Source organism: Micromonospora sp. DT201, from assembly GCF_049841575.1.
In the GTDB taxonomy this organism is placed as follows: Bacteria; Actinomycetota; Actinomycetes; order Mycobacteriales; family Micromonosporaceae; genus Micromonospora.
On the sequence record NZ_JBNCKP010000011.1, the window covers coordinates 113,110 to 155,084 of the forward strand.

At 71.0% G+C, this 41,975-nt stretch carries 37 protein-coding genes and 1 tRNA gene (1 of these 38 running past the window's edge); 20 read left to right on the plus strand and 18 right to left on the minus strand.

Annotation, left to right across the window (positions count from 1 at the left end; all coding sequences use genetic code 11):
- From ACLQ28_RS19475 to ACLQ28_RS19510, 8 genes are all read left to right on the plus strand, one after another.
- Window positions 1–205: the 3' portion of a Crp/Fnr family transcriptional regulator gene (locus tag ACLQ28_RS19475; protein ID WP_076467173.1), read on the plus strand. 473 nt of this gene lie to the left of the window's left edge; 205 of the gene's 678 nt are visible here — the last part of the coding sequence; its start codon lies beyond the left edge, outside the window; it ends in the stop codon at window positions 203–205.
- 111 nt (window positions 206–316) lie between these two features.
- On the plus strand, window positions 317–1,060 hold the full coding sequence (locus ACLQ28_RS19480; RefSeq protein WP_425687703.1) for a metallophosphoesterase family protein: 744 nt from the start codon (window positions 317–319) through the stop codon (window positions 1,058–1,060).
- A 218-nt stretch (window positions 1,061–1,278) separates the two neighbouring features.
- On the plus strand, window positions 1,279–1,884 hold the full coding sequence (locus ACLQ28_RS19485) for a TetR/AcrR family transcriptional regulator (protein ID WP_425687704.1): 606 nt from the start codon (window positions 1,279–1,281) through the stop codon (window positions 1,882–1,884).
- A gap of 37 nt (window positions 1,885–1,921) precedes the next feature.
- Window positions 1,922–2,731, plus strand: a complete 810-nt coding sequence (locus ACLQ28_RS19490) for a TIGR03084 family metal-binding protein (RefSeq protein WP_425687705.1) — start codon at window positions 1,922–1,924, stop codon at window positions 2,729–2,731.
- On the plus strand, window positions 2,728–4,404 hold the full coding sequence (locus ACLQ28_RS19495; RefSeq protein ID WP_425687706.1) for an acyclic terpene utilization AtuA family protein: 1,677 nt from the start codon (window positions 2,728–2,730) through the stop codon (window positions 4,402–4,404). Before ACLQ28_RS19490 ends, ACLQ28_RS19495 begins: the two co-directional genes overlap by 4 nt.
- Entirely contained in the window at window positions 4,401–5,999 is a 1,599-nt protein-coding gene (locus ACLQ28_RS19500) for an acyl-CoA carboxylase subunit beta (protein ID WP_425687707.1), read from the plus strand. The genes ACLQ28_RS19495 and ACLQ28_RS19500 overlap by 4 nt, the downstream gene beginning before the upstream one ends.
- Before the next feature lie 15 nt (window positions 6,000–6,014).
- The gene (locus tag ACLQ28_RS19505; RefSeq protein WP_425687708.1) at window positions 6,015–8,036 is read left to right on the plus strand and encodes a biotin carboxylase N-terminal domain-containing protein; all 2,022 of its coding nucleotides are present in this window, start codon (window positions 6,015–6,017) and stop codon (window positions 8,034–8,036) included.
- 14 nt (window positions 8,037–8,050) lie between these two features.
- Window positions 8,051–9,214, plus strand: a complete 1,164-nt coding sequence (locus ACLQ28_RS19510) for an acyl-CoA dehydrogenase family protein (RefSeq protein ID WP_425687709.1) — start codon at window positions 8,051–8,053, stop codon at window positions 9,212–9,214.
- A gap of 190 nt (window positions 9,215–9,404) precedes the next feature.
- Here ACLQ28_RS19510 and ACLQ28_RS19515 read toward each other — a convergent pair whose 3' ends face one another.
- Both ACLQ28_RS19515 and ACLQ28_RS19520 read right to left on the minus strand, forming a co-directional pair.
- Entirely contained in the window at window positions 9,405–10,418 is a 1,014-nt protein-coding gene (locus ACLQ28_RS19515; RefSeq protein ID WP_425687710.1) for a hypothetical protein, read from the minus strand.
- The gene (locus tag ACLQ28_RS19520; protein WP_425687711.1) at window positions 10,415–10,762 is read right to left on the minus strand and encodes a PadR family transcriptional regulator; all 348 of its coding nucleotides are present in this window, start codon (window positions 10,760–10,762) and stop codon (window positions 10,415–10,417) included. The genes ACLQ28_RS19515 and ACLQ28_RS19520 overlap by 4 nt, the downstream gene beginning before the upstream one ends.
- Before the next feature lie 92 nt (window positions 10,763–10,854).
- Between ACLQ28_RS19520 and ACLQ28_RS19525 the strand changes: the two genes are divergently transcribed.
- Window positions 10,855–11,547, plus strand: coding sequence for a hypothetical protein (locus ACLQ28_RS19525; protein WP_425687712.1), 693 nt, complete (start codon window positions 10,855–10,857; stop codon window positions 11,545–11,547).
- Between the two features lie 23 nt (window positions 11,548–11,570).
- On the opposite strand, the gene ACLQ28_RS19530 is transcribed toward ACLQ28_RS19525, so the two are convergent.
- Together ACLQ28_RS19530 and ACLQ28_RS19535 are read right to left on the minus strand one after the other, a co-directional pair.
- A complete protein-coding gene (locus ACLQ28_RS19530; protein ID WP_425687713.1) occupies window positions 11,571–12,755 on the minus strand; it encodes a hypothetical protein in 1,185 nt (394 codons plus the stop codon).
- On the minus strand, window positions 12,752–13,693 hold the full coding sequence (locus ACLQ28_RS19535) for a transporter substrate-binding domain-containing protein (RefSeq protein ID WP_425687714.1): 942 nt from the start codon (window positions 13,691–13,693) through the stop codon (window positions 12,752–12,754). Before ACLQ28_RS19535 ends, ACLQ28_RS19530 begins: the two co-directional genes overlap by 4 nt.
- A 167-nt stretch (window positions 13,694–13,860) precedes the next feature.
- On the opposite strand from ACLQ28_RS19535, the gene ACLQ28_RS19540 reads away from it, so the two are divergent.
- Window positions 13,861–14,193, plus strand: a complete 333-nt coding sequence (locus tag ACLQ28_RS19540) for a hypothetical protein (RefSeq protein WP_425687715.1) — start codon at window positions 13,861–13,863, stop codon at window positions 14,191–14,193.
- On the opposite strand, the gene ACLQ28_RS19545 is transcribed toward ACLQ28_RS19540, so the two are convergent.
- The 7 genes from ACLQ28_RS19545 to ACLQ28_RS19575 form a co-directional block, all read right to left on the minus strand.
- Window positions 14,180–15,652 (minus strand): serine/threonine-protein kinase, encoded by a 1,473-nt coding sequence (locus ACLQ28_RS19545; protein WP_425687716.1) that lies wholly within the window; start codon window positions 15,650–15,652, stop codon window positions 14,180–14,182. The two genes, ACLQ28_RS19540 and ACLQ28_RS19545, sit on opposite strands and share 14 nt — an antisense overlap.
- A gap of 30 nt (window positions 15,653–15,682) precedes the next feature.
- Complete coding sequence (locus ACLQ28_RS19550) at window positions 15,683–16,186, minus strand: hypothetical protein (RefSeq protein ID WP_425687717.1); 504 nt, start codon at window positions 16,184–16,186, stop codon at window positions 15,683–15,685.
- A 177-nt stretch (window positions 16,187–16,363) separates the two neighbouring features.
- Window positions 16,364–20,059 (minus strand): adenylate/guanylate cyclase domain-containing protein, encoded by a 3,696-nt coding sequence (locus ACLQ28_RS19555; protein ID WP_425687718.1) that lies wholly within the window; start codon window positions 20,057–20,059, stop codon window positions 16,364–16,366.
- Window positions 20,056–20,892, minus strand: a complete 837-nt coding sequence (locus ACLQ28_RS19560; protein ID WP_425687719.1) for an MBL fold metallo-hydrolase — start codon at window positions 20,890–20,892, stop codon at window positions 20,056–20,058. Before ACLQ28_RS19560 ends, ACLQ28_RS19555 begins: the two co-directional genes overlap by 4 nt.
- Window positions 20,893–21,025: 133 nt before the next feature.
- Complete coding sequence (locus ACLQ28_RS19565) at window positions 21,026–21,487, minus strand: RidA family protein (protein ID WP_425687720.1); 462 nt, start codon at window positions 21,485–21,487, stop codon at window positions 21,026–21,028.
- Window positions 21,488–21,713: 226 nt separating this feature from the next.
- Window positions 21,714–21,869, minus strand: a complete 156-nt coding sequence (locus ACLQ28_RS19570) for a DUF4177 domain-containing protein (RefSeq protein WP_007466198.1) — start codon at window positions 21,867–21,869, stop codon at window positions 21,714–21,716.
- A 44-nt stretch (window positions 21,870–21,913) separates the two neighbouring features.
- Entirely contained in the window at window positions 21,914–22,396 is a 483-nt protein-coding gene (locus tag ACLQ28_RS19575; protein WP_425687721.1) for a hypothetical protein, read from the minus strand.
- A gap of 677 nt (window positions 22,397–23,073) precedes the next feature.
- Here ACLQ28_RS19575 and ACLQ28_RS19580 point away from each other — a divergent pair.
- From ACLQ28_RS19580 to ACLQ28_RS19590, 3 genes are read left to right on the plus strand one after another with little or no spacing between them, the layout of a single operon-like run.
- Window positions 23,074–23,613 carry a hypothetical protein gene (locus tag ACLQ28_RS19580; protein WP_425687782.1) on the plus strand — a complete coding sequence of 180 codons (540 nt, stop codon included), beginning with the start codon at window positions 23,074–23,076 and terminating at the stop codon, window positions 23,611–23,613.
- Window positions 23,614–23,639: 26 nt separating this feature from the next.
- Complete coding sequence (locus ACLQ28_RS19585) at window positions 23,640–24,617, plus strand: ArsA-related P-loop ATPase (protein ID WP_425687722.1); 978 nt, start codon at window positions 23,640–23,642, stop codon at window positions 24,615–24,617.
- Between the two features lie 54 nt (window positions 24,618–24,671).
- Entirely contained in the window at window positions 24,672–25,823 is a 1,152-nt protein-coding gene (locus tag ACLQ28_RS19590; RefSeq protein WP_425687723.1) for an ArsA family ATPase, read from the plus strand.
- A gap of 6 nt (window positions 25,824–25,829) precedes the next feature.
- Here the strand turns inward: ACLQ28_RS19590 and ACLQ28_RS19595 are convergent, their stop codons facing one another.
- Window positions 25,830–26,150, minus strand: a complete 321-nt coding sequence (locus ACLQ28_RS19595) for a WhiB family transcriptional regulator (protein ID WP_357107557.1) — start codon at window positions 26,148–26,150, stop codon at window positions 25,830–25,832.
- A gap of 407 nt (window positions 26,151–26,557) precedes the next feature.
- Here ACLQ28_RS19595 and ACLQ28_RS19600 point away from each other — a divergent pair, with 407 nt between their 5' ends.
- Entirely contained in the window at window positions 26,558–28,990 is a 2,433-nt protein-coding gene (locus ACLQ28_RS19600; RefSeq protein ID WP_425687724.1) for a penicillin-binding protein, read from the plus strand.
- Window positions 28,991–29,115: 125 nt separating this feature from the next.
- Here ACLQ28_RS19600 and ACLQ28_RS19605 read toward each other — a convergent pair whose 3' ends face one another.
- Window positions 29,116–29,571: a GatB/YqeY domain-containing protein gene (locus tag ACLQ28_RS19605; protein ID WP_425687725.1), complete on the minus strand. Its 456-nt coding sequence runs from the start codon at window positions 29,569–29,571 to the stop codon at window positions 29,116–29,118.
- A 25-nt stretch (window positions 29,572–29,596) separates the two neighbouring features.
- Here ACLQ28_RS19605 and ACLQ28_RS19610 point away from each other — a divergent pair, with 25 nt between their 5' ends.
- Entirely contained in the window at window positions 29,597–30,490 is an 894-nt protein-coding gene (locus ACLQ28_RS19610) for a metallophosphoesterase (RefSeq protein WP_425687726.1), read from the plus strand.
- Between the two features lie 328 nt (window positions 30,491–30,818).
- Window positions 30,819–30,892 (plus strand) — tRNA-Pro (locus ACLQ28_RS19615).
- Window positions 30,893–31,384: 492 nt separating this feature from the next.
- On the opposite strand, the gene ACLQ28_RS19620 is transcribed toward ACLQ28_RS19615, so the two are convergent.
- Window positions 31,385–32,095: a hypothetical protein gene (locus ACLQ28_RS19620; protein ID WP_425687727.1), complete on the minus strand. Its 711-nt coding sequence runs from the start codon at window positions 32,093–32,095 to the stop codon at window positions 31,385–31,387.
- A gap of 638 nt (window positions 32,096–32,733) precedes the next feature.
- Here ACLQ28_RS19620 and ACLQ28_RS19625 point away from each other — a divergent pair.
- Entirely contained in the window at window positions 32,734–33,558 is an 825-nt protein-coding gene (locus tag ACLQ28_RS19625; RefSeq protein WP_425687728.1) for a class I SAM-dependent methyltransferase, read from the plus strand.
- An 89-nt stretch (window positions 33,559–33,647) separates the two neighbouring features.
- On the opposite strand, the gene ACLQ28_RS19630 is transcribed toward ACLQ28_RS19625, so the two are convergent.
- Complete coding sequence (locus tag ACLQ28_RS19630) at window positions 33,648–34,121, minus strand: hypothetical protein (protein WP_425687729.1); 474 nt, start codon at window positions 34,119–34,121, stop codon at window positions 33,648–33,650.
- A gap of 151 nt (window positions 34,122–34,272) precedes the next feature.
- On the opposite strand from ACLQ28_RS19630, the gene ACLQ28_RS19635 reads away from it, so the two are divergent.
- Window positions 34,273–35,553, plus strand: a complete 1,281-nt coding sequence (locus ACLQ28_RS19635) for an MFS transporter (RefSeq protein WP_425687730.1) — start codon at window positions 34,273–34,275, stop codon at window positions 35,551–35,553.
- A gap of 659 nt (window positions 35,554–36,212) precedes the next feature.
- Here the strand turns inward: ACLQ28_RS19635 and ACLQ28_RS19640 are convergent.
- The gene (locus ACLQ28_RS19640; RefSeq protein WP_425687731.1) at window positions 36,213–37,919 is read right to left on the minus strand and encodes a bifunctional metallophosphatase/5'-nucleotidase; all 1,707 of its coding nucleotides are present in this window, start codon (window positions 37,917–37,919) and stop codon (window positions 36,213–36,215) included.
- A gap of 282 nt (window positions 37,920–38,201) precedes the next feature.
- On the opposite strand from ACLQ28_RS19640, the gene ACLQ28_RS19645 reads away from it, so the two are divergent.
- Window positions 38,202–38,999: an alpha/beta fold hydrolase gene (locus ACLQ28_RS19645; protein WP_425687732.1), complete on the plus strand. Its 798-nt coding sequence runs from the start codon at window positions 38,202–38,204 to the stop codon at window positions 38,997–38,999.
- 38 nt (window positions 39,000–39,037) lie between these two features.
- Here ACLQ28_RS19645 and ACLQ28_RS19650 read toward each other — a convergent pair whose 3' ends face one another.
- Together ACLQ28_RS19650 and ACLQ28_RS19655 are read right to left on the minus strand one after the other, a co-directional pair.
- The gene (locus ACLQ28_RS19650; RefSeq protein ID WP_425687733.1) at window positions 39,038–39,169 is read right to left on the minus strand and encodes a hypothetical protein; all 132 of its coding nucleotides are present in this window, start codon (window positions 39,167–39,169) and stop codon (window positions 39,038–39,040) included.
- Entirely contained in the window at window positions 39,166–39,645 is a 480-nt protein-coding gene (locus ACLQ28_RS19655) for a metallophosphoesterase (protein WP_425687734.1), read from the minus strand. The genes ACLQ28_RS19650 and ACLQ28_RS19655 overlap by 4 nt, the downstream gene beginning before the upstream one ends.
- Window positions 39,646–39,842: 197 nt before the next feature.
- On the opposite strand from ACLQ28_RS19655, the gene ACLQ28_RS19660 reads away from it, so the two are divergent.
- On the plus strand, window positions 39,843–41,252 hold the full coding sequence (locus ACLQ28_RS19660; protein WP_425687735.1) for a diguanylate cyclase: 1,410 nt from the start codon (window positions 39,843–39,845) through the stop codon (window positions 41,250–41,252).
- The last annotated feature ends 723 nt before the right edge of the window (window positions 41,253–41,975 follow it).

The following is a 41,975-nucleotide window of genomic DNA, read 5'->3' on the forward strand; positions in this document are numbered from 1 at the left end:
TGGCCGGTTCGGCACCCGCGACGGCGGCGTCCTGCGGGTGACCCACGACCTCACCCAGGAGGAGATCGCCCAGCTCGTTGGCGCCTCTCGGGAGACGGTCAACAAGGCGTTGGCCGACTTCGCCTCGCGCGGTTGGCTGCGGCTGGACGGCAAGAGCATCATCATCCTGGACCCGGAGCGCCTCGCCCGTCGCGCCCGCGTCTGAGAGCAGCACGTCCCGTCCCCGCCCACCGTCACCGACGGTAGGCGGGGACGTTTCGTCTGCCTGGCGCAGAATCGCTGGTCTCCGACTGGCGCAGGCGACGAGGGTGGGGCCATGCCGAATAGCGTTGCCGTGCTCTCCGACATTCATGGCGTGTTGCCCGCGCTGGAGGCCGTGCTGGCCGAACCGGACGTCGCCGCCGCCGACCTGATCGTGCTGACCGGCGACATCGCGGCTGGTCCGCAGCCGGTCGAGGTGCTGGACGTGCTCGCCGACCTGGGTGACCGGGTGTGCTGGGTCGGCGGCAACTGCGAACGGGAACTGGTCGAGGCGCGGGCCGGCAAGCCGGCGTCGATCGAGGTGTCCAACTGGGCCGCCGGGCAACTCCGCGACGACCAGGTGGCCCGCCTCGCGGCCCTGCCGGCGACGGTGACGTTCGAGATCGACGGCCTCGGGCCGACGCTGTTCTGTCACGCGACCCCCCGCGACGACGAAGAGGTCGTGCTCGTCGACTCCCGGATGGAGCGCTGGGCGGAGGTGTTCTCCGGTCTCCCGGCCGAGGTCTCGACGGTGGTCTGCGGCCACACCCACATGCCTTTCACCCGGCTGGTCGATCGACGCCTGGTGGTCAACCCGGGCAGCGTCGGCATGCCGTACGGCGGTGCCGGCGCATGGTGGGCGCTGCTCGGGCCCGGCGTCCAACTGCGGCGTACTCACTTTGACGTGGACGCGGCGTGCGCCCGGGTGGCCGCCGAGTCGACCTACCCCGACGCCGCCGACTGGGCCGACGAGTACCTGCGCTCCCAGCACAGCGATGCCGACGCGCTGACTGTCTTCGGCCCCCGCGACGGCCGCTGAGCGAGGGCTGCCGGGCCGGGCCGGGCCGGGATACGCGCAGCGGGCCGGCGAGCGCGGGCCGGGCAGGGTGAGGGTCCCTACGTGCTGCCTGTAGAGCTGCCCCAGATCTGGGGCGACCCCGGTCCGACCACCCGGTCCGACCCCCTGTCAAGACCAACGACCAAGCCCTAGAAAAAGTCAGTCTTGACTGTTTGTTTCGTTGGCCGCAGGCTGTTGCCGTGTCCACCGCATCGACGCGTGTCCCTCAGCAGGAGCGCAGCCGCGCCACCCAGGCCCGCCTGCTGGAGGCGACCGTCGACTGCCTGATCGAGCACGGCTGGTCCGGCACCACGACCACCGTCGTCGCCGCACGGGCCGGTGTCTCGCGGGGGGCACAGCTGCATCACTACCCGACGAAGGCCGCGCTGGTCACCGCCGCCGTGGCCCATCTCGCCGAGCGGCGAGCCGCCGAGTTGCGCACCGAGGCCGAGGCGTTGCCAGCTGGCCCGCAGCGGCTCGACCGGGTGATCGACCTGCTCGGCGTGGCGTTCACCGGGCCGCTGTTCGTGGCCGCTCTCGAGCTCTGGGTCGCCGCCCGCACCGATCGGGAGCTTCGGGACGCCCTGGTGCCGCTGGAGGCGACGGTCGGTCGGGAAATGCATCGCCTCACCGTGGCGCTACTCGGCGTCGACGAGCGCCGACCAGGAGTCCGCGAGGCGGTGCAGGCGACCCTCGACCTGCTCCGCGGGCTCGGGGTCGCCAACCTGCTCAGCGACGACTCGGCCCGCCGTACTGCTCTGCTCACCACCTGGAAGCGCCAACTCGCCACCCTTCTCACACCCTGACCGCCGGCCGCGCAGGCCCGCACCGACCGGAGGCACCATGGTCGACCTCACTGACCTGCTCGCGGATCTGGCCGCCGAGTCGGCCCAACTGGACGCCCTGGTGGCCCCATTGCCCGCCGCCGACTGGGCGAGGCCGGCCTCCGCGCCGGGCTGGAGCATCGGACACCAGATCGCCCACCTCGCCTGGACCGACCATGTGGCGCTGCTCGCCGCCACCGATCCCGAGGCGTTCTACGCGACGGTCACCGCCGCACCGGACCCGACTCGAATGGTCGACGCCGGTGCCGAGGAGTTCCTCACCCCGCCAGCGGAGCTACTGTCCCGCTGGCGGGCCGGACGGGCGGTACTCGCCGACGCACTGGCCGCCGTCCCGGCCGGCGAGAAGCTGCCCTGGTACGGCACCCGGATGTCGGCCACCTCGATGGCGACCGCTCGGATCATGGAAACCTGGGCACACGGTGAGGACGTGGCCGACACGCTCGGCGTCGTCCGCCCCGCCACCGATCGACTCCAGCACGTCGCGCACCTTGGTGTGCGTACCCTCGGGCACAGCTTCGCCGCGCACGGCCGGGCGGCACCGACGACGCCGGTCCGGGTCGAGCTGGTCGGACCCAGCGGTGACACGTGGAGCTGGGGTCCGGCGGACGCCGCCGACCGGCTGACCGGTCCGGCTCGGGACTTCTGCCTGCTGGTCACCCAACGCCGACACCGCGCGGACCTCGCCCTGGTCGCCGTCGGTCCGGTAGCCGACGAGTGGCTCGACGTGGCGCAGGCGTTCGCTGGCCCGCCGGGTGCCGGCCGCGAGCCGACCACCGTTCCGGTCGACGCGGACGGAGGAGGGGCATGATCCGGATCGGAAACGCCTCCGGTTTCTACGGCGACCGGTTCACCGCCTGGCGGGAGATGCTCGACGGCGGCGAGTTGGATGTGCTGACCGGCGACTACCTGGCCGAGTTGACGATGCTGATCCTCGCCCGGGATCGGCTGCGCGACCCCGGCCTGGGCTACGCGAAGACGTTCCTGCGTCAACTGGAGACGTGCCTCGGCACCGCCCTCGACCGGGGAGTGCGGATCGTGACCAACGCCGGCGGGTTGAACCCGGCCGGCCTGGCCGCCGCCATCGACGCACTCGCCGGCCGCCTGGGCCTGCCAGTCCAGATCGGGTACGTCGAGGGCGACACGATCCAGCGGCCGGACGCGTTGAGCGCGAACGCCTACCTCGGCGCGTTCGGGATCGCCGCCTGCCTCGACGGCGGCGCGGACGTCGTGGTGACCGGCCGGGTCACCGACGCGTCACTTGTGGTCGGCCCGGCCATCGCCCGGTACGGGTGGGGCCGCGACGACCTCGACGAGCTGGCCGGGGCGACCGTCGCGGGGCATCTCGTCGAGTGCGGCGCACAGGTCACCGGTGGCAACTTCAGCTTCTTCACCGAACTGCCCGACGGCGGGCACCGGCCCGGATTCCCGATCGCCGAGGTGCACGCCGACGGCTCAGCGGTGCTCACCAAGCATGTGGGCACCGGCGGTGCGGTCACCGTGGAGACGGTCACCGCCCAACTGCTCTACGAGATCGGTGGGCCGGCATACCTGGGGCCGGACGTGGTCACCCGACTGGACACGGTGACGTTGCGTTCTGACGGGCCGGACCGGATCCGGGTCTCCGGTGTCCGGGGCACACCGCCACCAGCCACGCTCAAAGTGGGCGTCAACAACCTCGGCGGTTTCCGCAACTCGATGACGTTCGTCCTCTGCGGTCTGGACATCCAAGCCAAGGCGGCCCTGGTCCGGGGGCAGGTCGAGGAGGCGGTGGGCAAGGACGGGCTGGAATTCGTGCTGGCCCGGACCGACCACCCCGATGCCGCCGACACCGAGGCGGCCAGCGCCCTGCTCCACGTCCACCTGCGCGACGGCGACAAGGCCCGCGCCGGACGTGCCTTCTCAGCCGCAGCGGTGGAGTTGGCACTGGCCTCGTACCCGGGCTGCACGCTGACCACCCTGCCCGGCGACGCGACACCGTACGGCGTCTTCACCGCCGACGCGGTGCCGCAGGAGGCAGTGGCGCACGTCGCGGTGCTGCCCAGCGGCGAGCGGGTGCCGATCCCCCCGCCGCTGCGCACCGCCCCCGTCGCGGCGGTCAAGACACCTTCGGGTGGCAACGTGGCGGTCGGCGGCCCGACCCGAGGCGGGGCGCTCGGCGAGTTGGTCGGCGCGCGCTCAGGAGACAAGGGTGGGGATGCCAACCTCGGTGTCTGGGCGCGCTCGGAGGCCGGGTACGCGTGGCTGCGCGCCTGGTTGACCGTCGAACGGCTGGCCGAGCTGTTGCCGGAGACCGCGCCGCTGTCGGTGCAGCGCTACGAGTTGCCGAACCTGCGCGCGGTCAACTTCGTCATCGAGGGCCTGCTCGGGGCGGGGGTGGCCGCGTCAACCCGGTTCGACCCGCAGGCCAAGGCGCTCGGTGAGCTGCTGCGCGCCCGGATCGTCGACCTGCCTGCTGACGTACCGACGGGGGTGGCCCGATGAGCATCATGGACACGCCGGAGCGGCGAGCACCCGGGTACGCCGCGAACCGGGCGGCCCTGTTGGACCGGCTGGCCGAGTTGGACGCCGCGCTGGACCAGGCTCGGGCCGGCGGCGGCGAGAAGTACGTGACCCGGCACCACGCACGCGGCAAACTGCTCCCCCGGGAGCGGATCGAGCTGCTGGTGGACGCCGACAGCCCGTTCCTGGAGTTGTCGCCGGTCGCCGCGTACGGCACGGAGTTCCCGGTCGGGGCCAGCGTGGTCACCGGTATCGGGGTGGTCGAGGGCGTGGAGTGCCTGATCGTCGCCAACGACCCGACGGTACGCGGCGGCGCGGTCAATCCGTGGTCGCTGGCGAAGACCCGGCGGGCCGGCGAGATCGCCCTGGCCAACCGGCTGCCGATGGTCAACCTCGTTGAGTCGGCCGGAGCGGATCTGCCCACTCAGGCGGACATCTTCATCCCGGGTGGTCGGGTGTTCCGTGACCTGACCCGGCTCTCGGCGGCGGGCATCCCCACGGTCAGCGTGGTCTTCGGCAACGCCACGGCCGGTGGCGCGTACGTGCCGGGGATGTCCGATCACGTGATCATGATTCGGGACCGGTCGCAGGTCTACCTGGCTGGGCCGCCGCTCGTGAAGATGGCGACCGGTGAGGTCACCGACGACGAGTCGTTGGGTGGCGCGGCGATGCACGCGGCCACGTCCGGGCTCGCCGACTATCTGGCGTCCGACGAGCGGGACGGCATCCGGCTGGCCCGGCAGTGCGTACGCCGGTTGAACTGGCGCAAGCAGGGCCCGTCGCCGCGGACGGCGGTGCCGCAGCCACCGAAGTACGACCCGGAGGAGCTGCTCGGCATCACCAGTGCCGATCTGAAGGTGCCGTTCGACCCGCGTGAGGTGCTGGCTCGGATCCTGGACGGCAGCGACTTCGACGAGTTCAAGCCGGCGTACGGGGACGCACTGGTCACCGGCTGGGGCGAGCTGCACGGGTACCCGGTTGGCGTGCTGGCCAATGCCCGCGGGGTGCTGTTCAGCGAGGAGGCGCAGAAGGCGGCCCAGTTCATCCAGCTCGCGAACGCTGCGGACACCCCGCTGATCTTCCTGCAGAACACCACCGGCTACATGGTCGGCACGGAGTACGAGCAGCGCGGCATCATCAAGCACGGCGCACTGATGATCAACGCGGTGTCCAACTCGACGGTGCCGCACCTGACGGTGAACCTGGGTGCCTCGTACGGGGCCGGCAACTACGGCATGTGCGGTCGGGCGTACGAGCCGAGGTTCCTGTTCACCTGGCCGAACGCGAAGTCGGCGGTGATGGGTCCGGCGCAGCTCGCCGGGGTGCTCTCCATCGTGGCGCGGCAGGCTGCCGCCGCCCGGGGGCGCGATTACGACGAGGAGTCCGACGCCGCCATGCGGATGATGGTCGAGCAGCAGATCGAGTCGCAGTCGGGCGCGCTCTTCCTCTCCGGCCGGCTCTACGACGACGGGGTGATCGACCCTCGGGACACGCGTACGGTCCTCGGGCTCTGCCTCTCGGCGATCCACAACGGACCGGTGAAGGGCGCCGACGGTTTCGGCGTCTTCCGGATGTAGGGGGCGGAGCCAAAGATGATCAGCAGATTGCTCGTCGCAAATCGGGGGGAGATCGCCCGCCGGGTCTTCGCGACCTGCCGGACGCTCGGTGTGGAGACGGTCGCGGTGCACTCGGACGCGGACGCCGCGGAGCCGTTCGTCGCCGAGGCCGACCACGCGGTCCGGCTGCCCGGTGCCGCGCCGGCCGAGACGTACCTGCGGGTCGAGCTGATCCTGGACGCGGCCCGGCGCAGCGGCGCGGACGCCGTCCATCCGGGCTACGGCTTCCTCGCCGAGAACGCCGAGTTCGCGGCGGCGGTGACCGACGCCGGGCTGACCTGGGTCGGGCCGCCCGCCAAGGTGATCGCCGCGATGGGCGACAAGCTGGCGGCGAAGGCGCTGCTCGCCGAGGCGGGCGTGCCGATGCTGCCGAGCTGGACCGACATCGACGAGGTCACCGATTTTCCGGTGCTGGTGAAGGCGTCCGCCGGTGGCGGCGGGCGGGGGATGCGGATCGTCTCGGACGCCGCCGGGTTGGCCGAGGCGGTCGCCTCGGCGCGCCGCGAGGCGGCTGCCGCGTTCGGTGACGGCACGGTCTTCATCGAGCGGTACGTCGAGCGCGGCCGGCACGTCGAGGTGCAGATCTTCGGCGACACGCACGGCACGGTCGCCGCCCTCGGCGTGCGCGAGTGCTCGATCCAGCGCCGACACCAGAAAATCGTCGAGGAGGCGCCCGGGGTCGTCCCCGCGGAGCTGCGCGAGCATCTGCACGAGGCGGCGGTGGCGGCGGGACGCGCGGTCGACTACGTGGGAGCGGGCACGGTGGAGTTCCTGCTCGCACCGACCGGGGAGTTCTACTTCCTGGAGATGAACACCCGGCTCCAGGTCGAGCATCCCGTCACCGAGCTGATCACTCCGGTCGGGCTGGACCTGGTCCGGCTGCAACTACTGGTTGCCGAGGGTGCCCCGCTGCCGGAACACGCCCGCTACCCGGCCGCGCGCGGCTACGCGATCGAGGTGCGGCTGTGCGCCGAGGAGCCGGCACAGGGCTGGCGGCCTTCGACCGGCACTCTGCACCGGTTCGACGTGCCCGGGGTCGACCGCGAGTTCGGCTGGCTCCACCGCTCGGGCCTGCGACTCGACTCCGGCGTGGTGGCGGGCTCGGTGGTGGGCGTGCACTACGACTCACTGCTCGCCAAGCTGATCGCCGTGGCGCCGACCCGGTCCGAAGCGGCCCGCGCTCTGTCGGGCGCGCTGGCCCGGGCCGAGCTGCACGGGGTGGCCACCAACCGGGACCTGCTGGTCCGGGTGCTGCGCAGCCCGGAGTTCGCGGCGGGCGAGATCGACACCGGTTTCCTGGACCGGCACCCGGAGGTCTTCGTGCCGCTGCTGCCTGCCGATCAGCTCCCGTTGACTGCCCTCGCCGCCGCGCTGGCCGGTGCCGCCCAGCGCCGGGCGACGGCGCCGGTGCTGGGCGGGCTCCCGTCGGGCTGGCGCAACGTGCCCGCTGTCCCCCAGGTCACCCGCTTCGCCGGCCCGGACGGCGACGAGATCGAGGTTCGCTACCGGTTGGACCGGACCGGCGGGCTCGCCGACTGGTCCAGCACGTCGACGGCTGCGGTCGAGGGCTCTTCCGACCAGCCGACAGCGACCGGCCCAGCGGGTGCGCTCACCGTGGCGCTTGTCGAGGCCGCCCCGGGCCGGGTGGTGCTCGACGTCGGTGGGGTGCGGCGCGCGTACCGCGTACACCGGGTGGGGTCGGCGGTGTTCGTGGACGGCCCGGACGGGGCGGCGAGCCTCACCGAGCTGCCACGTTTCCCACTGCCCACCGCGGAGCTGGCGGCCGGGTCGCTGCTCGCGCCGCTGCCTGGCTCGGTGGCCCGGGTGCACGTCGAGGTCGGCCAGCAGGTCGCGGCCGGCGACCTGCTGCTCACCCTGGAAGCGATGAAGCTGGAACATCCGGTGCTCGCCCCGGCCGACGGCGTGGTCGCCGCACTGCCGGCGCCGGCCGGCGGTCAGGTGCGCACCGGCGCGGTGCTGGCCGTCATCGAGAGCTGAAGAGGAGACCCCCGATGACCTTCGACCTCACCCCCGAGCAGGATCAGCTGCGCGACGCCGTGCGGGCGTTGGGCCGCCGCTATGGTCACGGTTACTTCGTCGAGAAGGCCAAGGCCGGCGAGCACACCACCGAACTCTGGGCGGAGGCCGGACGGCTCGGCTACCTGGGGGTCAACATCCCCACGGAGTACGGCGGCGGGGGCGGCGGCATCACCGAGCTGGCCATCGTCTGTGAGGAGCTGGCGGCCGCAGGCTGCCCGCTGCTGCTGCTGGTGGTCTCCCCCGCGATCGCGGCCACCGTGCTCAACCGGCATGGCACCGAGGAGCAGCGCAAGCGCCACCTGCCCGGCCTCGCCGACGGCTCCCAGAAGATCGTCTTCGCGATCACCGAGCCGGAGGCCGGTTCCAACTTCCACCGGCTGGGCACGGTCGCCCGCCGCGACGGCGACGGTTGGCTGCTCTCCGGCCGCAAGTGCTACATCTCCGGAGTCGACGAAGCCGGACACGTGCTGGTGGTGGCACGCACCGAAGATTCCTCCACCGGGAAGCTGAAGCCGGCGCTGTTCCTGGTGCCGACCGACGCGGCGGGGCTGACCAGGTCCAAGCTGGACATGGAGATCGTGTCTCCGGAGAACCAGTTCCTGCTCTACCTGGACGACGTGCGACTCCCCGCCGACGCGCTGCTCGGTGAGTCGCTGGACGCCGGCCTGCCGGCGCTCTTCGCCGGGCTCAACCCGGAACGGATCACGGTGGCCGCGATGGGTGCCGGCACCGGCCGGTACGCCATCGAGCGGGCCAGCGAGTACACCGCCACGCGCAAGGTCTGGGGTGGCCGGAGCATCGGCTCGCACCAGGGCGTGTCACATCCGCTGGCACACGCTGCGGTGCAGGTGGAACTGGCCCGCCTCATGATCCAGAAGGCCGCCACCCTGTACGACGCAGGCCGCGACCTCGAGGCCGGGGTGGCCGGCAACATGGCCAAGTACGCGGCCGGGGAGGCAGCCGCGCTGGCCGTGGACACCGCCGTCCAGGTGCTCGGCGGGGCCGGCATGACCACCGAGTACGGGGTGGCGACCCTGCTCGGCGCCGTCCGGGCGGGCCGGATCGCCCCGGTCAGTCGAGAGATGATCCTCAACTTCGTAGCCCAGCACGTCCTCGGCCAGGACAAGTCGTACTGAGACCTGCCGAGTGCTGAGACTGACCCGACGGCTGGGGCGGGAAGGCATCATCTCTCGCCCCCTTTGCTCTGCTTCAACCCAGGCAACACTTCCGCCTCGCGAGTGTTGCGTGGGTTGAAGCAGAGCAAAGCTTGAGCAGGGCACCCGAGACGGTGCACCGCAACATCGGCGATGCCGTGTCGATCACCTGCTACGCGCCCTGCGGGTCCGGCTGCTCCCGACTGTGCAGGATGGCCACGGCCACCGCGAAGAGCAACGCGGGCACCAGCGCCAACGTCGACCATTGCGCCCAGGTGAGCGCACCGAGGACACCGTCGTTGGTGGATCGCTCGAAGATCGCCCCTGTGGTCCCGAGCACCACTCGGGTCAGCAGCAGCGTGACACCCACCGGGACAAGCAGCGCGAGCAGGCGCCGCCGGAGCACCGCAGGCGTCGACAGGACAGCAAGAGCAAAGAGCAGGTATCCCGCGGTCAGCAGAATCGCCTCGATCTGGCCGACGCCGACGGTGAATATCCAGGTGCCTCGAACGGGTTCCGTCCGGAGATCAGCTGACGTGACGGTGGCGATGGTCGGAGCGGCGACGCTGACCAGCGTGGCAGTTGCCAGCAGACCGAGCCGCCAGGGTGCGACGACAGCGCGGGCCGAGCGGGGAGCGCGAATGGCGAGCGCCACGGGGACCATCGCGGCAAGCACGGCGGGCCAGAGATTGAACACCGTGGAATATTGGCCATAATCCTGAGCGACACGTACCACCTCGAAGGCCGCAGCGCAGACGGCGATCGCGGCTGCTGACCGGCTCCACCCCAAGGCGGCCAACATCGCCACGATGAGCCACACCACCGACACGAGCCAAACCGGCCACGAGACGACCTCCTGACCGAGCCCTTCGGGATAGCCGTCCGCTAGCAGGGCCAGGTGCAGCACTGGAAGGCGCGCAGCGCGCGCGAACAACACAAGCGCGGCGATCAGGCCCAGCACCTGCGCCGCTTCCCGCCAGGCGTCGACCGAGAATCGAGCGCCAACCTGACGTACGTGCGCACGAAACGCCCCGCCGAGCAGGGCGAGCACGTCTCGTCGGGCGGGTCGGCGCTGGCCCGGCGTCGCGTCGTCCAGCAACACCCCGATCATCTCGTCCTCGTACTGCCGTCGGTACGCACGGGGATAGCACGCCAACAGCCACCGGTAAGCCTGGTCCAACGTCATGCCGCACCGCCTTCGAAGATGAGGCCGGCACGGCGCAGTCGCACGCTCGCCGCGTCGGCGTTGCTCCGCAGCCGCGCCGACTCCTCGGCCAGGCGCTGCACTCCGGAGGCGGTGAGTCGGTAGTACCTGCGCAACCTGGACTGCACCTGCTCCTCGCGCTCAATGTCGATGAGGCCCTCGGTACGTAGCCGGTCCAGGGCTGCGTAGAGGGTGCCAGCGCGCAGGTCGACGCGCCCGTCGGAGATCCGGCGGACCTCGTCGAGGACGGCGTAGCCGTGCCGAGGGGCCTCGACGAGCGCGGTGAGAATCAGATAGGTCGACTCTTGCATGGAAGCCTTCGTCACCACCGCAGCATATACCGTCCGACTGTATATACGGGTGCTGAGCACGCGGTTCGCACGAGGATTCGCATTGACCCGGTTGGAATACTGGGCGGGTGCCCAGCGATGTCGAGTTCGAGCGGGTCGTGGAGCAGCTTTACGCCGCTTTCGCCCACCACCCGATGCCCGCTGACATGGAAGCCTGCACGCACTGTGTGGACGCGGCCGTCGTGGCACTCTTCGCCCGCACCCCGCTGCGGAAGCTGACCGTGGACCAACTCGATGCCTACCTGTCGAACCGGGGCACGTGGGGGGACGGGACGGAGGTACCGCACCTGCTGCCCCGGCTGTTCGAGGCGTTCGCCAATGGCGAGATACAGCACCGGCACCCGGAAGCCGTCGTCGACCGGATGTCGGACCAGTGGCAGGACTGGCCGGCCGCCGAGCGAGCCGCCGTCGAGCGGTTCCTCCGCTGCTGGTGGCGCCAGACCCTCGTGGAGTTTCCGTCCGCCACCTCGGCCTGGGATCTGCTGGAGGCGGTCGCGGGGCTGGCGGTCGACCTCGGGCCGTACCTGGCCGAGTTCGCGGCCATTCCGGGCGAGCCCACCGCGCGGCACCTGGCCGGTGTCGTCGGTGGCTGGTCGTACCACGGCCCCCTGCCCGACGGGGCACAGGAGTCGATGCGACGCTGGATGGCCAGCGCGACGCCGACCGACGTGCTGTGGACCGCCGCAATCAACTCGACCAACCCGCAGGTCGCCGACGAGCTGGCCGAGGCCGCCGAGTCGGCATTACGCCCACCGTACTGATCGGACCGGCTGGCAGCGCGTGCTCAGCCGGGGTTCCGGCAGGCCGCATCGATGCGGTGGACTGGGCGAACTCGGCGGCCCATGCCCTCCAGCAGCGAGTCCTCGACGTGGAAATCGTGGATACGCAACTGGCGCCGGGGCAGTTCCTCCTCGCTCGGGCAGAGCACCTGCGCGCGGACCAGCTCGACCGGCACGTACCGCACGCCACCCTGCTCCTGCAGGATCACCATGTTGACATCGTCCGTGGTGATCACATGGCCGCGCACTTCCTCGGCAGGTCCGTTCTCCGCACCCACGGTCGTGACGGTCAACGGCAGCACCGGTGTGCTGATCACCGGCACCGCGGCCCAGGCCAGCGTGGCCAGCATCGCCACCTCGGTCACCGATGCCAGCGGCCGGATCACCACGCCGGGCAGCGGCCCTGCGACGAAGAGGGCCAACAGCGGCGGCGCCGCGAGAAGCGCCAGCACCAACAGGTCACCCTGCTTCGCGGTGTCACGCAGCGTGGGCAGCAGCAGCCAGCCGTACCCGGCGAGCAGCGCGACGATCATGAGCAGCCGTGGCACCACCTGTTCGTGCAGCCGCGCGGGACGGAGCTGGAATGCGGCCACGAACGCCGGCAGCAGCAGCGGCAGGTAGAGCAGCGGCCAGGTGAGCAGGGCGAGCAGGAAACTGGCCAGCACCACCCAGGCCGGGGTGATGTCGGCCCAGCGGGCGAAGAGCGGACGACGGCGGGTGCCCAGCGGCAACCGGTCCACACTGACCGCCAGCACGGCACCGAGCGCGAAGACGGCGACCAGACCGGTGGAGAGCAGCCGGGCGGCGGTGGTCAGGAAACCCGCGAGCAGGTTGACCGGCCCGACGTTCGCGACCAACAGCAACGTGGTCTGGAGTTCGCCGCCCGCCTCCACACCGAGCCGAAGTACCGAGAAGATCGCCGGTACGCCCACCAGCGCGGTCCAGAACGACTGGCTGGCCCGGGCGCGCCGCTCCGCCGGGTCCCACCGCACCCGCACCGGCCCGTCGTCGGCGACGACCGGTTCGGCGGGTGCGGCGACCGGCACGCCCGCCGGCCAGACGATGGCGTCCGTCCCGGCACCGAGCGGACTGTCGACACCCGGCTCGGTGGCGGTGTCGTGCGGCGTGGACGCCCGTGGCGGCGGGACCGGGCCGTCGGCGCCGCCGGTGGCGGTCGACGCCGTGGTCACCGCCGGGGAGCCTTGTCGTCGAAGTCGACAAGCTTCGGCACCTCCAGCGGCTGCGGCTGGCGCTTCTCCGCCCGCAGCCATGGACCCAACGTCCGGTTGTACGCCGTCTGCCAAGGGGTCGCCTGCCCGTCCCGGCCCTGCTCGTAGCTCTTCTGCAGGAAGAACGCGACCAGGTCGCGCAGCGCGGGATCACCGATCGGCACGCCGATGCCCAGCAGTTCGCTGGTGCCGAACGGCATGTCCACGATCTCGAACTCCTTGGGGAAGCTGGCCAGGAAGCCGGCGAGGATCGACTCGTCGGAGCTGACCGCGTCGTACCGGCCCTTCCGGATGCCGTCGACGCAATCGCCGACGTCCTTCACCACGAACGTCTTGACCTGGTGCTTCTCCAGCTCGGCCTCGGTGGTGGAGCCACCGCTCGTGCAGACCTTGTAGGCCGGGTCGCGCAGGTCCTCAATGGTGCGGATCTTGTCCTTGAGCCGGCTCGACACCATCACCTCCTGGGTGGTGACGAAGTACGGCCCGGCGAAGCTGACAAGCTTCTTGCGCTCCTCGGTCATGGAGAAGCTGGACACCACCAGGTCAACCGTGCCGCCCTGCAGCGCCGGGATCCGATCCTCGGTGGCCACCGAGACGAACTCCAGCCGCTGGTCCCCCTCGTAGCCGAGGGAGGCGGCGACGTACCGACCGATCTCGACGTCGAAGCCGACATGCTGGCCGTTGCGGAGCTCACCCATCAGCGGCTCGTTGGTGGCGACACCGATGCGCAGCTTCGACTGCCCGTAAATGTGTGTCTCGCGCATCTTCTCCTGCACCGACGACAGTTCCGGTTCCTGCCGACTGTCGCAGCCGGCTGCGGCGGCCAGGGTGAGGGTGAGGGCGACCGCCAGGGCCGATGCGACCGAGCGGAGCCGGGACCGGGAGCTGCGTACATTCATGGGAAACCTCGCTGACGCACCAGCCTGCAGAACACTGAGAGTAGCGACTTCGGTCCACTCCGCGGTGACACCGACCGGGCACGTCGAACGGACCGGTCGACCGGCGAGGCGACCTGCTCTGCGGTTGACAGCCGCCGATGTCACGACATGCTGGACAGGTGATTCGATTGTCCAGGCCCGATGCGCGGACGGTGGCGGTGCTCGCTGCGCTGGGAGCCCTCGCGCCGCTGGTCATGCTGGTCCTATGGCGCCGACAGGACCTGCTCGGCGTGGTTCTCGCGCTGCTCTGTGTCCTGCTGACCATGGTCGCCGGGGTCGCCTTCTCCGCCGCCCGTCAGGTCGACGACCCGGAGCCGATGGACCGGTCGGCGACCGGCGGGCCGTCCGAGCTGATGCCGTACGGGATCGACGCGGACACCCTCGACGCCCTGGACAGTCGGGACGCGTTGCGTGCGGTGCGTGACCGGCGGCGCGGGTCGGACGGGCTCAGCGGCCGGTGAGGGTGGGCGCGGCGAGCGCGTCCACGCCCCGCCCGGCCAGGCACCGGTAGGCCCGGTCGATGCTGCCGTCGACCGGGGGCAGCACCTCCAGGTGCCAGCCGCTCGGCTCGGCGATCCCGGTGGTCAACTGGAACGTCGTGGCGCTGCACACCTGCCGCACCGGCTGGGCGGCGATCACCTCGTCGTAGTCGGCGCCGACCAATGGCACCGGCAGGATGCCCTCGGCGTACGCCTCCCAGGTGTGCCGGCCAGCGCAGGACAACCGAGCCGCCTCGGCGCGGCTGCCACGGATCCGCATCGGGCCGAAGCATTCCAGCTCAGGCAGGCACCGGGCACCCTCGGGCAGTTCGGCGGGCCCACCAGCGCCGGTTACGCAGCCGGGCAGCGGCCCGGTCGCCGGTGCGGCGATCTGGGTGACCGACGGGTTCGGAGCGGGCGGTGCTGCCCGGTCGGCGATCCAGGCCCCGGCGGTGGCGGAGGCGGCGAGCGCGAGCACCCCGGCACCGCCGTAGAACCAGCGCCGCCAGCGCCGGCCACCGGGAATCACCTGCTGGGTGTCCTCGATGGGCGGCCGGGGCACCGGCTGGCTGGCCGCGTACGGGCCGGTGGGGGTTGCGCCGCCGCTGACCGGCGGGCCGAGTGGCAGGCTGGCGAGCAGGTCGTGCAGTTCGAGGGCGGAGGGGCGCTCGGCCGGGTCGTTGGCCATGCCGGTGCGCAGTATGTCGATCAGCTCGTCCGGCACGCCGGGCAGGCCCGGGAGCGGCTGGTTGAACATCTCCAGCACGGTGACCAGGCTGGGGTTGCGCTCGGACTGCCAGCGTGGCGGTCGACCGTGCATCAGGGCGTAGAGGGTGGCGCAGAGCGCGTACACGTCGACGGCCGGCGACGGCGGGCTGTGGCTGAACATCTCCGGCGGCGCGTACGCCGGGGTGAGCACTTCCAGGGTGACCGAGGCGTCCCGGTGCTCGGCGAGCACGGCCAGCCCGAAGTCGGCGAGCACCGCCGAGTTGAAGCCCGAGTGGAGGATGTTTGCCGGTTTCACGTCCCGGTGTAGCACCCCGGCCGCGTGCGAGTGGGCCAGCGCATCGGCGATCTTGATGCCGAGGTCACGGGCCTCCACCGGGCCCAGCGGCGAGGTCCGCATCCGTTCGGCGTACGAGCCGTCACAGAGTTCCATGATCAGGTAGGGGTGCTGATCGACGGTGACCCCGACGTCGAAGAGGTCCACCACGTGCGGGTGCGACGACATCCGGCCGGCGGCCCGTGCCTCGCGCAGGAAACGGGCCTGATCCCGCTCGCTGTCCAGCGTCCGGTTCTCTACCTTGACGGCGACCTCACGACCCACGGAGATCTGGGTGGCCTGGTAGACGGTCGCGTACCCGCCCCGGGCAAAGACCCGCAAATCAGTCAGACCAGGCACAATCGGCACCGGCAGGCCGCCGGTCGGGGTGTCGGTCACCGCTCGAAAATACCCAACCCGGCCAGCGGCTCAGCGCGCCGCATCCGCCGGAGCGGCACCGGCCGGGCCGGTACCCTCCTCGGCGAGTGCAGCCGCCTCGACACCTTCGGACATGACGACTTCGCCGGCCGGCGCACCCCGGCGGGCATCCAGTCGCAGGCCCACGGCGGTGGCCAAGGCCCCCAGCCCTTCCCAGGCCGCCACGCCGAAGAACCGGTCAGGAGTGATGTCGGCCAGCACGGCGATAGTGAACACGGTGAACGTGACCAGCCGGAAGACCACAGTGAACCGGTAGAACGCCCGCCACTCGGTGACCGTGGCAAGCAGGTAGTAGACGCCCATGTTGAACGCCGCCATCGAGGACGCCACCAGGAACGTGCCGGTGTAGTCACCGACCGCACGCGTCGCCGGCACCTCGAACCCGAGCATGCGCAACTGCGCCTCCGGCCAGAGCAGCCCAACTGCGCCCATCACCAGCGCCAACACGCCGAAGACCGCGATGGTCCAGCCCGCGATGGAACGCGGCAGCTTCATGAAGGGCCTCCCCAGGCACGGCGACGGTCACCACTATGGACCAGCACACGGTGGTGACACGCTAGCCCGTCACCCCAACAACCACATCCCCAGAACCGACAAAACCCGCCCCACCCCCAACAGGTCGATCAAGAAGTTCGGTCACCGGAGACCGAATTCCTGACGCAAACCTCTTGATCAACTCGGCGGGGCGAGGAGGGCCAGGCGGGCGCGTAGTGCATCAGCCGCCTCGCGTTCGCTGCGCTGCTCGGTCGCGTACGCCAGGCGGACCGCCTCGTCCGCGGACGACAACGCCTCCGTCGGCTGACCGCACGCGGCGAGCGCCTCGGCCAGCACGCTGGCGGCGAGCACCTGACTGCGCACGTCCTCGGCCGGCGCCGTCACCGCCCGACGGGCCCAGTCCAACGCCTGCTCGCGCTGACCATGGGCGAGCAACGACGACGCGTACTGGGCCATCGTCTGGCGGCGGGAGAAGAGCAGCGAAGGTGCGCTCGCGGCGACCGTGGCCACCGGGGCGAGCAGCCCGACCGCGGTCGCCGAGTCACCTGCGCCCAGGCGCGCCGTCGCCAACAACACCCGGGGTGCCACCTGAGCGGGGGCCTGCGGATTGTGTGGCTCCACGGTGGTCAGCACCGCGCGGGCGACCCGCTCGGCCGTCTCGCAGTCACCCATGTCCATCGCGACGAAGCCACGCAGGGTGCCGGCCATCCCGGTGAGCAGCGGGTGGGAGGTGCGCTCCGCGTACGCCAAGGCGTCGGTGAGCAGGTCCGCCGCGTGCTCCGGCTCGCCCAGCCCGCGCGCCACCACCGCGCGGACCACAAGCGCGAACCCGCGCCCCCAGTCGTCGGAGACGGCGGCGAACTCCCGGTACGCCCTCCGGGCCTCCCGGTCCGCCTCGGCCAGGTCACCCAGCTCGGCGGTGGCGAACGCCGCCACCGCGCGCAGCGTGCCCACCGCCCACGCCTCACCGACCCGCTCGCCGAAGGGCAGGAACACCTGCGCCATCCGACAAGCCTCGCGCAGTCGGCCGGCGAGCAGCCGGGCGAATGCCGTGGTGCCGCGCAGCCAGGCCCGCCCGTACGGGTCCTTCAGCTCGGCGAAGAGCCGGGCGGCCCGGCCGAGCACCGCGTCGGTGCCGGCGAAGTCACCCCGGGTGGTGGTCACCCAGGCCAGGTTCTGTAGAGACCAGGCCTGCCCGCGCCGGTCCTGTGCACCGAGGCTGACCTGGTACGCGGCAGCCAACCGGCTGCTCGCCTGACTCAGCCGCCCCGCCACGAAGTCGGCCATGCCGAGCCGGCGCATCGCCGTGGCGCGCTGCACTGCCAGCCCACCCGCCGTGGCCACCTGCAACGCCTCCTGCCAGGCAGTCATCGCCCGGCCCTGATCCCCGAGAGTCTCCTGGGCCTGCCCCGCGAGCAGCAGGGCGTTGACCCGGGTAGCCTCGTCCCCCGCGTTCGCGGCGATCTTCTCGGCGTACGCCAGCGCGTCGACGACGCGACCGACCTGGAGCAGCGCCCGTGCGTGCACCACCCGATCGGCCGCCGGCACCCCGTCGCGGGCCAGCTCGGTGGCGCGCTCGGCGTACTCCGCTGCCAGCACCGGCTCACCGGCGGACAGCGACCGGCGGGCGGCCCGGCCGAGCGCGGCGACGCCGAGCGGGACCACCGCCCGGGCTGGTGCGTCCGGACGCAGCTTCACCGCGTCGGCGAGCTTGGCGGCCCGCTCGACGTGCATCGCCACGAAGTCGTCCCGGGCGTCATCGCTGAACCCGCCCGGCGCTCCTGCGGTCTCGTCCACAGGTGCCGCCCAGCGGGCCAACGCGGCGTGCCGCTCGGCCAGCTCCGCTTTGCTCACCCCGGCGTACGCGGCCTCCCGCATCAGCGGGGTCGCGAACGAGAAACCGGTCCGGGAGCGGTGCAGCATCCGGCGTTGCAGCAGCTCCTCGATGGCCCGGTCGAGCTCCACGGCGACCACGGCCGATGGCCGACCATCGTGGCCGGCACGCTGCTCACGCATCGCCTCCAGCGCACCGGTCGGCACCGTGTCACCGATCACCGCGGCATCGCGCAGCACCGAACGGGCGTCCGGTGGCAGCGCGTCGATCCGGGCAGCGAGCACGGCGGCGAGGTCCCGGGAGAGCAGCCGGCTGCCCAGCGAACCAGGCACCAACCGCCAGCCGGCCGACGCGCTCTGGTCCCGCTCGCCGGATCCGGGCCGCTCCCCCGCGGCGCGGACACCGCGCTCTGACTCCGTAGCGCCGACACCGCGCGCCGACTCCGTAGCGCGGACACCGCGCGCTGATTCCGTGGTGAGCGCCCCGCGCTCGATGAGCAGAGTGACCAGCTCGGCCAGGTAGAAAGGATTGCCCTGAGCGGTGGCGAGCAGCCGGTCGGCGTCGGCCTGCGGCAACTTGCCGCCGCCGAGGTAGCTCGTGAGCAGCCGCGCCGCGTCGGCACCCCGCAGCGGCGGCAGGGAGTGCACCTCGGCGTCCGCGACCCGGGTCAGCGCGCCAGCGGTACGCACCAACTCGGGGCGGCCGAGCAGCAGCACCAGCACCGGGCCGGTGAGCCTGGACAGGGCCAGTCCGAGGGCACGGATCGTCTCGGCGGTGGCGTCGTGCAGGTCGTCCACCACGATCACCAGCGGCGCCTCCGAGGCGAGCCCACTGAGCAGGTCGGCGACCGCGTTCGGCACCACCTCGGCATCCGGAGCCGGGGTGCCCGACCCGCTCCACTCGCCGGTGTCGGTGCCGCCGTGCGCCGGCAGTTCGGCGTAGCCGAGCAGGGCGAGCAGCTGCTCGGTGGCGATCGGCGCGGTCTCGCCGCCGGCACGGGCGAGCCGCTGCCCGAGCCGCCGCAGCCTCTCCTCCACCGCCGGGCGGGTCAGCGCGGTGGCGGCATCACTGGGCAGGCCGACGGCGGCACGCACCAGGTCGGCGAGGGGCGCAAGCCGGCGCCGCTCACCGAACGCGGCGCAGCGCACCGAGAGCACCCGGGCACCGGTGTGCGCCGCGTACCGACCAGCACCCACGTCGTACCCGGCGGCCAGGCGCTCCACCTCAGCGGCGAACCGGGACTTGCCGATGCCCGCCTCGGCGGTCATCAGCAGCACCCTCGGGTCACCTTGGTCGATCACCTCGGCGAGCCGGCCGGCGATCCGGCCGATCTCCGTCTCCCGGCCCACGTACGGCGCCTCGTCGCCGAGCCCCGAGCGGGTGCCTGGCGCGTCCAGCAGACCCAGCAGCTCGTACGCCTCGACCGGCTCACGCTTGCCCTTGAGTCGCAGCGGGCGCAGCGCCCGCCAAGAGGACACGTGCCGGGTGGCGGCAGCGGTGCGCCCCCCGGCGTAGACCGCGCCGACCGCGGCGGCGTCGGCCAGCCGGGCGGCAGTGTTCACCGTGTCGCCGATGACCGTGTATTCGATGGCGGCCTGGATGCCCGCGATGACGTCGCCGGTGTTCAGCCCGACCCGCAGCCCGAGCGGCGCGCCACCGCCCCGCTCGTCGTCGAGCACCCGACGGACGGCCCGCTGCATGGACAGAGCGGCCCGGACAGCGCGTTCGGCGTCGTCCTCGTGCGCTACCGGCGCACCGAAGACCGCCATGATCCCGTCACCGGTCAACTTGTCGACGTGCCCGCCGAAGGTCTTCACCGCACCGGCGAGGGCGGCGAGCACCCGGTCGGTGACCGCGCCGACGCGCTCCGGGTCGAGATCCTCCGACCAGGAGGTGAACTCGGAGAGGTCGCCGAAGAGCACGGTGACAACCCGGCGCTCGGCCGCCGGCAACGTGGCGGCGGCCGGCAGCGCGGCACCGCAGTTGTGGCAGAACCGTGCACCGGGAACGGCGACGGTTCCACACACGGGGCAGGTCACATGTGCTCCAACCCACTGACCCCGGCCTCAGATTCCCCGGTGCCGACACCCAGATACTCCAACTGCGCCCGGACCGACCATTCAGCCGCCCACCAGAGCGAGCGGTCCACGTCCGCGTAGACCGCCGCCACCACGTCGGCGGGCGTGTGAGCGCCGGCGGCGACCGCCGCCCGGACCTGGTCGAGCCGGGCCCGCCGGTGGGCGAGGTAGAACTCGGCGGCGGCGGCGCAGTCGGCCAGCGCCGGGCCGTGCCCGGGCAGCGCCGGAATCCCCCGGTACGCGGACAGCAGCTCCAGGCTGGTCAGGTAGTCACCAAGGTGCCCGTCCGGGTGGGCGACCACGGTGGTGCCCCGGCCGAGGATGGTGTCACCGGTGAGCACCACCCGCTCGTCGCCGTGCTCGACGAGGAAGCAGACCGAGTCGGCGGTATGCCCCGGAGTGTCCAGCAGACGGATCTCCAGGCCGAAACCACCGAAGTGCTCACCTGGTTGGGTCAGCGGCGCACCGCCGATGGTGTGCGCCGGGTCGACGGCGAGGACGTGCACACCGCCGAGCAGCCCACTCAGCCGGGCCGCGCCCTCGGTGTGGTCGGGGTGACCGTGGGTGATCAGGATCAGGCCGATGGGGCCATGCTCAGCGATCCGGGTCAGGTGCCCCTCGTCCGCCGGCCCCGGGTCGATCACGACGCCGGACTCGGCGGTCGGGACCCGCAGCACCCAGGTGTTGGTGCCGTCGAGGGTCATCGGCCCCGGGTTCGGCGCACGCAGCAATGTCACCCAGGTCGGCAACTCGTCGGCGAGCGCCGCCGCCGGCGCCGTCACGTGCCCGCTCATGGCTGCGATCGTACGACCCCGCCCGCCACACCCCACGATCTTGCCCACTGAACCCGGAGGAAGGGCCCCTTGCTATGCGTCATGTACGCGAAGGGGCCCTTCCCTGACGGGCTGCGATCGCGGTGGCGACGCGTCAGGCGACCTCGACGATCAGTTCGATCTCCACCGGGGCGTCGAGGGGCAACTCGGCCACCCCTACGGCGCTGCGGGCGTGGCGGCCCGCCTCTCCGAAGACGATGCCGAAGAGGTCGGAGGCACCGTTGATCACTGCGGGCTGACCGGTGAAGCCGGGCGCGGAGGCCACGAAACCGGTCACCTTGACCACCTTGACCACGTTCTCCAAGCCGACCAGCGAGTCGACCGCGGCCAACGCGTTGAGCGCGCACCGCTGGGCCAGATCCTTCGCCTGATCGGCGGAGATCCCGGCGCCGACCTTGCCGGTCGCGAGCAGCTTGCCCTCGGCGATCGGCAGCTGGCCGGAAACGTACACGTGCTGCCCGGACTGCACGGCCGGCACGTAGCTGGCCACCGGCGGCACGACCTCGGGCAGTTCGAACCCCAGCTCGGCAAGCTTCGCGTGCGGACCGTTGCTCACAGCATCACCCCGATGTTCGCGACTGCGGAGCTCCGCTTCGCTGCACTCCTCGCGCTCACGGCACCCCTGATGTTCGCGACCGCGGAGCTCCGCTTCGCTGCACTCCTCGCGCTCACGGCACCCCTGATGTTCGCGACTGCGGGGCTCCGCTTCGCTGCACTCCTCGCGCTCGCGGCACCCCTGATGTTCGCGACTGCGGGGCTCCGCTTCGCTGCACTCCTCGCGCTCACGCCTTGGGTCGCTTCAGGTAGGCGACCAGCTGGTCCGGGTTTGGCCCGGGGACCACTGCGACGAGCTCCCACCCGTCCTCGCCCCAGTTGTCGAGGATCTGCTTGGTCGCGTGGACCAGCAGCGGGACCGTGGAGTATTCCCACTTCTGCATCGCTGAAGGGCTCCCTCTCGGTGCGGAATTGTTCGAGGGACAGCCTACGGTCCGTTGGCCGGGCGAGGCGCGGGACGCTGCTCCGGCGCGGCCGGCACCTCACCGCAGTGCCCTTCGTGCTCGTACCCCTGCGGGCAGCGGGACTTGTCGGGCAGCAGCAGGTCGCAGAAGACCCGGTGCCGGTTGTTCTGGTCGTCGGCATTGGACACGGTGGTCTCGCCGGCATCCAGCTCGGGTAGGAAGCCCAGGGACACCGCGACCCGGCCAGCCAGCACGGTCGCCGCCGCCAGATTCGGCACCCGGATCGGCAGGTGGATGACGAACCCTGGCTCGTCGTCGTCGCGGGTTCGTTCGGCGGGGTGACTCGGCGCCCGAGCCACCTCCGCCTGCTCTGGCATTCGGCGGTACGACCGTTCGTTTATCGACTGGCTGCCGACCTGCCCGCCGGCCTCGAACAAGGAGCCGGGCCGGCGCGGCCGGTCGTTGGTCGGGAACTGGGTGCGAGGGATGTTGTCCGCGTCGCGCATGCACTGCCTCCGGTCGTACCGCTCGGATCACGCTTCCGGCCCGGACCCTTTCATCCGTTCCGGCCCCCGCGCCGGGACGAAAGGTAGGTCCGTGGCCGCAGTCGCGACAACAAGACGCGCACGATTGGTCACCTGCAGTCACATATGCGACACATCGCGGGTAGAGAATCCGATGGCGGTTCGTATGCGGGTCCCGCCGGACGGATCGGTGGACAGCACGGCGCGGCAGGGGCGACACCGATGCGGTCATCGACCGCTACCCTTCCGGTCGGACGGTCGCGCAGCGCCCGGCAGCCCGCTCGATCACGCTCGACGCCAGGGGTGGCGGCGGGCGCCGCACCCCCGGGGGAAAGACGATGACCCAACCGCCCAGCGGCGACCAGGCCGGCCCACCCGCCCTTCCACCGGCCCAGCCGACTCAGCCGGCCCAGCCGACTCAGCCGGCCCAGCCGAGTCAGCCGGACCCCGCCGGCCAGCCCAGCGCTTCGACCGTTCCCGCCCAGCCGGCCCCCGCCGCGCCGTCCGGGCAGCTCGCGCTCCCCGCGCCGTCCGGGCAGCTCGCGCTCCCCGCGCCGTCCGCCCCGGCGGCGCTCCCCGCCCAGCCGACCGTCCCCTTCCAGCCGGCTTTCCCTGGGCCGACCAGCGGGGCTGGCGCTTCCGGCGCGCCGGGTGACTTCATTGCCGCGGCACCGACGCAACCAGGCACCCCGGACCCCTCGCTGATCCCGCCACCCCCGCCGGGATACCCGCCTTACCCGGGCGCGGAAGAGCCGAAGAAGAAGCGCGGCCTGCTGATCGCGGCGATCGCACTGGTCGTGATCATGGTGCTCTGTGTGGGCGGCGGTGTGGTGGCGTTCCTGACCCTGCGCAATGCCGAGACCGGCGAGGGTGCCAAGGAGCCTGCGGTCGCCGTGGACGAGTTCCTGACCGCGGTCTACAAGGAGCGCGACGCGACCAAGGCGGCCAGCCGCGTGTGCGCTGCCTCCCGCGACGACGGAAAGATCGCCGCAAAGGTCGCCGAGGTGCAGAAATACGCCTCGGCGTACCAGAACCCGCGCTTCCGGTGGACCACCCCGAAGGTGGACAACCAGACCGGGGAACGGGCCACCGTCTCCACCCGGGTCACCATGACCACCTCGGACGAGAAGGTGTCCGACCAGGACCTGCGCTTCACTGTGGTGCAGAAGACGGGTTGGTGGGTCTGCGAGGTCGCCTGACCACGTGGCGTGGATAGGCTCGACGGGTGTGTGCAGCTGAGCGGCCGGTCGACCCGGCCGGTACCGGATGGTCCGCCCGCCTCCACGTGGTGACCGGCAAGGGCGGCACCGGCAAGACCAGCGTGGCGGCGGCCCTGGCCCTCGCGCTCGCCGCAGGTGGCAGACGCACCCTGCTGGTCGAGGTCGAGGGGCGGCAGGGCATCGCCCAACTCTTCGGCATCGACCCGCTGCCCTACGAGGAGCGACACCTCGCCGAGGCGCCGGACGGCGGTGAGGTGCGCGCCCTCGCGGTGGACGCCGAGGAGGCGCTGCTCGAATACCTCGACATGTTCTACAAGCTCGGGGCGGCGGGCCGGGCGCTACGCAAGCTCGGTGCCATCGATTTCGCCACCACCATCGCACCAGGTCTGCGGGACGTGCTGCTCACCGGCAAGGTGAAGGAGGCCACGACGCGCACCTCCGGGCAGCGGCGCGCGTACGACGCGGTGGTGCTGGACGCCCCGCCGACCGGGCGGATCGGTCGGTTCCTCAACGTGACGGCGGAAACGGCCCGGCTGGCCAAGGTTGGCCCGATCAAGACCCAGAGCGAGGGGGTAGCCGCGCTGTTGCGCTCCCCGATGACCGCGGTGCACGTGGTCACGCTGTTGGAGGAGATGCCGGTGCAGGAGACGGTGGATGCGATCGCCGACCTGACCTCGCTCGGCTTCGGCATTGGGAAGGTGATCGTCAACGGCACGCGACCCCCGCTGCCTGCCGGCCCGGCGATCACCGCCGGGGAGCTGAAGCGTGGGCTGGTCGCCGCCGGGCTGCCGGCCGATCGGGACACCGTGGCCGGATTGCACGATGAGGCGCGAGACCAGCTCATCCGACGCGAACTGGAGGATTCGCTCCGCGCCGACCTGGTGGAGTTGGGGCTGCCGATGATCGAGCTGCCGTTGCTGCCTGACGGGGTGGACCGGGCGGGGCTCGCGGCACTGGCCCAGGCCCTCGTCCGCGCCGATTGACTCACACCTGAGGTCAGCATCGGCGCGTGGACCCACGCGGCCCGATACGCTCGATTGGTGCCTTCCGAAGACGCGGCGCCGCAGCTGGACGTCGACCAGATCCTCGCCGACCCAGGCGTGCGGATCATCGTGTGCTGCGGTGCCGGCGGGGTGGGAAAGACGACCACGGCCGCGGCGCTGGCGTTGCGTGCCGCCGAACACCATGGCCGGCGCACGGTGGTGCTCACCATCGACCCGGCCCGCCGGCTGGCTCAGTCACTGGGCCTGACCGAGCTGGACAACACCCCTCGCCAGGTCAAGGGGATCGACGTCGAGAGCAGCGGCGGCGAGTTGCACGCCATGATGCTGGACATGAAGCGCACCTTCGACGACGTGGTGCTGCAGCACACCGACCCGACGAAGGCCGCCGAGATCTTCGCGAACCCGTTCTACCAGGCGATGAGCTCGACGTTCTCCGGCACGCAGGAATACATGGCGATGGAGAAGTTGGGCCAGCTGCACGCCCGGGGCGAATGGGACCTGATCGTGGTGGACACGCCGCCGTCCCGCTCGGCCCTGGATTTCCTGGACGCGCCGGCCCGGCTCTCCCGGTTCCTCGACGGCCGGATGCTGCGGCTGCTGCTGGCACCCGCGCGTAGCGGCGGGCGGAGCATGTTCAGCCTGGTCACGGCCTCGTTCGGGATGTTCTCGAAGGTGGTGCAGAAGGTGCTCGGCGCGCAACTGCTCACCGACCTGTCCGGCTTCGTCGCCGCACTGGACTCGATGTTCGGCGGTTTCCGGCAGCGCGCCGAACAGACGTACCGCATCCTGCAGGCGCGGGAGACGGCCTTCCTGCTGGTCGCGGCACCGGAGCCGGACGCGGTCCGGGAGGCCGCCTACTTCGCGGGCCGCTTGCGGGACGAGCGGATGCCGTTGGCTGGCCTTGTGCTCAACCGGGTGCACCGCCCGGCGGTGCCGGAGCTGGACGCCGAGCAGAGCCGGGTCGCCGCCGAGCGGTTGACCGAGCTGGGTGGGCATGAGGCCACCGCCGATGTGCTGCGGGCGCACGCGGCGCTGGCCCGTCAGGCGGTACGCGAACAGCAGGTCGCCGCGCGGTTCACCGAGGCGTTCCCGGCGGTGCCGGCGGTCTCGGTTACGGCGCAGCCCGCCGACGTCCACGACGTCGACGGGCTACGGACGATCGGCGTGGCGATCAGCCGGCCGTGACCGGCGTCAGGTGGCCGCACTGACGAGGATCTTGTCCTTGCCGGCCTTCTCCTTGCTGTTCTTCTTCATCGCAGCCTCGAACATCTTGCGCCAGCTCGTCACCTGCGGGTGTCGACGCAGCAGCGCCCGCCGTTCGCGTTCGGTCATGCCGCCCCACACACCGAACTCGATCCGGTTGTCCAGCGCGTCGGCCAGGCACTCGTACCGAACTGGGCAGCTCCGGCAGATCCGCTTCGCCACGTTCTGTTCGGCGCCCTGTACGAACAACGCGTCCGGGTCCCCGTTCTGACATGCCGCAAGCGACGGCCAGTCAGTGATCATGCCCATGTGTACACGTCCCCCCTTGCAGTACCTACCGACCTCGTCGATGCACGTCAGCCGGCAATTCCCCCCGATCGCCCGGCTCGCCTTCCCCAAGGCGGCGCGGACGACATGTGGCGCTGTTGCCGCCCCCATCATGCTCTGTAGTCGACTGATTACGCAACGTTGTCGGCGAAATCCATCATTCCGGACACTCCCGGCTTCCCGGGCCTTCGACCGCCGGTTACCCCGCCAAGGTCGGCGATAACGCTGCGCCGCCTCTCTGAATCGGAGGAGACTCACGCCAGGTCACACGCAACCAAGCACCGGGGGTCGTGCGTTTAGCACAACGAGGGCAGCGCGCGCAGGAAATGGGGAAAGAACACCCAGGCGCCCCTCGCTACCTATTCGCGTACCCTGTCGAGGTGAACTGGATGCGGAAACGTGACCACAATGTGCTGACCAACGCCGCATCGCTGCTCGTCTGTGGCCTGTTGGCTGGCGTGGTGGTCGCTGCGGCGGCCTTCCCCGCAGTGGCGATGTCCGGCTTGGCGGCCAAGGCCGGTGCCGAGACATTCGGCGCCCTGCCCACAGAGTTGACGGTGGCCCGCGCGCCGCAGATCAGCTACCTGCTGGCCTCGGACGGCAAGACGCCGCTCGCGACCATGTACGACGAGAACCGGCGCGACGTGAAGCTCGCCGATATCTCGCCGTACATGGTGAAGGCGATCATCGCCGCCGAGGACCATGACTTCTACAAGCACAACGGTGTCGACATCAACGGTGTCGCCCGCGCGTTCGTCAACAACCAGAGCGAAGGCGCCGGCCAGCAGGGCGCTTCGACGCTGACCATGCAGTACGTCCGGCTGGCCATCGCCTACTCGGCCACCCACCCGGCCGACGTTGTCGCGGCGACCGAGGACACCAGCGCCCGCAAGCTTCGCGAGATGCGGCTGGCCCTCCAGGTCGACAAGGAATTCTCCAAGGACGAGATCCTCACCCGTTATCTCAACCTCGCCTCGTTCGGCAACGGCGCGTACGGCATCTACGCCGCCAGCCAGGTCTACTTCGGTAAGCCGCCGAGCAAGCTCAAGATTGAGGAGGCGGCGCTGCTGGCCGGCATGGTCAAGGCACCCACGACGAACGACCCGACCACCGAGGCGGGTTACCCGAAGGCCGTGGAACGGCGCGACTACGTCATCGACAACATGGTCAAGACCAAGGCCATCACCCAGCAGGAGGCCGACGCGGCCAAGGCCGTCAAGCTGGTTCCGCTGGACAAGCGCACCCCCAACGGCTGCGTCGCCGCGAACGTCAACAGTTGGGGCTTCTTCTGCGACTACTTCTACCGCTGGTGGATGCAGCAGGAGACGTTCGGTTCGACCACGTACGACCGGGAGCGGCGGCTGAAGAGCGGCGGCTACACCGTCGTGACGTCGATCGACGTCCAGGCGCAGACGGGCGCGGACAAGGCAGTCCGCAAGGCCAAGAACGAAAACAGCAAGGAAGCCGCCATGGTCGCGGTGGTCGAGCCCGGCACTGGCCGGGTCCGGGCGCTCGCCGTCAACCGGCAGTTCAAGCTCGACGACCCGAAGAACCCGAAGAACAAGCTCTCCAGCGATCCGGCGAAGAAGAGGAAGAATATCCGGGGCAACTACCCGGCGACGGTCAACCCACTGCTGACCGGCGGCGACGGCATCGGCGGCTACCAGGCCGGCTCGACCTTCAAGATCTTCACGATCGTGGCGGCCCTGGAGAAGGGCATCCCGCTCAGCTACACGATCAACGCGCCGCAGAAGTTCACGTCGGAATACATCATCGACAGCAGCAGCGACGCGGCCTGCCCGGGCACCCACTTCTACTGCCCGACCAACTCGGGCGGTAAGCCCGGCGGCGTGCAGAACATGTGGACCGCGTTCTCCCAGTCGATCAACACCTACTTCGTTCCGCTACAGCAGCAGGTGGGTGCGGAGAACGTGGTCGACGCCGCCAAACGGGCCGGCATCCAGTTCCGTACCACCGAGGATCTCAACCTCAGTGGCACGAAGGAAGCCGCCCACCAGTGGGGCGCGTTCACCCTGGGCGTCTCGTCGACCACCCCACTGGACCTGGCCAACGCGTACGCCACCCTCGCGGCCGACGGTAAGTACTGCGAGCCGATCCCGGTGCAGGAGATCCGGGACCCGGAGGGCAACAAGCTCGACATTGCCAACCCGCGCTGCGAGAAGCGGTTCAGCACCGAGGTGGCCCGCGCCGCAGTGGACGCGGCCCGCTGCCCGGTCGGTGACAACTCCTCCACCAGCAAGTGCGGCAGCAGCCGCACTGCCGGCAACGTGCGCCGCGACGTCGGTGCGCCGGTGGCCGGCAAGTCCGGCACCACCGACTCGGAGAAGACCGCCGCCCTGGTCGCGATGACCAAGCAGTACGCGGTAGCTGGCATCATGGCCGACCCGGACTGGCCGCAGACCAACGTCAAGATGAAGCACGAGGAGGAGGACGGCATCAACCCGCCGGTCTGGCAGACGCTGCGGGACGCGATGAAGGGCAAGCCTGATATCAAGTTCGAGCCGCCGGGTCAGAAGATCTCCGAGGGCGACCAGCGCAGCATTCCTAGCGTGAAGTGCATTTCGGTGGAGCAGGCGAGGTCCCGGCTCAAGGCTGCCAGCTTCGAGCCAGTGGTTTCCAGCGTGAAGGTCGCCTCAACCTGCAAGGCGGGCGAGGCGGCAGGCACCAGCCCGAACGGGCGCACCATCGAGGGCGGTGTGGTCACCATCCAGGTCAGCACCGGTAGCGGCACCACGCCGGGCACCACCGGTACGACTCCCGACACCCCACGCAATCGACCCACCGGCCGCCCAGGCGGCTGAAACAGGCCCTAGCAGGACACAACGGGCGGGCACCCTCTGCGGGTGCCCGCCCGTCTGCGTCTCTCCGGACTACGGCTGGCCACCGCCGCTGACCTGGGCCGGTGATCGCACCGGCCGCCGGCGGGTCAGAGGCCGAGCTGTCGGCGTACCTCGGCGGCCACCCGACCACCCTCGGCCTTGCCCGCCACCGCGGCCTGGGCCGCCTTCATGGCCGGGCCCATCTGGGCCTTCTCGGTGAAACCCCCTGCGGCGAGCGCCCCCGACACCAGCTCGGCCAGCTCGGCGTCCGCGAGCTGCTTGGGCAGGTAGCGGTCCAAAACCTCACCCTCGGCGCTCTCCTTCGCGGCCTGCTCGGCGCGGCCGGCGTCGGCGAAGGCGGTGGCCGCCTCCCGACGCTTCTTGGCTTCCTTGGTCAACACCGCGAGCACCTCGTCATCGGTGAGCTCGCGCTTGGCCTTGCCGGCGACCTCGGCGGTGCCGACGGCGGCCAGGGCCATCCGCAGCGTGGAGGTGGTCAGCTCGTCGCGCGCCTTGAGCGCGGAACGCATGTCGGCAGTGAGGCGGTCCTTCAGCGTGCTCATGGACGGTCAAACTACCCTGAACGACATGCGAAAGCGCACACTATTCCGGCTCGCGGCCGGAACCGCCACGGTCGGCGCGGCCACCCTCGCGTACGCGTCCCTCATCGAGCGCAACATGTTCACCCTGCGGCGGTACGACGTGCCGGTGCTGCCGGTCGACGCGGAGCCACTGCGTGTGCTGCACTTGTCGGATCTGCACATGATGCCCGACCAGGCGCGCAAGCAGCGCTGGGTGGCGTCGCTGGCCGCCCTCGACCCCGACCTGGTGGTGGTGACCGGGGACAACATGGCGCACCCGGGCGCAGTGCCCGGGGTGCTGCGGGCCCTGCAGCCGCTGCTGGACTACCCGGGAGCGTTCGTGTTCGGCTCCAACGACTACACCGGGCCGGTGTTGAAGAACCCGTTCACCTACTTCCTGCCCGACCGGGAGTACACCGAGGGCGTCGAGCTGCCCTACGAGGAGCTGCGCCAGGTGTTCACCGGTGCCGGCTGGGCGGACCTCAACAACGCCCGGACCATGCTGAAGGCCGGCGGACGGCAGCTCGACCTGGTCGGCGTGGACGACCCCCACATCGACCGGGACGACTACCCGTCGGTCGCCGGCCCGGTCTCGTCCTCGGCCGACCTGTCGATCGCGCTGGCGCACTCCCCCGAGCCACGGGTGCTCGACCAGATGGCCGCGGACAGCTTCGGGCTGCTGCTGGCCGGGCACACCCACGGCGGTCAGGTCTGCGTACCGGGCTTCGGGGCGCTGGTGACCAACTGCGGCCTGCCCCGCTCGATGGCGCAGGGTCTGCACCGGTGGCCGGGCTCGGACTCCTGGCTGCACGTCTCCGCCGGCCTCGGCACCCACCCGACCGCCCCGGTCCGCTTCGCCTGCCCCCCAGAGGCCAGCATCCTCACCCTCATCCCCCGCTGACCCGCCCGCCCCGCCCACACCCGCATACCCCGCCCGCACCCGCACCCCGCCCCGCCCGCACCCGCGCCCGTGCACCCCGCACCCCGCCCCGCCCGCACCCGCACCCGCGCCCGTGCACCCCGCGCCCGCGCACCCCGCGCCCGCGCCCGCGCCCGTCTCAAGATCCGCGCAACATCAGGGATGTTGGTGCCTCGCCGCGCAGTGAGGCACCAACATCCCGGAAGTTGTGCGGATCATGCTGCTCCGGCTGAGGTCTGGCCGGCTCCGACCCCCGGGGGTACCGAGTTTGACCATCGGGGCGGGTGGGCTACTATTTGTCGGCACGCCTCGGGGTGTGGCGCAGCTTGGTAGCGCGCTTCGTTCGGGACGAAGAGGTCGTCGGTTCGAATCCGGCCACCCCGACCGAGATGGGCAGGGCCAGGTGAGAGGTCATCTCACCTGGCCCTTTTCCGCACCCGGCGCGATTCAACTTCTTGGCCTACCGGTGCCGATGATGCGTACGTCAGCGAACAGTTCGTCGTCTTGCAGGAACTGTGCGCGGTCCAGGGTCGCGAAGTCGACGAGGTCCGTCGGCTGATGTTGGAGCTCCGGCTGCCGCTTCCTGGGTACCTGCGCTCTGATGCTGCCGAGATGGTGCCGTCTGATCTGTTCGCTCTGGAGCAGGAGGCGGGTGGTGTGGACCAGCTTGAGGCCTGGTTCATTGCTCACTGGGCAGACTCGGCAGCTGGCAAGGATTATTTGACGGCAGCGATCAGCGCGGCACCGAACGAGCCGGACGCCGGGGTCAGCGCAGTGGTCCGAACGGCTGCAAGCTCTCATCGACGAACTCGATGCGTTGGAGCCCGCATTCAGAGTCGGGAAGGCAGCCTTTCGACCCTCCACGGAGGCGGAACCCTAGCTGACGGTGACGCTGTCGACGTCCACGGCCGGGTCCGTGTCGTGGTAGAGCTTCATCCGTACCGGGCCGGCGGGCAGGTACATGGAGACGCTGAAGGACGCTGGCGTTTCCCAGTTGCCACTACCGGCCCCCCAGCCCACGACCGGGTTGGCGCCGTTCACACTGATTTTCAGCTGCCGGTAATCCGCAGACTCGTACATGACCGTCACGGTCCGGGTTCCGGCCACCGGCATCGTCAGGTTCGCGACGAGGTAGCTGGCGCCGGTGATGTATCGGACTCGGGCACCGCCAGCACAGGTCGGACAGCCGACAGCCTGGGCACCGCCGTGTAGTTCGTTGCGCGGATCCTCAGCCTGGACGGTGATCGGAGTGAATCGCTTGACCGTCGGCGAAGGGGCCACCGCCACCGCCGATGGGACCACGGTCGCGGTAGCCGCTGCCGTCGCCGTTGCGGTCGCCGTTGCGGTCGTCGGCCGGAGGACAGGAGCAGAGTTACGCGGCGTTGGTGTGCCGCTCGATGGAACGGCTGTCGTTGGTGAAGGGGTGGCGGAGCCGAGCAGCGGCTCGGGCACCTGCGGGGCCGCCACGGCCGACGGCGACAGCACGTCGACGCTGGGACCGGCCAACGGAGCGGAATTTCCCCACTCGGTGGGCATCGCCACCAACCCGATAATCACCACCAGAATGCCAGTCAACAGGCAGGCCATTAGTAACCAGGCTGAACCGTTCCTCGGACGAGTGCGATCAGCCCGGCGAACACCGCGATAAGCGTCGCTCTTTTGAACCTGCCGAGCAGGCCGCAGTGCATCTATCCGCTCGATCGCTGTGGTTTCCGTGGAGTTCACCCGGTGCCCGTCGTCCACGACCATCCCCCAGACAACATGTCCTACCTGCTAGTTCTGCTCGTTACGACGGCACCTCCTGACACCTGGTTCAGCCAAATCTCCAGGTATTTGCCCTCCTCGCGGGACATCGCGTCCTGCGAATGCTGCCGTCGCGGATGACGTCAGCAGGGCACCCCACTGATCGACCACGCACCTGGACACGGCGGCACGCTGGGCGGTGCAGAGCCGGGAACTCAAGTTCGTGGTGCCGGTCGCGGCGGCGTTGGCGGAACGACACTGGTTGGCCGGTGATCCGGAGCCGGCGGTCGCCGAGCCCGGACCGTCGACCACCACGTCTCGGCGGTGCTCGGCAAGCTCGAGGTGCCCAGCCGGGGCCAGGCGGCCGCGACGGCTCGCAGACAGGGCCTGGTGCCGCCAACATAAGCACTTTTACCCGATCCCCGGCGGTGCCACCCCACCTAGCGTCGATGGCACAACACATCGTCCGAGGGGGACCACCGATGAGCACCACACTCGATCTCAGCGCTGTGAAGGCACGCCAGCAGGTGACCTGGGCCAGCGGCGACTACGGCGCAATCGCCGCGCTCATCCACCCGATCTCCGAGTTGCTGGTCACCACGGCCGACCTGTCGGCGGGCGACCGCGTGCTGGACGTCGCGACCGGCTCCGGCAACGCCGCCATCGCGGCCGCCCGCTGCGGCTGCGTCGTGACCGGCGTCGACTACGTACCGGAACTGTTGGAACGGGGTCACGCGCGGGCTGCGGCGGAACGGCTCCCGGTCACGTTCGTGACCGGCGACGCGGAGCGCCTGGCGTACGCCGATGGCTCCTTCGACGCGGTGCTCTCCGTCGTCGGCGTGATGTTCGCGCCCGACCAGGAGCGGGCCGCGGCCGAGCTGGTCCGGGTCTGCCGGCCGGGCGGCACGGTGGCACTGGCGTCGTGGACGCCGCAGGGGTTCATCGGCGACCTGTTCCGAACGGTGGGGCAGCACGTGCCGCCGCCGGCCGGGCTGCGCCCGCCGGTCCAGTGGGGCGACGAGGCCCGGGTCCGCGAGTTGCTCGGCGGGGCCGTGGGCGACCTGCGGACGGTACGCCGGGAGTTCGTCTTCCGCTTCGGCACACCGGAAGAGTTCGCAGACTTCTTCCGGGCCAACTACGGGCCGACGTTGAAGGCGTTCGAGGCGCTGCCCGAGGACCGGCGACCGCAACTGCACGCCGACCTGGTCGAGTTGGCCCGTACGCACAACCGGGCCACCGACGCCACGGTGCGGATCCCGGCGGAGTATCTGGAAGTCGTGGCGCAGCGGCTCCCCGACCCGGCCTGACGCCCGTCAGCCCTGCCGCGTCAATCCTGCCGCTCGGTGCTGCCGCGTCAGTCCTGCCGCGTTAGTCCTGCCGCGTTAGTCCTGCCGCGTTAGTCCTGCCGCTCGGTGCGCTCGATTTCGGCGAACGCGGCGGCCAGGTAGTCGTCAAACGGCACACCGGTCGCCGCCAACAGGTCGGCCACGAGCAGCGGCGCGTGCCGGGCCAGGGCAGACGCGTCCGGAGGCGACTCGTCACCCTCGGGGTCGTACACCCCCAACGCGCCGGCCAGCAGGACGAGCACCACATGCGGGTCCACGTCCGAACGCCAACGCGTCGCGCCCTGCACGCAGCGGGTCAACACCTGACGGATGTCGTCGCCGGTCAGCCCTTCCGGATGACTCTCCTCCAGCAACAACCGCACCACCCCGCCGAGCACCAGGCCGGACCGCTCGTCCGCGGCGAGCCCACCAACCGCCTCGTCGTACGCCTGTCCGTCGCGTGCCTGGGCGGCGGCGACGGCTGCGGTGGCGGTCACCGCGATGGTGCGGGCGGTAGCGGGCAGGTGTCGCCAGGTGCCGGTCATCGGGCCAGCATCGCAGACCCGGCGGACACCGACGTATCGTTGCCGCGCCTCGTGGATCATCGTGCGATTGATCACCTGACGGCCCCGAAGACAGCGGGGCGCGGCCAAAACGGTTCGCGCGGAGTCACACCCGACGAACAGAATGCCGGGCATGCTGCGTCGTGCTCTGCCCCGCCGTTCGGAAGCTCGCCGGATCATGCTCGGCACCCTGCTGTCGGCGATCGGGCGCGGCCTGACCCTGCCATTCCTGTTCATCTACCTGACCGACGTACGCGGGCTCACCGACACCCGCGCCGGGCTCGTGATCGGCTGGTACGGCGCGGTCACCCTGGCCCTGTCGCCGCTGGGCGGGACACTGATCGACCGTTTCGGCGCCCGTCGGGTGGTGCTGCCCTGCCTGCTGCTCGAGGCGGTCGGCACCGGTTCGCTCGCGCTGGTCCACTCGAGCGGGTCGGCCCTGCTGGTGATGACGGTGATCGCCATCGGCAGCTCGGCCATCTGGTCCGGGCAGAACACGATCCTCGCGTCGTTGACCGACGACGGTGAGCGGCAACGCGTCTTCGGGTTGAACTTCGCCCTGCTCAACCTCGGTATCGGCATCGGTGGCATGGCCTCCGGCGCAATCGTCGACACGGCCCGGCCCGGCACCTTCCAGACGATCTACCTGCTGGACGCGGCGACCTACCTGTTGCCGGCGCTGATCCTGCTCACCCTGCCCACTGTGGGCCACCGACTCGGCAGCCGCCGAGGTGCGGACGAGCCGTCGCCCGGCGGCTACCTGACCGTGCTCCGCGACCGCCCGTTCCGGCGGCTGGTGATCTTCGGGCTGATCCTCACGACCTGCGGGTACGCGCAGATCGAGGTGGGCTTCACCGCGTACGCGGTGCGGGTGGTCGAGGTGAGCCCCCGGGTCGTGGCCTGGGCACTCGCGGCCAACACCGTGATGATCGTCCTCGCGCAACTGCTGGTGATCCGCCGGATCGAGGGGCGCAGCCGCACCAAGGCTCTGGCCGTGGTCGGGGCGGTGTTCGCCGCCGCCTGGCTCGTCCTCGGCGCGGCCGGCCTGGTCAGCGGTGAAAGCGCCCTGCTGGCCGCCCTGTGCGTGGTGGCCTGCTCGGCGATCTTCGGTTTCGGCGAGACGATGCTGTCGCCGGTGATGCCTGCGCTGACCAACGCGCTGGCCACGGACGAGCTACGCGGCCGGTACAACGCGATGAGTTCGATGATCTTCGGGGTCAGCGGTGTGATCGGCCCAGTGACCGCCGGCCCGCTCATCGGCGCCGCCGACGGCAAAGTCTGGGTGGCGACGGTGGTCGGCGGCTGCCTGGTCGCCTCACTGGTCGCGCTCTCTCTGCGCCGGCTGCTCACCACGGATCAGGACGGCCGCGCAACGACCGCAGCCCCGGCGTCCCCCACGCCCGCCCTCACCTGACCTCGAACACCCCTCCGCGCGTCACCGCGACTTGCCCACACCCCCGCGCGTCCCCGTGACTTGCCCACGCCCCACGCCCCGCGCCTCACGCCCCGCGCCTCACGCCCCGCGCCTCACCCGCACCCCGGCACCGCCCCTCCGTGCATCAAGCGCTCCGCGCGCCCGCGCCTGCCCGCGCTGGCCCGCACCCGCACCGCCCCTCCGTGCGTCAAGCGCTCCGCACCCCGCACCCCGCACCCCGCACCCCGCACCCCGCACCCCGCACCCCGCACCCCGCACCCCGCACCAAGATCCGAGCAACTTCCCGGATGTTGCTGCCTCAGGCGCGCCGGAGACAGCAACATCCCTGATATTGCGCGGATCTCCCTCATTGATCTTGCCCGGAGCGGCGCGGGCAAGCGCGGGGCGGCGCGAGGGCGGAACGACGCGAGGGCAGACGCGGGCAGACGGCACGCGCGCAGACGGCAACGCAGGCAGCGCGCGCAGACGGCAACGCAGGCAGCGCGCGCAGACGGCAACGCAGGCAGCGCGCGCAGACGGCAACGCAGGCAGACGGGAGACGGCAACGCAGGCAGACGGGAGACGGCAACGCAGGCAGACGGGAGACGGTTCGGGCCCCGGAGCGGGTGCTCCGAGGCCCGGCGTCGCGGGGTCGGCCGTCAGGCGACGGGGACCTCGGCGGTGGTGCGGATCCGGTCCAGCGTCGGCGCGGAGACCGGCGATTCGGTGGTCAGGTAAGCCACGAAGGCGTCCAGGTCGATCTGGGCGGTGACCAGGTTCGTCCCGCCGGTGAGGGCGCTGAAGCCGTCACCGCCGCCGGCCAGGAAGTTGTTCACCGTCACCCGGTAGGTGGCGGCGGTGTCGACCGTGGTGCCGCCGAGGGTGAGGCTGCCTCGGACCACACGAGTGCCGGCGCACGGGTCTGCCACCGTGCCGGTGGTGCCGGCCGGGTCGACCACGTAGCCCACTGTCGCCGACGGGTACAGCGTCCGGCCTGTGACGAACTGCTGTTCCAGGACGCAGTAGAGCTGCGCGCCGGTGAGGTCCAGCGTCACCAGGTTGTTGGCGAACGGTTGCACCGTGAACGCCTCCTCGTAGGTGACTGGGCCGGCGTCGAGGTCGGCCCGGACCCCGCCCGGGTTCATGAAGGCGGCGACCGCCCCCTGTTCGTCGTCTGTGGCGGCGAGTTGCGCGTCGGCGATCAGGTTGCCCAGTGGCGATTCGCCCAGACTCGTACCGAAGAGGGTTTCCTGGCTGCGGGTGATCGCCTGGCTGGTCACGCCAACCTGGCGGCCGGCGACCGGGCCGAGCACCGTCTTGTACCTGTCGATCAGGGCGGTCTGCTTCGGGTCCTTGGCGACGTCCCGGGTGACCACGACGTTGTTCGCGGCGGCGGAGACGACGTCACCGGACCGACGGTCGATCTTGAGGTCGATGTTGGTGACCAGGCGACCGAACGAGCTGGCACTGGTGACCAGCTTGCCGTTGATGTCGCAGTTGTACGCCTGGTGGGTGTGCCCGCTGACCACCACGTCGATCGACGGGTCCATCCGGTTGGTGATGTCCACGATGGGCCCGGTCATGCCGACGCAGTCGTTGATCCCGCCGGTCGCCGCCTGGGTGCCGCCCTCGTGCAACAGGACGACAATCGCCTGTACGCCCTTGCGGCGCAGCTCGCGGGCGTAACGGTTGGCGGTGTCCGCCTCGTCGGCGAAGCTGAGGCCGGCGACGCCCTGCTGGCTGACGATCTCCGGGGTGTTCTCCAGAGTCATCCCGATGAAGCCGACCTTGACGCCCTGCACCTTGTGGATCGCGTACGGCGCCATCAGCGGCTTGCCGGTCGCGGTCTTGAAGGCGTTCGCGGACAGGTACTGGAAGCCTGCACCGCGGTACGGGGTGCCGTCGGCGCAGCCGTCGACCGGGTGGCAGCCGCCGTTCTGGATCCGCAGCAGCTCGGCGGCGCCCTCGTCGAACTCGTGGTTGCCGACGCTGGCGTAGTCCAGCCCGGCCATGGTCAGCGCCTCGATGGTCGGCTCGTCGTGGAACGCGGCGGAGAGCAGCGGGGACGCGCCGATCAGGTCACCGGCGGCGACCGTGACGGTGTGCTTCTTCTTGGCGGCGGCGCGCAGCTCGGCCAGGTGGGTGGCCAGGAACTCGACGCCGCCCGCGGTCTGCCCGGCGATGGTGCCGCTGGACCCACTCGGCGCTTCGAGGTTGCCATGGAAGTCGTTCAGGGCCAACAGGGTGACGTCGACCGGCTTCGGCCGCGCGTCGGCTTGCTCAGGGCTGATGGTGACCGCGCCGAACGCGGCCACCGCGAGCGCGGTCAGGCCGACCGCGGCCCGACGCATCCCGGGTATGGACATGGATCTCCTCGTGAGAATCGGCGCGTGCGGTGCCTGGCCTGTGGGTCGACCGGGCCGCCGACCGACGCCGTCGGAAGGGTCGATCGCGGATGGCGGCGGTTGGGGACGGCCGCCTGCACCGACAGCCTCTCATCTGGACGCCGACCGGTCGACCCAGGCGGAGCATCAGTGCTGCGAGTACGTCGGAGCCCCAATTGGCCGCCACTTGGTGCGGTCTGCCGGACATGGTCGGACCCAGGGTCTAGAAAGGACGGGACAGCCAGTGCGGACGGAGGCGGCATCGTGAGCGGAACGACACCGGAGGTGGAACAGGTGCGATCGGCGGACGGCACGCCCATCGCGTTCGAACGGTCGGGGGCCGGGCCCGCGATCATCCTGGTCGGTGGCGCGTTGAGCGACCGCAACGCCACCCGCGACATCGGTGCGGCGTTGGCACCGGATTTCACGGTGTTCAGCTACGACCGTCGAGGTCGGGGCTACAGCGGCGACACCGCACCGTACGAGATCGGCCGCGAGATCGACGACCTGGCCGCCCTGATCGCGGCGGCAGGGGGTTCCGCCACTGTCTGCGGGTTCTCCTCCGGCGCCGTCCTGGCCGCCCTCGCCACCGCACAGGGCCTGCCGGTGACCGGGTTGGTCCTGTTCGAGCCACCGTTTCAGGTTGGGCCGCACGTCGGCGTTTGGAAGGACATCACCCCGCAGCTCATCGAGCTGATCGCCGCCGACGACCGGGACGGCGCGGTGGAGACCTTCCTCAGCGCCTCAGTGGGGCTGCCGGCCGAGGCGATCACCGGGATGAAGTCGCAACCAGTGTGGGGCTCACTGACCGCGATCGCGCACACCCTGCCGTACGACGAGATCGTCACCGCGGGAGGGCGACTGCCCGCCGACCGGCTGGCGGCAATCACCGCGCCGACCCTTGCCGTGGACAGCACCGGCAGCCCTCAGTGGCTGCGGGACGCGAGCCGTGCCGCCGCCGAGGCGGTCCCGGGCGGCCGGTCTGTCAGCCTCGACGGTGGCTTCCACGAGGTGCCGCCGACGAGGCTCGCTCCCGCGTTGCGCGAGTTCGTGCTCGGTTGACGGTCCGAAGCGGGCAGCCACCACCGACGGGCGCGCCCTCAGAAGCCGCAGGTCTGGCCGGCGGAGTGGCTCACCTGCACGGTGTGTGTCACGCAGCTGCCCGCCTCGACCAGGTGCAGCAGGAAGGCGGTTGGCTCGTCGACCCAACCGATCTGCTCGTCGGCGCTCATGGTGAGCGTGCTCTGTTTCCACGTGCTGGGCGCGACGGTGAGCACCGTGCCCGCGTACGCCCGGCCAGCACGCCGTCTAGCCAGCTGAGCTGCTCCTCGCCGAGCTGTCCGCTGCTGCTGCCGGGGACGAGCGAGTCCAGCACCACGACAGACGCCGCCTCGTGATCGACGTGGTAGTAGGCGGAGAAGCCGCCCCCGAGCCACGGCGTGCCCCCGAACGCGTCGAGCAGCGACTCCCGGTCGTCATGGTTGCCGGGGACCAGGTGCACTGGCAGCGGGAACCGGCCGATCAGCTCGCGCAGCGCAGCGTACTCATCGGGCTGCCCGTGGTCGACCAGATCGCCGGTGATCACCACGCAATCCGGTCGGGGCCGTAACGCCAGCACCCGGCCGAGCGCACGGTGCAGCCCGGCGGCCGGTTGGGCGGCGAGCAGACCGGTGGTCAGGTGCGGGTCACTGAGCTGGGCGATGAGCATGGGCTCGCCTCCTCGGCGCCGGGAGCTCCACGCTATCGCCGGGCGCGGCGTCCCGGGGGGCACGCGCCCACAGGCTGTGTCCACAGCCTGTGGATAGCACATGTGTACGAGTTCTGGTCGACCTCGCCGCCGTGAGTACGCTTGATCGCGCGGCTCGGCGCCGGCCGGGCCCCTCCCCTACCTGGAACGACGTGCGAGTGGATCATCAGCGAGTCATCCGTGACGTCACCGTCCGCCTGCCGATGGCGTCGAGCGCGGCGGAGGCCTGTCGATGGACGGTCACCGCACTGTCCCGCCACACCTCGGCGACCATCTCCGTGCTGCTCGCGGTCCACGACCGCCTGCGCTGCGTCGCGGCGACCGGGGCGTGGCAGGTCTTCGCGACCGTGCCGGCGCGGACCGGCACTGTCGGGCGGGTGTACGCCACCGGCACCCCCGCCGTCGTCCCGGACGTCACCGTCGACCCCGACTACCTACCGGTACGCCCGGACGTGACCGCCGAACTGTGCGTCCCGGTGTTGGATCCGGCGGGCAGGGCGATCGGCGTGCTCGACCTGCAGTGGAGTGAGCCGATCGACCTGGAGCCGTGGCGGGAGACCACGCAGCGGTTGGCCAACCGGCTCGGCGCGCGGATCGCCGCGCTCGGTGGCCCGCCGGCGGAGAGCCGCAGCGAGAAACTGCTCCGGTACGCCGCCGCGCTCACCTCCGCACCCACCGAGGGGGAGGTGCTGGCCGTGGCGGCCCGCGCCGCTCGGGAGGTCTCCACCCTCTCCACTGCGGTGCTCCTGTTCGCCGGTCAACTCGGCCCGACCCCGGTGGCCCCGAGTGACCTGGAAACCCGCATCCGCACCGAACTGACCGAGGCGGACCCGGCCGCCCTGGACCGGATGGTCGACCGGGCACACCGGTACGGCGCCGGGTACACGCTGGGCGAGCCGGGGCACCCCCCGACCGAGGACTACCGGCCGCTGACCCGGGCGGGAGTGCAAACGCTGGTCGCCGTTCCGGTCGGGCCGCCGGACGCCGGCGGTGTGCTGCTGGTCGCCGACGAACGCACACTGCGCCCGGACCCGACCACGGTCAGCCTGATGGAGTTGCTCGCTGGGCAGGCCTGGACGAGCCTGGACCGGCTCCGCACGCTGGCGCGGCTGCGGGAGCAGGCCAGTTCAGATCCGCTGACCGGGTTGCGGCACACCGGCCCGTTCGGGCAGCGGATCGCGGCGGCCACCCCGGGTCGTACGGCCCTGCTGGCGATCGACGTGGACGGCTTCAAGACCGTCAACGACACGTACGGCCACCAGGCCGGCGACCGGGTGCTGGTCGGGTTGGCCCGGGCGTTGGAGGGGGCGCTCCGGCACGGCGACGAGCTGTACCGGATCGGCGGCGACGAGTTCGTCGCGGTGATCGAGGTGAGCCGCCCCGAGGAGGCGGTTCGGATCGCCGAACGGTTGACCGAGGCGGCCCGACGCATCGGCCGCACGATCAGCGTGGGCGTCGCACTGCCTCGCCCTGGCGAGTCCCCCGATCGCACCCTGCGGAGAGCCGATCAGGCCCTGTACGCGGTAAAACGCCAGGGCCGAGACGGCGTACACCTATCCGCGGCCTAACCCCGCCCGCGCCGCACTCCCCGCAGTCCCGGCAGTCCCCACAGTCCCCACAGTCCCGGAAATCCCGGCAGTCCCGGCAGTCCCGGAAATCCCGGCAGTCCCGGAAATCCCGGCAGTCCCGGAAATCCCGGCAGTCCCGACAGTCCCGGCAGTCCCTGGCGCCAACCAGACAGACCCACTGATCCGCTCAAATTCGCCGGCATGGGGCATCTCGGACATGGGATACCCCATATCGGCGATCAGTGCGGATCACAGCAAGACGATCACCGCAGGATGGGCATGATCGACTCCATGTCGCCGATGTGGCGGCATCTCCCCCGACGGATACCGCCATGTCGCCGACATGGAGTCGATCACCGTCCCGCACTCCCCAGGTCAATCAATCATGGAGTTGCGGCGGCCCCGTAAAGCGGACATAACCTCGCCTTCCACCCAACGCGGCTCCATGATCAACCCACACCCCCGCACCCCCTAAGCAGGACAGCACCGCGAGAGCGCCGGGACCGCATCAGAACCGCGATCTTGCACTTCCGGCCGTCGATTCGTCGCCCTTACCCCCTTCCGTCTTGACAGACGGGGGTAAGGGCGCCGGAGCGAGCACGAAGCGAGGCGAGCACCGGGCAAAACGAGGCACGCGCCGAGCAGGACGAGGCACGCGCCGAGCAGGACGAGGCACGCGCCGAGCAGGACGAGGCACGCGCCGAGCAGGACGAGGCACGCGCC

Coding starts and splice junctions, on each gene's coding strand:
- ACLQ28_RS19650 (WP_425687733.1), bottom strand. CDS start 39,169: ATGAGCGCCGACGAGCAGATCGGTTGGGTCGACGAGCCAACCGCCTTC.
- ACLQ28_RS19500 (WP_425687707.1), top strand. CDS start 4,401: ATGAGCATCATGGACACGCCGGAGCGGCGAGCACCCGGGTACGCCGCG.
- ACLQ28_RS19610 (WP_425687726.1), top strand. CDS start 29,597: ATGCGAAAGCGCACACTATTCCGGCTCGCGGCCGGAACCGCCACGGTC.
- ACLQ28_RS19570 (WP_007466198.1), bottom strand. CDS start 21,869: ATGCAGAAGTGGGAATACTCCACGGTCCCGCTGCTGGTCCACGCGACC.
- ACLQ28_RS19505 (WP_425687708.1), top strand. CDS start 6,015: ATGATCAGCAGATTGCTCGTCGCAAATCGGGGGGAGATCGCCCGCCGG.
- ACLQ28_RS19600 (WP_425687724.1), top strand. CDS start 26,558: ATGCGGAAACGTGACCACAATGTGCTGACCAACGCCGCATCGCTGCTC.
- ACLQ28_RS19550 (WP_425687717.1), bottom strand. CDS start 16,186: ATGAAGCTGCCGCGTTCCATCGCGGGCTGGACCATCGCGGTCTTCGGC.
- ACLQ28_RS19605 (WP_425687725.1), bottom strand. CDS start 29,571: ATGAGCACGCTGAAGGACCGCCTCACTGCCGACATGCGTTCCGCGCTC.
- ACLQ28_RS19495 (WP_425687706.1), top strand. CDS start 2,728: ATGATCCGGATCGGAAACGCCTCCGGTTTCTACGGCGACCGGTTCACC.
- ACLQ28_RS19635 (WP_425687730.1), top strand. CDS start 34,273: ATGCTGCGTCGTGCTCTGCCCCGCCGTTCGGAAGCTCGCCGGATCATG.
- ACLQ28_RS19575 (WP_425687721.1), bottom strand. CDS start 22,396: ATGCGCGACGCGGACAACATCCCTCGCACCCAGTTCCCGACCAACGAC.
- ACLQ28_RS19510 (WP_425687709.1), top strand. CDS start 8,051: ATGACCTTCGACCTCACCCCCGAGCAGGATCAGCTGCGCGACGCCGTG.
- ACLQ28_RS19515 (WP_425687710.1), bottom strand. CDS start 10,418: ATGACGTTGGACCAGGCTTACCGGTGGCTGTTGGCGTGCTATCCCCGT.
- ACLQ28_RS19630 (WP_425687729.1), bottom strand. CDS start 34,121: ATGACCGGCACCTGGCGACACCTGCCCGCTACCGCCCGCACCATCGCG.
- ACLQ28_RS19640 (WP_425687731.1), bottom strand. CDS start 37,919: ATGTCCATACCCGGGATGCGTCGGGCCGCGGTCGGCCTGACCGCGCTC.
- ACLQ28_RS19595 (WP_357107557.1), bottom strand. CDS start 26,150: ATGGGCATGATCACTGACTGGCCGTCGCTTGCGGCATGTCAGAACGGG.
- ACLQ28_RS19620 (WP_425687727.1), bottom strand. CDS start 32,095: ATGGCCTGCCTGTTGACTGGCATTCTGGTGGTGATTATCGGGTTGGTG.
- ACLQ28_RS19560 (WP_425687719.1), bottom strand. CDS start 20,892: ATGAGCGGGCACGTGACGGCGCCGGCGGCGGCGCTCGCCGACGAGTTG.
- ACLQ28_RS19535 (WP_425687714.1), bottom strand. CDS start 13,693: ATGAATGTACGCAGCTCCCGGTCCCGGCTCCGCTCGGTCGCATCGGCC.
- ACLQ28_RS19490 (WP_425687705.1), top strand. CDS start 1,922: ATGGTCGACCTCACTGACCTGCTCGCGGATCTGGCCGCCGAGTCGGCC.
- ACLQ28_RS19625 (WP_425687728.1), top strand. CDS start 32,734: ATGAGCACCACACTCGATCTCAGCGCTGTGAAGGCACGCCAGCAGGTG.
- ACLQ28_RS19655 (WP_425687734.1), bottom strand. CDS start 39,645: ATGCTCATCGCCCAGCTCAGTGACCCGCACCTGACCACCGGTCTGCTC.
- ACLQ28_RS19480 (WP_425687703.1), top strand. CDS start 317: ATGCCGAATAGCGTTGCCGTGCTCTCCGACATTCATGGCGTGTTGCCC.